Raw genomic sequence first — 54,365 nt, 5'->3', positions numbered from 1 at the left:
ATACTGAATTACCTTTCTCTATTTGAGCAACAGTAAAAACACTTATACCCGCTTTCTCAGCAAGTTGTTGCTGCGTAAGTTTCTTTCTTAGTCGGTAGTTTTTAATTCTTCTGCCGATTTCCTGAATAACTTCTGTATTACTTAAACTGTTCCAATCCATATCTTATTTTATAATGAAATCATTGCAAAGATTGGAATATTAATTTAATATAACAATAGCATATACATGGTTTATATACATAAACCGCATATTACAGATGTATTTACTGTTGTTAAATGAGTGTTTTTAAAGGAGCGCACTCCCAGATCAGATCTGACCCGCCGCCTCTTTAAAAGGAACAACCGTAATACCACTACTGCGCACTTGCTTACTATCTCCCGCATAAATAATCCATCCTCTCTCCTCACCCGAAATTTTTAACCACTCAGTAAGCGAGCCAAAGTAATCGTTGGTGATGGTTTGTCCGGATTTAATTTCTATTGGCACCAAGCCATCCTGGTTCTCAATCAGTAAGTCAACCTCTCTTCCAAGGCTATCACGCCAAAAATAGAGGTTGCTCAACTTGCCTTGATTGTATCTGTTTTTCAAAAAGTCAACCACAATCATATTTTCAAACAGCGCACCTCTTAAGGGATGCAACTTCAGTTGATTTGCATTCTCAATGCCCAGCAATGCCGAGGCCACCCCTGTGTCGTAAAAATACAATTTGGGCATCTTTACAATGCGCTTGTTGAAATTCTTGTGGTAAGGCTGTAGTCTGAAAACAATAAAACTCGCTTCTAAAACAGACAGCCAGGCAGCAATTGTTTTGTTATCCACACCTGTTTCAACGGCCAGGTTATTCATGTTCAACAACTGCCCAATGCGTCCGGCACACAAACGTAAAAAGCGTTCAAAGCTCGTCAGGTTTGTGATATTACGTATCAACCTGACATCACGCTCTACGTATGTTCTAATATAATTGGCGAAATACCTACTTGTCTCTGCCTCCGTTTCGTCATTATGGAGAGCCGGGTATAAACCTTTATACAACAACTCGTTAACCGGCAACTCGGGATTTGGCAACTCTCCCAAAGATAAAGGCAACAAAAACAGGTACCCCACCCTCCCCGCCAAGCTCTGAGATATATTTTCTTGCAAAAGAAAATTGTTTGATCCGGTTAATATAAACCGTCCACAAGTAGCATCCTCATCAAGTAGCTGTTGTAAGTAAGAGAAGATATCGGGAGTACGCTGCACCTCATCCAGAATGGCTCCTTCAGGAAAACCTGCCAAAAAACCTCGCGGATCCTCCAATGCAAAATTTCTTGTATCCGGGTTCTCCAAACTCACGTATTCCTTGTCGGGAAAAGTCATGCGAACCAGCGTCGTTTTTCCCGATTGCCGAGGCCCCACTACAGCCACCGCTCTAAACTGCTCGGCCAATGATCGAAGCTCTACCTGAGCCTGTCGTGCAATTTTCATATGTTAATAATAAGGTAAATACACATACAAAAATACAATTTTGGAATTGAATTCCAAAATTGTATAGCTATCATCCAGTTGCATCAAAACCTGTTCCACTTTTTGTATCCTCGTCTAGAGAAAAATGATACACTTAGTCAAAGAAAACGTGCAACCTAGCACCCTTCACTCTCACCCCTAGTATACCTTTCAGGGTATAAAAATCCGAAAACATTTAAAATAACACCCTAACGGGTATAATTACGCAGTCCCAGATTGGATCTAGCGCGCCATTCGATTTTTACAAAAACGTAACTATCTATTAATGTGGCACTTGGTAAAAACTAAAAGAAAAGTGGCGCGCTTGATCCAATCTGGCAAGCCATCACCCTTCACCCCTCACCCTTCACCCTATCCCCCTGCCCCTTCCCCAGCACCGTCGCAAAGATGTAATAGAAATACCGCCTGAGGGTCAGCCCTTCCATCATTTGGGCATCGGTCTCGGCCAATAGAACAGGGGTGGACATGTCAATTTCGTTGATCTGGGCCAGTCCGGTGATGCCGGGCAGGTGGTTGTAAACGCCCAGCTTGTCTCGCTCAGCAATCAATTCCGTTTGGTTATACAAATTCGGCCTGGGACCTACAAAACTCATGTCGCCTTTGGCCACGTTGATAAGCTGAGGCAGTTCATCCAATTTGGTTTTACGCAGAAAGTGTCCAAACTTTGTAATGGCAGAAGGATCAGCCAAATGCGAGGCCACAGATTTGGTGTCCTTTCGCATGGTACGGAATTTAACCAGCCGAAACGGCTTTTGATTCTTCCCCACCCGTTCCTGAATAAAAAAAGGACTCCCTGTATCAAAAAGTCCTATGATATATAGCACCAGTCCAACGGGCCAAATAATCAGCAACCCCGCAACTGAAAAAAGGAAATCAAACAAACGCCGCATGTATTAATTCTTAAACGATTCCAAAGTTTGCAACAATTCTTCTTCTGTATGGTATGGCAAAGCCTCCAGGTTCAAAGCCTCCTTCAATTTCCGGTTAGAAACCACATAATTCTCGGTCAGTTTCTGCAACCGTAACGAATTCAACGGCAAACGCAAAACATCTCCCACACGCGCAAACCACTTGATCAACCCGGCACTCAGATGCCAAATTTTAGGCCTCTTACCCAAAGACTCGCAAATCAACTCAATCAACCGATTGGTAGAAACAGGTTCATCGTCCGCCACATGGTACACCCCGGACGGAATGGTGCCGGCAGCCAACTCCCCCACCAAAAAACACAAATTCCGAGCCGAGGTAAACGACCTCTTGTTATCGAAAGCCCCCAATGGCCACGGGATTCCCCTGCGCACCACCTGGTACAACAGGTTCAGGTTCCCCTTGTTGCCCGGTCCGTGAATCATGCTCGGTCTCAGAATATATACGTTGACATCCGCAGCCTCGGCCCCGGCCCCGGCCTTTTCCAGCGCCTCCCAGATGTACTCCTCTGCCTTCCTTTTAGACTCGCCATAAGGCCCTACAGGCCGAGGCACCGCCTCCTCTGTAAGCACCTCCTCTTCTACCCTGTCCGCCACCGCCTTCACGGTACTGAAGAAAATAAAAGACCGCTTCCCTGTACCAGTTTTGCGACCTACATCTGATGCTTCCAGGAATTGGTCGAACACCCTCTTAGTCAATCCGTAATTGACCTTCATGTACGCCTCTTCATGAGATTCGCCACGCACATCATGCGCCAACCCCGCCAAATGAATGACAGCATCGTACACACTCAAATCCACCTGCTCTAGCCCGTCCCAATGAAACGACTGCCGCACACCCTCAGGCGCCACCTGCCCCAAATCAAGCACATCAACCACATCCCCTCTCCCCACAAAACCACCCACCAAATGACTCCCCACAAACCCCGATGCTCCGGTAATTAATATGTTCATAGACTTTTAAACTTATGCTTTAAAGAAATTAGGGAAATAAGCATTGACTAACAAATATGGAATGCAATTCTGTGTCTATAAACGTCAACACCAGATTATTATGATTTATCAAAACTCATCTAAAATTTTATCAAACAAATTTTGAATCTGTTCTTTAGGAAAGGTATAGCTTCTTGAGCTTTTAGGATGTTTAAACTGGTCACCTTCTTCATTATCGCGTCTGGCAAAAACTCTTTGCTGCTGCTCACCTCCTAATTCAATAATAATTTTATCTAACATTTTGCCTAATTGATCATTGCGTACATTGTCTGCACGATTGTTTTGTCTCAAAAATTCAATTAAGATTTGATTTGAAATAATTACCATTTTTATATCTTTTACTATTGGTATTAATTATTCAGTTGGAATATTTTTTTGCTTGTAGTTATCTAGTTTTCTTCTTAATTTTTCCCGGTGTTCTTCCAAATATTTTAATATTTCTTCTAATGTCATTTTGGAGAGTTTCTCCTCAAATTCTAGTTGAGACACAAGGTTTTCAATAGTATACAGAGCATCCTCAACAGGATTGAGTGCTTCTTCAATATGTGCATAAAATTCTTGTATCTGATTATATTTGTCGTATAACTTATCCCACTTTTCTTCTAGATCATACACACGGTCATTAAATATATCCAACTTCGTGATTCTATCATCCAGTTTATCCATTTCTTTCTCCAAAAGCTTTATCTGCTGCTCATATTCTTCCAAAATACAGCTAACTTCTTTCTCCATTTTTTTTAAGAATTCTAAGTAGCTTCGAAACTTATCCTGATATTGTTTTTTCATTAAAGAAGTTTTTACACATTTTTTTTCGATGTTAGAAACGTACAGTCTGAAAAAACGTTCGATTTATTAGTGCACTGCCCTTGAATCTTATTTTCAGTTCAAAAAACTCGCATTTTAATCCATTATGCAAATTTATTTTAGAAAGCAAGCCACAATTACCTTAAGTATTACACATCTAGGGGAGTTTATATTTATTTTCTTTAATACTTGTTAAACACAAATCAATTAATGATAACATTCTAAAGAAGAGATAATTTAGATGTTTTATTTCATGAATCTCCTTTTTATCAGTTTCGTGGTGTCTAATTCTGTATTCATTTCCAATTTTTGTTAAAATAATAAATTCATTGTTTATGAATTCCCCATCTATATTACCTGATACTATTGTTAATAATTTACCTGCTGATTGCCTTTTGTCAATCCCCTGATAATAAGTCTTTAATCTTTCAAATGCATCCCAAAGTTTTTCAATTGCAACTTGTTTATCCATTGGATTGAAAAATCTTTTTTTAGCTTCTTCAATTAACTTGTTTAATTCTTCGTCATCAGTATCAATGTCTTTGTTAACAAGTAATTCTGTATTTATATTAAGATCAATTAAAAATGACAAGTCAATTCCCTTGTTAGTATTTAAACTTTCTTTGAAAAATGCCTTAAATTCTTCAATTGCTTTTTGATAATTACCCTCATAATTCAATCTTTTTTCCTTGGCTTCTTTTCTGAACTCTCTTTTATTAAATAGTCCTCTTTCTATAACAATTGATATTTCCTTAATTGTCAGCTGAAGCAATACGTCTTTTACCCAGTACCTTCTCGTTGTTCCATCGTGAATATATTTAAAACCTAAATCTGTAAAAAAACTTGTAAGTTGAGATGATGTGCGATATGGAAAACTGTTATCATCTCCACAAATAAATTCAGCTAACTCTATCTCAAAATCTAAATTCCCTTGTCTTGCCTTAAGAAGTTTATAAAGCTTTAAATCTTCAAGTGAATTTCTGTCAAAACTGAGTAAAAACATTGTATCTGAAAGTAAAGTTTCCGCTTGATTAAATCCTATATTGTCAATTTTGATTTCTATACGAAAAAAAGGAAAGTCCTCAACATCAGTATTTTCAACTTCATTATAAAAATTTATCCGATTAAATCTTAATTTTTGGTTATCATCCAAAGATTCTAAAATCCCCTTCCTGAAATTGTTGAATTCCTCAAGATTCTCATCTGATAATTCCGATTTAAAACGAGCCAGATTATTTAATTTAGAAACTAAACATTCTGTTTTTCCAATATTGATCATATTTATCCCCTTGTAAATTTGTTTGTACAACCCACATTGTCTACATGGATGAATTATATATAGGCTCCATCATAAGGAGTTGAGCACATATATGTCTTTTATCTTAAATGTTTTTTTGTTTTTCTTGATTCTATAATCAATAAGGAACAACCATCCTTAATACATTTTCCTGTTCTTCGGACAACTTGTTTTCTTGTGAAACAGTGCATGATAAATCAAAAATTGCTTTTATGACAGTATCATTAATTTCTTTGGTACTGCCTAAAATGCTCATAATATTATTTGCCAGCCATATGCGATAATAAATAATACGGATTCTTCTAGGGGTAAGTATTGATTCAGTTTCCTTCATGTACCTTCCTTGCATGTATCTTGAAATTTGATTAACAATTTCTGAATTCGTTAAAGCTCTAACTTCTTGTACCTCCTTCTCCTTCGAAGTAGTTATTTTTTTACCTCTACTCGCTTTTTCTTTTTGCTTTTCCTCAGTTTCATACGAACCTTCTTCTTTCGCCAGTTTTTCAAGAAATTCAATCTGATGATTAAGACCAAGTGGTGGAAGGGCAATACCTGTCAGGAAGATTTTATCAAGTTGTTCTGTTACTATTGTTTCAAGCCGCTTAGTCACTATTATTTTCTGTTTGCTCTTATCATCATCAATGAGTGGCTTATATTTATGAGTTATAGCCATTCTTAATCTTTCCTCTTCTACACTGCAAATAATTACTAACCTTTTTTTTATGTTGTCATTTTCTAAAACAGTTCTTAAAGAATCTATTATTGAAACCATTTTAGTTTCCAGACACCTGTCAACATCATCTACATATAAGATTACTTTCTTGTTAGAAATTCTCCTTTTGGGAACCCATTTTTTTAGCAGATTTGCCAATTCTTTTTCAATTTCTGCTTGAATCCCCATTTCGTTCTTAAAAGGGATTCCCTTAGAAAAACGTCTAGTTAATGTAACAGCCGACTTGGAATACTTAAAATAAGAAACCACTAATGATCCTATTGTGCTGACTGTCGGTGCAGCAATTATCGCAACAATTATCTTTATAATTTCTAACAGAGAATTACTGTTATTTTTATAGAAGAAAATACAAGAAAAGAAAACAACTATTAATAAAAATAGACTTCCTAAAATAATTTGTCTATAATGACGATTAATTAAAAAACATACTTTCTTGTACCACTTTGCATGTTTATAAAATACCTCAAATAAATAAGCCCATATGGCAGGTGTATCCTGATACTTCCATGCATTAAATTCAACAACGTCATAGTGAATAGTATTAGAATCTTTCTTTTGATTTCTATCTTCAATTTTCTCCTTGATATTTTTGAAAAAATAGCTTTTCCCTCTGCCCCATGGGGCAAAGATTCCAATCATACACACATTATTTGAGTCAGGATTACATACAGTATCAATTTGCCTAACAAAACCTTCAGCTAGCTTCTCAATATTAAAGCAAGGTTCTATGCTTGAATCTTTAATATCGTGATACTTCTCTATTGCATCGTACTTTTTTGGTGGGGCTTGATCGAAAGAGATAAGTGGTAGTTTTGTACCAGATTCTCCTGGGTCTAATCCTAGACCTGGTCCTGGTCCACTATAAATCAAGCTCTCTGCAAAGTCAACACCATAAGAAGTGATACTTAAAATATGGCCATCACTTCCTTCATAAAGCATCGTTTCAATATAATTATGGTCAGATAAAAAATGTAGTACCCTAGCTTGCTGATCTTCACTCTCAAACTTAATGCCCTGATTCTCACAGAATTTTGAAAAGTCAATGTTTAGATCGTTTCTATGTTTGTATATCTCAACTAAAACCTTTTCCCTTAACTTTTTTTCTGTCATTATGCAAGTTTTCTTTACTAATTTCTTCGTTGGGTATAATCCAAGAAGAAAATACATTAATGAGCGTAACGTGCTCAAAATCCAATTGAGTTGAGTTTAGCTATTTTTATCACTAAGACTTCCCATCATATCGTTTAAACTCTTGCCTGAATAAAAATGGAAAGTCTATAATTCGAAATGAGTAATTATTACAAAGCCATGTCCAGATAGACCCGCAATCATCTGCAGATATTTTATTTTCCCCAATACCTAAAATTGTTTTTGATTTGTGAGTTAGTAAAAGAGAGTCTTTATATTCAGTAGAAATTTCAATTGCACTTGCACCAAAATAGAAAAAGTCATAAGAAATTAGTACTGCATCTACTGAAGTATCTCTGTGTAAGTTATCAAAATTAATAACACCATCTGGATTACTATGATGTGAATCACTTTGATGCCATGTTCCATCTGGTTTTAAATAATAAATATTATCACCATAGGCAGTTTTTCTACTTCCATTTAAACAAGGCTTCTTAAATTGAAAACGTTCGTCTATCCAATACTCATTATAAGTCATTTTTTCGCCTACCTTCATTGCAAACACTAAATTGTTACCTAACTTCCTTGGTGTAATACCAAAAACATAATCACCAACAACTAAGTTTTTTCGTATTCTTGGTTTACATGTAGCAAGAGTGCAAAAACCACCAAAAGGATTAGGTGCAAAACCGTAATCTCTCGATAAAATATATGAATATCCAATACACATTTCAGCAAGTGATACCTTGTTGAATCAAATCAGGATTGTCTCGTGGGCTGCCGTCGCTATTTTCAAAATTACCCTTATTCTCAATAGCATTTATAATTTTCTTTCCATTCCATGCGACTATTGAATCAGCAAAAACATTTAAATTATCAGGAATTTCGGAATCAGTTGCACCATGTAGAAATACACCAACGATGTTTTTACCCTCTTTTGTAGCGTACTCTATTTCCCAATTTACCCATTTACTTTGAGCAGTTTTATCTCCAATTAAACAAATAAGAGTACCGGCCCATTCAATCCGAGGACGCAATATACTTTTTATGTATTCCTCACTATGTGCATCATTAGGTTTACTACTGTCAATTGAGCTGTTTTTTAGATTATAACCTTTAGATTCTAATAAACTTTTTAATTTTTGAATGTGTTCGTCATCCTCACCTTTATGACTTATAAAAACATTTTTATTTTTCATGAAAAAATATGACTAAATAATTTTACTGATAATTCAGCTTTTATTATATTGTTCTTTTTGTAATATCAAAAGACCAATAATTGCATATCCCATAATATCTTTCAACGTATCTTCAATGGATTCAAAATTAGGTTCAGTACCCTTATTAGCTTTCTCCTGAAGTGTTTTAAAACGGCAGGCTTTATCATATATATGCACCATGTTTCCATTTAACCCTAAATTAAAACTTGCGCCTCCATAGTCTTCATTTTTTTTGATAAGAATATCAGTTACTTCATCGGTAATAGCTTTAATTTCTTTTTTATTCATATTGCCTCTTATTTAAGTATCTCTCTGAAAGTTCAGATAGAATTGGATTAACAAAATCAACTCGAGTCTTCGTGCTTTTTAAATACAGAACTTTAACCCAATCGTTAAAAAAATCTTCGTTGAAATCAACTAGATCTTTAGTTTTTCCTGAACGTATATTTTTTTCAAAAGAAAAGAGGTTATCAACTTGAGAATCCAAATCTTCTAATGTCCTAAATTTTTTTTCATAACTATAGAAATCATCAATCACATTCTCAACCTCAGATAACTTTCTAATCATACGTTCATGTCTATTATAGTAATGTAGGTTATCAACGATATGAAAATAAACACCAACTTCTAAACCAATTATTTGCGCAATACATTCTTGCATAAAAGAAAAATTGAAAATATTTACTGCACTAGCACCCCATATAATATCATTGGAGCGCATATTAACAATCAAATTAAGTTTTCCGGTTTCAACACTTCTAATAAAATGAAGCGTTTGAGTACATGGCCGATCTTCGGTATCTTTAAATTTATGAGATTTATCAAAAAAATCTTTGGAAGGATCACTTAAAGTAATAATAGCTTGCCGTGTGTTTTTATCCTTACTAAAACATTCTACAACATATCTGATCTGATCTGTCTCCATATAGAGAATATCGTTTCCACTATTTATTGGAACCTTATAATCAACATTATTTCCATTAAAATAACGTAATCTGGGCCCATATCCACCTCTAAGATAAACCTTATCATCAGAAAACGCCTCCATTCTGTTAACGTAGTATTTAATAAATTCTAAATCGTTTCTTCCCATCAATAGCCATAGTAATTCTGCATATGGTATAAACAAATCCCACTTTCGTTCTGGGATTGTTATCCATCGTGATAACGGGTTTGTGATTTTTATCATTATCGGTTCTGGAAGTTCCATACATTTTTGATTCCTTACTTTTCTTTCAATACCAAAATCCAAAAGGAGCTTAGAGGCGCCAACTAAAAAAGAATTAATTCCGTTGTATTCTACTGTGAACATTTATTCTCTATTCTGTTATTGATATTCCATTTGGGAGGAAAAAAATAATTAAAACTAGATTTACCAGGTTTATATTTTTGTTTAATACGTGTATTATCAACTTTGAGTTCTGGCATTTTAGCTCTTAAGTACTTATCTGTTTCACAAAAACAGTTTTGTAAATCTATTAATGTCGGTTCTCTACCAAATAAATTTTTAAAATCAGAATACCCATATTTTTCTCTAAACAGATACAAGTTGTCTTGTACAAACCTAATAACATCTTCATACGAATATCCGTTAATATCTACAAAACATTTTTTTATCCCTCTTATTGCACCAACACCCGCTTTAACAAAGCTATTCTCATCAAAATTCAAAACTTCTGAATAATTAAAATCAATAGCGTATTGATACGCTAGAAAATTACCAATAAATGGACACTCTAATAATAAATTAAATACCTCTTCTAATGATTTAGACTTTATTATCCTATAAATCAATCCATTATTAATAAATTCCTTATCTATCATTCTTAACCATTTCTCATGCTTGGATTTATATTGTATAAAATCTTTATGACTTCCTGTCATCATGTATGCAGCACTAAAAATGGGTTGACGTTGAATTCTTTCTGAGAGAAGTAAATTAATTTTTTTAACATTAAAATCATTTACTGTTATTCTTACCCCGTTTTCTTCTAAGTACTTCCAAGTCTCTATTTTATTGAATATTTTAAAAAACAATATTTTTAATATTACATCCTCTTCGTTATATCGTTCATTTGTGTCATATATAACGTGTTTTATCATATACTGACTAACTCTATCGCTTGCACGATATACGTTGGTAAACTTATTTTTAGTCAATATAGGATCATCAGTCCATGAACCAATGCCATTATATTTATTCCAAAATATTTCCATTCGTTTATGCATAAAATGGAAATAATACCTAAAAGCCTCTTTTCTAATCTTCAACATCCCGATTGTTTTTCAACTTAAGAATAATTTCTTTTGAATCACTGTATGATTTATACTCCCAGTCGGTTGGCTTTTGATCTATAAACTTTTTCTCAAATTTTACTGCTTCAGTATAATTATTTGTAGATAAATAGCAATTAGCCAAGGTTGCGCATTTCCATTTAAATTCTTCGGGTTCTACGTCAGCTAAAGAAAGCAAAACAAAATCAATAATCTTTTTACGTACATCTTCTGCTTCAACCTGCTTGTGAATTTTATGTCTTTCTTCTTTTTCTTCTACAGCTCTCATTTCAAGGCAAAGTGCATAATTTTCTCCTGTGTAATAATCATTATGCAAAATCCATCCTTTTTTATAATTTTCTATTGCAGAATCTAAATAAGAGATTTCCTTGGTTTTAATCCACAATCTTTTGTTAATAGCACCTGTTATACCCAGAGTCTCAGAATCTTTTAGACCTTTTAATCGAGACACTATAACTAATGCATCTGTTAAAGCTTTATGTTCACTCGGCATTTTACTTTTATATGTACAAAGAGCTTGTTGTTGAATATAATATGAATCATTCTCAACCAACTCATCAAGTTGACGCCATTTTTCAGCAGCTTCAACAAACATATTATTGCTCATATGTTCTTTAGCTTTCTCTGTAATAGAGTATATCGACTCCTCGCTGCTATGAAGTTCTCCTATTATCTCGTCCAAATCTTCTTTTGCTATTTCTGGTGCTTTACAGCTTGGAATATAAATATAAAAGGGGCTGTCAACTGTTGGGTTTTCATCAATTGAATTTATTACACTCTCCAACTGCATCTTGCTTCTCCTTACTTCCGAATCAGAAATTTCATTTCCAAGATGTTCATACGTTAATGTCCTGATATGATCGATATCAAAAGGAATCTTTACACCATTCTCTTTTATTATTATTGTTGAATATGGCCTGAGAGCATGTCTAGTGCCAAGTTCGTATATAGCATTAGGATTATAAGTAGAAATATCAGCAATTACTAAATCAGCATGATACAGTAATGCATACATGTTTCTATCAATTAAAGTCGAATCTAAAATCTCATCAGCACGAATACATACGTAGTTACATTTCAAGACTGCAGGACGAATAATTCTTTTATATGTTGCATCCAGATCTATCGTACGATTAGTTAAGGGATCTTGTTTCTTCCCAAACCCCATTATCACAAAACATATTTTTTTTCCTGATTTCATTATGGTCGAACTTTAATTTTTTCTGCTATAGGATGATCACGTTTGCAAAAAGCTTGATCAATATATTTTTTCGGGTTGTTAATAAAATCATTCCACTTTGTAAGTACACAATATCTATCCTCCTCTGACCAAACACACTTATTCTTATGTGGTATGAAGAAGTTGTACCGAAATTCACTCACGGTTGTATCTTTGAGATTCACTGAATTATGATAACCTCCACAATGCCAACAATTCATTCTACCTAGATAGATAGAATCTATCATGTTTGGCAACACAACACCTAGAATCCCACTTCTAGTATTTCCTTTTCCATTGTATAGAGAAGCCTGTAATTCTCTCTTAATAAACCGCTGTTCATTCCATCCTAAATATTCTGAACTTTTAGCACCAATTAAATGGATTGTAACAGTACTATCCGAAAGATAATCTTCTCTAATTTTCCTCATAATGTAATCTTCATCATCCGAATCAATAGGAACATCTAAAGATTTATCAATCATATCTAAGTCCAAGTTCTCCTGAATGTATTTTTTGTACCACAAATCTTCAGTCTTAAATGAGATAAAACACTTGTGCTTCATAATTGTAATTAGCAAAATTGCAATGTACAAAAAATGGCAACATGCGATGTACAGATATTGGCAAGGTGCGATGTACAGATTTAACATTCTATAACTATCTCATTTTAAATATTTCTCCTTCTAACTCACTCTTTTTCCAGGAAGGACTGCCTGTTTTCCATCCTGTATCCATTCCCTTCAAACTTAACCACCTCACAACGATAGAGAAGCCTGTCAAGCATCGCTGTTGCCAACACCTCATCATCAAGGGTCTCCGCCCACTGAGCCGGTGATTTATTGGTTGTAATAATCACTGAACAGTGTTCATGTAGATGATTTATAAGATTAAACAGAGAGACCGCTTCACTCTTTTCTATCGGGAACATCATTATATCATCAATGGCAACAAGATGTGCTTTGGTGTAACGCTTGTAGGTACTCATAGCCGAAGAGATTATCTCTTTACGTTTCAGCACATTGATAAGATCGGCCATGGTGGTAAAATAAGCTCTGTACCCCCTCTTTATGGCATCATTGACTAACCCGCCAGCTATAAATGTTTTACCGGTTCCGCTTGGACCCATCAGCACCAGATTGTACATCTGGTCAACCCACAGCAGCTCCCTTAGCTGCTTCATCTGCCTAACTGCAATACTACTTGATGCCTTATAGTCATACTCCTCAAGATTATGAACACGGGGCAGACGTGCCAACTTAAGCCTGCGTTGGTAGTCATTTAACTGCCGCTGTTTGACCTCTTTTAAAAGGACATTCTCAAGGAACTCCGCATAACCGGGTGTGTTAACAGCAGCCTCATGCAGCAGCGTCTGTACGTTCTCCCTTAGATAGCCCAACCTAAGCATACCGGCATACTCTTTTAAATCTTCTATCTGCTTCATACCTGCTCCATTATTTTATCATACTGCTCTATGCTGCTTCTCTCAGGGATATACTCGTTTGTGTTAAACTGCTCCATAACAGTGCTGCTTAGCGGTATATTTATCATTTTACGAGGCTTCTTACTCACCTCCTCCTGTTTTCGGTAATGCTCGGCCGCCTCTTTTAGATTAAACGCATTGTATAGGCCGTGCCTAAGACAGTAGCCAAGTGCAGTACCAACACTATTTGGGCTGTACTGTTCTATAACCTCCCTTATTATTTTCAGATTATCTCTTAGATATCTGGGTTTATCTTTATGTATCTCCTCTATAAAGCTGTTTAGGAGACTGCAGTCCGGCCGTAGTAACAGAGTCTTCTGCTTGAAGGTGTTAAGCTCCATAGTGCGATCACGACGATATGATGTGCCACCTATTATCTTGCCTCTCTCCTGGCTTACAGTATGTTCAGCTACAAGGAGGTTTTCGTGATTATAGAGATAAAGCCTCTTCTGTTTCACTGATAACAGAAGCGTTGTCCTGTCACCATTATAGGTGCCGTAGGGTACTCTGTAGAAGTTGCCTCGATAACTAATAGTGTTATCACGCCTGACAGTGTACTCAGGGAGCTTTTCAGATGCTATAAAAGTAGTTGGACTAAAGGGCTGAAGGTAATCCTTCTCAATAAGCCACTCCTCTTTAGGTATAAGCTTAGTGGTGGCATGCTCGGTGCCATTGGCAGTACGGCTAAGCCACTCGAGTGCATCCCGGTTAAGACGATCAATATCATAAAAGGTACGCGCGCGAAGGAAGTTGTTTTTTACATACTTTATAACGTTCTCCACTCTGCCCTTTGTTTGCGAATCTGCTTTGCGGCAGAACACCACATTGATATTTCTCTCACTGCGGTAGCGGTTAAAATTCTCTGCCAAAAGGTAGTCACCCAGGTTCTCATTCTTTAGATAGACTGAGTCTTGATCATAGAGCAGCATCTTGGGTATCCCTTCCATATACTCAAAGGCTCGCTCGTGTGACTCTACAGCGGTTTTACCGGTAAATGGTCTAGTTTGAAAGAAGAGATATTTATGGCGGCTGCGAGAGAGTACCATAGCAAAGAAGTAGACCTTTTGAGTGCTCTTATCCAAGCGACGAAGAGTGTGCTCACCAAAGTCAATCTGCGCTTGACTGCCGTAAGGAACCTCATCCATTGCCTCCCTCTGTTGTACAATCACAGGAGCAAAGATCTTCTCTTTCTTGCGTACATATTTAACAAAATTGTAAACCGTCTTGCTGTTGACTTTGGGCAAATCGGGATAATGTTCCTTTAGGCGATCCTCTACAACAGCTGCAGGTAAACCATTATCAAGCTCTAAAAGATGCTTTACAAACAGATACCAAGGGTCCAAAATCTTCTCATATACTCGCTTTTTCTTAACAAACTCCATGAAATTTGTCTCGCTCATTTTTCTGTATTTAGCTACAGTTCGGCGGTCAATTCCAAGGACTCGTGCTATTTTAGCATCTGAGTTACCGCTGATTAATGAAAGTTGTTTAACTTTGTGCCACATAATTGCCTTTTTAAAAGGTGATTTCCGAGTCTTCATAAAATTTGTATTTGAGTTGATCTACAAATGTATGAAGACTCTTCTTTTAACCTTTTTTTATGTACATCGCATGTTGCCGATTTCTGTACATATGACATTGCCGAAAAATGTACATACAAAGTTACTGATTACAATAATATAAATTTATTGTTGAATATGACTTACAGCTTGCAAATTAGAGACTCATAGAAAATTTTATATTCTAAAATAGAATACGCCTTTATTAATTTTATTTTTTGATAATCAAAAAATGAGCGAAATCATTTTAATACCCCATTGTATTTGTCAAGGTTCCCATTACTATCTCGATACCAACAATTTTCATAAACCTCGATATTAAAAAAAACAGTCTGAACTTTAACTAGTTAAATATATCGTATGCAAAAACTAAAAAAATTAGGATACTTAAGTTCTTCTGTTAATTTCAAATAGTCAATTGGACGAAAATTTGTTTTACTGAAGATATGGAAGGGATAAACAAAGGAATTTCTATACGTAATTTTTGATATTCGATAAAAGCTGTTCTATTTATAATAATATTATTCATTCTTTCTAGCGAACCATTGTGTATGTTCTCTTGAGAAAGCATTCTCACAATTCATTATATAGTCTGAAAATTCTGATTCATTACTAAATGTCGTAACCTCCGATTGTATTAATACGATTTCATGTGCAGTTAACGAATAAGAGGACGAGAGTTCACTATGTTTTTTAGCCTGTACCCATGTTAACGCAGATGAAGTTCCTATAGCAATAACTTCAATAGGTAATTTAAGGTGGGGCTCTTTAATGTTATATAATAGAAGAATGATAGCCAATGCATGAAGGCCAATTGTTATACAAAACCAGACATTTCTTTTTTTTATATTATAATTCGCTTTCTCTGTATACCATAATGCTTGATTAGTAATCCTTTCTTGCTTATATAGTTTAAATCTATCCCCTATGCTAAGGTTTCTTATCTGAATCATGGTATTCGAGATTGGGTCTTCTATGCTTGCACATATTCCTATATTACTAATCAGGTTTTCATTTTGTTTTAAAATAATTTTTAAATCATTTACAAAATGCTTCCTAACAGTTTCTTCATTTTCAGTGTCAATATATGGTGCTGCCCTCATCATCCATCGCCAAGAACGTGTTTTCACAGATTCTGCAACAGCTCTTCCGTTATACCAAATATCATCGGGTTTTCTAACCTTTTGCCATATCATAATACAAAGTGTGATGAGAAATAATATTGTAGAAATGATTTTGAAGATGGACTTAGGATAGCCATCTGCCAAATAAGCGAATAGTGAAGCAAGAATAAGTAAACCTAAATACCCAATAATACTGTAAAAGTGTTTGTTTTGTTCTTTTATTGATGCCCTATCTGCTGATTGGTATAATCCAGGTAAATCACTGTCTGTAACTTTTATATCCATGTCTATAATATTTAACTATATTAACGGTATTATGTAAGGGGTTGTTCTAAAGACTCCTATAACCAACATTTTCGAATACCTTCTCAACTATTATACGTAAAACATTAAATTCTCAACTATCAAGATTTCAAGGTGTTTCCAACTGTCACTTGATATTCAATTGATTTACCCAAATAACTCTGAATGTGTAAACTCTCACCCAAATTTCCCAATAACTACTACACCGTCTCCTTCAGCCTCTATGACCACCTGGACATTATAGGCAATATCGTGTTTTTTTAAACTTACCCGGCAAGCTGAGTTTGCGATAATATTAAATATAGAACACCTGTTATTACTCCGACAAAAAAAGTCCAGATTTGACATAGTAAAAAACACCATGTATTATCTCCTAATTCCCTAGTCTCTCTCTCTAATTTAACTATTTGATGTCTAAGCCTTCTAATATTTTTTGAGCATTCAATATTATTTTCGTGCTCATATTTTCTCTTCCTTTTCTTTGTTAATCTCGCAGTTTGCCTAAAGTCTTTAAGTCTGTTAATTGTAACCAGTGTCCCAGAAAGAAACGATAGACCGACTAATATGGCTGTCAGTATTTGTATACAACACAAGAAGTAACATCTATGAAAAACTAATTCTGTTTTAGCAACAAAGAAACTCAGAAAAGCAATACTAAACCCAATAAACAAATTATTAGTAAAGGACATTTGTTCAATTCTATACTTATCCCATCTAACAACACGTTCTTGTTTTAGTTCATATTCATCCTTTTGTTCGTCAATTAAGTGATCAGTCCTTTTACCCATACTGTTTTTTGTTATCCCTATTTAATCAACTTGTAAGAAATTCTTCACTCTTTACTCTTCACTCTTCACCACTTCATCCTTTACCATTACTGCCCTTTCAAGGCTTATTATTCCTGTTGTTTCTCTATCAGTCCAATACTGTCCTTCCATTGTATCTACTTTATATCCATCAAACTACAAAATAGTAGTTCCATAATGCATAGAACTATCCACTTTCAGATAGCTTATTAATTATTATTAATATGTTGCAAAAACAGCTTTGCACATGCCAAAGCATCTGACAAAGCATCGTGATGATTAAGCTCTATACAATATTCTTCGCAAAGCGAAGCAAGATCACTCCCATAAATCCGATATGTACAGTGTTTATCGTATTCAGGAACACATAGATTATAATATTCAAGTGTTTGTTTTATACAATGGAAATCAAAAGAGAATCCATTGTGTGCAACAACATGTTGCCCTGTAATATATGGTTCTATTTGAGGCCAAACAAGATCAAATGTGGGAGCGTTTTTAGTATCCTCCGGAGTAATTCCATGAATATCAATAAGCCTGTCCAAATAATAATTATCAGGAGGTTGCACAAGCAAATTGAGTTGCTTAACAATCTCCCCATTTTCAACTCGAATCAAACCAACTTGGCAGATACTCCAACGGGAGGCTTGAGCCGTTTCAAAATCAATTGCTGTGAAAGTATTTATCATTATTACATTGCTGGCACGTGCTCACCTTTATTTGCACCATTTGAATGGCGAGAACATAAACTTGCTCTTAAACCTGATACTTTTGTGCTGCAATATTTGCAAACATATTGAGCCTTATCGCTGCCTTCATAAAAAGCATGTTTTTAATAATAGCTTAATCCCTGAGTACAACGCACACGAATGCCACCCCTCACCCTTACCTCCTACACTTTGCTCATATACCTACACCCCAACATTTTTCTTCAGCCCCAATACCAGATTTGTTTTGATTTTATTCAGTATTACAATGAAAAAAGTAAGCATTCATCTATTGGTAACAACCTTCCCATAATTGTAAATCAGATGGCTGCGTGATTTCGTAAGAAAAGAGCAGGATATGTATTTTTTCAACATAAAAACTCAACTTCGATAAAAATATTGTCCAATCACATCAGACTATCTCAGATGTATACATTTATTATATATTTAACGATGACTATATGGGTTTTGCGAAACTTTATAAAACAAATAGGCGTTCTGCATATTTTGTTATCAACACAAAAAAGAATCTTAAAATTGAGATCTTAAAAATCCAAGAAAAGTAAATCTTTGAATATAATCATTAAACTGATATTGTTCGGTTTGATGGATCTTGCTCTAGTCTTGATTATCTAGAAAGTTTCATCACATAAATTCTACTGTTTTTACAGTTACTGAACAGGTGATTAATAAACCAACATTCATTATTTAATTCTATTGTCCAGATATACTCCTTTGATATTAGCATTTAAATAACCTCCGACAGAAGGAGCATGCAATAGTTGATTAAAAACCACAATTGGCACATTTAAGTACGTATACAAAAATCCGGTTAAAAAACTAACATATAGTGTTGAAGTCTCTTCGTCATAACCCACACTCTCTACATTAGATGATGATACATAGTGCATTTCTGGTAAATTCATAATTCTAAGTGTTAAAAATTTTTAATTATCCTTGTTTTCTTTTAAAATTGCTGATTCCTCCAATTTTCTACAATTGTTGTATATTCATTTTTATCAGGTCTATCAAGCATCCATTGTTTTGTAACATCAGGATCTGTACTTTTTGGAGCTTTTGATATTTTTCTAAACTGAATTCTTGATGGAATCTTAACTGCTTCTCCGATAATTAACCCCTCTCCTGTTTTTAAACTTGGCAGTAAATCAGTCATATTTGCTAGTTCATCCTGCACAGCTGCTGAAACATGGCCTCTGTCACCTTTATTATTCATCCTCAAAGCAATTGTGGTTCCGCACTGACTTAATACTGTTTCATCTAATTCTGTAGGTCTTTGAGTGACCAGAATCAGTCCTACACCATACTTCCTACCTTCTTTAGCTATTGTCTGCACGGTTCTTGATGATATAGACTTTTCACCCGCCTTCAAATAATTGTGAGCCTCTTCCAATACAATTAGCAATGGCTGTTTTCTACCACCAACATTCAATTCTTGCCCCCAGAATAAAGAATCATATATGATTTTTAATATCGATCCTGAAATTGGAGTCATAATTTCAGATGGTATACCCGAAAGGTCAAGTATTGTAATTGGTTTGTCATGTCCCAACCATTCAGTAAGTAATTCATGCAAATCTTTTTTAACAGCACCTGATAGATCTGGTGTTAAATCGCCCAAGGAAAATAAGAAGTTATACCTTTGATCAAGCATTCTGTTTCTCATACCATCCAAAAAACTCAATATACCCTGTGCTTGATGATTAATAAACGGCTTACTACTGCCTGCACCGGCTGGCTCATATTCATTAGAAATTAACTTATTTGGATCCCCCTTTTTATTTAACTTTTTGTTTGTTGGATCTCTATTTTCTTCAAAAGTTTGCTTCTCAAAATCATCAAGCTCAAACCATAACTGTTTTATGCTAAATGGTATTGGACTATCAGCCGTCACAGATTCAATTTTTAATTTTTCTTCCTGTTCATTTGATTTAATCCACTCTATTTTCTTTTCAAGTACTTTTCCTCTCACATAATCTAGCTGTTTATCATTTAATCCTTTAGGGAAAATATTTATAAGTTCATTAAAAGGCAATGCCCAGAATGGAATATATAATTCAGACTGTATTTTCTTTGGATCTGATTTTATTTTATATATTTTACTTTCCTCTTTTAGCGAATCGTTATACTCTCCGTGCGGATCAATTACTAATATTCTGGAACTTTTATAATCACTATTTGCTATGGACTCCATAAGAACAGCTACTGTATTAGATTTACCACTTCCTGTTGATCCTAAAATCGCACAATGACGAGTAACTAATTTATTTAAATTAAGTTTAGCAGGTAAACTCTCAGAAGCACTTATATTTCCAACAGATATTGAAGAGCGTTCATCCAGACCACCATATATAACACTTAAATCTTCATTTGTTACAATATGAACCTCATCTTCAGCTGTGGGAAACTGTGTAATTCCTCTTTCGAATTGGGAGACAGTTTTTTCTCCAATTAACACCATGGTAAGCCATCTGGTAGCAAATAATTTCTCAATATTATCGAAAGTTAATTCCTTTAGAGATTCCGGTATTGCATCAACTCCTATTTGTGTGACAATACCATATAAATTAGCGTAACCAAGTGGTATTTTCAAAAATGATCCTGGTTGTCCTACTTTATACACAACACCATTAATCACAGGCATTAAAGAAAAACTTTTTTCTGACATTCTAACAGATACTAAATTCCCTTTTATGCTTACCACCCTTCCAATTAATGTTTCTTTGTTATTAATCATCCTTATTACCCAAACTCTTTATATAATCATCAGCATTGATGTTTTTTAGGAAATATACAAAAATGGAGAAATCCGGTAATTTTAACTCTCCTTCACCATTCCTGTTTTTGAAGTAGTCAAATAATGAAACTATTTCCTGCCTTCTACCAGAAAGAGAATCATCAAAATCATAATCTCCTAATTTCTGGCTGTACTCTTCATGAATAGTTCCCTCTTCATCAATTATACCATTATCCTTAAAAGACTCCCATATTTCTATTGATTTTTCCAAGGAAATTGGATTTAGTCTTGTAAATACGTTTTTAGATATGGAGCCTTCTTTATTAATTGTATCATCAAAGTATAAAGTCATTTGTTCAGCTCCATCATCTCTAATGGTACTTTTATTAAGTTTCCATATTCCATATTTTCCGCCAATAACAGCACTATTCATTCCATATACTGATAATTTATTATTGGCTAATGCAATTTGTTTAATATCGCATTCACCATTTAACTGATAAAGGGTTATTCCCTCGTCAATATATTTGTCATAAAAGAAAACTACTACATGTGAAGAATCTGATTGTTCTAGTGCAGTGTTAATAATTTCATTTATATGATAATCACCAAATGAGTATCCACAAATAAATAAAATAGTATCATCCCTTTTTATAAACCTTGACAGTCTGTCCAAAAAACTAGTGTATGGTTGTTTTCTAGTATTGCTGTATTTCAGATATGAAGGATAAATTACTATATTATTATCATCTAGAAGTGATTGGGTGATTTTTTTAGAATTCATGTCATAACACCATCCCAGAGAGCCATGAAGTTTCCATAATTTTGTAATAGTCGGCATGAACTGCATATCTTCTATAGAAGCAGAATAGAAAAATGGACAATAGCTACCAATAAAACCATCATAATATGGCACGTTGTTATGTTCTAATGCAATTTCAAGGAGATAGTCATAATTAGTTGTGAAAATTTCTATAGCTTCTTTGCGAGCACTATTTTTAATCCATTGAGCAAAATCACCTTGATTAAAGTCATCGCAGAATTCTTCTTTATTTTTGTGTACAGAAACTAATTTCGTAATCTCCTCTTCAATCTCATTCTTTAACTTAAACCATTCATCTTTATTGAGACCACACAAAATTTCATCTCCAATTATTAGATGCTTTTGGGTAATGTTAGAGAGTAGGTTTTCTATTGTAAAGCCTACGTTATTATTGTTTAGTTCATCATGAATTTTATCAAGTGCAATTTGATACTTATCTGATTTTAAACCTAAATTCTCAGTAATATACTTAGTCATTTTATTGATATCCAGTATACTTGATTTGTTAGAAGAACCTTTTTTAACAGAACAAGAAGTTCCTGCTCCAAAAAGAAATCCAATTTTTTTTGAATCAGAAATTAATATTTGTTGTAATCCTCTCAGATAAACCGTAGGATCAAAAAAATTGGAATTCAAACTCATGATAAATAATTGTTTAGATTTTTATGATGTCTGGTAGCGTAGTTGTGTTGTTGTTGTTGTTAATCAACCATTATAAAATTCCCATTTTTCAACATCTTCATGAACTGGCTGTAGCATCAAGCATCTGTCCTTTCTCCTGAACAAGTAAATCACTATAATCAACTCTTTAAAGATATAAAAAAAGACAAATATTGTCTGTGACAGAATTGCATATTAATTCGACAACAAACCCTAGCGTTAATTATCAACTACTTTTCCACCAATCATAATTATTGTCAGCAGGTATATCAAGGAAATGATCTAGTTTTCGTGCTAAAAGTCTCCTTAACTGATTACCTTAGGGGGATTCTTGGGATAAGTTAAACAGATAATCTTGAAAATATATCTTTAATAGTTTTTGCAAAATATTTCTATCAATGCTAATTTTATTTTTTTCGGAGTCCTTTGTTATAAATATTACGTCATCGTCTTGATATGTTTTTTTTGCATTAACTATCCACTCCCCTTTTGTTTGTGCTTCATGCATAAGTCCACAGCGAACTTTTTTGTAAAATTCCATTGCTGAAAAAGGGTAATCTTTTTTCTTGTCACCATTGATAAATTTATAAAAATGATTTTCGAAGATTTCCTCAGAATGAAGAAAGGGAATCAAACAATCGCCAGACCCTCTATATGTAAAGTTTGGATCACTTGCTCTTTTATCAAATTTATAAATTTTTCCATACTTAAATGCTGCAAACATTTCTATTAAAACACATTGGATAGTCAAGATTGTAAATCCTTCACCTCTCAATTTATTTGAAGCTATAATACTATCAATAGGAAAGAAATAGTAGTTTTCTATACGAACTCTAAATTTTTCAATTATCTCCTTCCAATGTTCATTAAAATCGTATGAGTTATTTACTACTTGTCGTTTTTTAGTCCAAAATCCTATATCTAAGGTTTTCATTTTGTTTCTTAGTTACCGTCAACATCTTTTTCCTACATTTAACATTCCGCCTTGTTTTCAAATACGTTCTCAGTAAAATTTTCCCCTAGGATTCCATCCTCAACAATGCCTGATTATTACTCAAAAACTCACCAATCTGTCAATTAACGCTTCTGAATGGTTCAGTTGAGCCAACACTTGATAATAGCTCAACATGTTCTAATTCAAATTTTCCGAGAATTTTTAAAAAAATTCTGTTAATCAAAGATGTCACACTAATCATTACAAACTTCTTTAACAACCTCTAAATAATACGAAATCCTCAATCCTTACATTTAAAGAATTGCTCTCTAAAAGAGATGTTTATTCAATTGATTTTAAATCATACTCAAATTTCTCCTTCTGAGTTAATGGGCTATAAATTCTTGTCTTTGTAATTATTCCTTTGCAATAATCTCCAATGTGAAATTTCTTCATTTTTTCAAGAAGATGGCTTGAAAAATGTCCAAGCAAAGAATAACCTTCATTTGTAAGAATCTCAAATCTTCCTTTAGAACTAATAGTTATTAATTCCCCTTCAAAACTTATGTTTTTAGGTTGAGAAATTATCATTTGATTTAATAAGCTATATAATCTTAATATATTATCTTCTCTTCCCTCCCATAAATATTTTTGGTTATCAGGACTATGCCACATTAAATCAATGTCTAATTGTTGTTTTGATAATACATCTAATAACCTCGCTATATATTTTACACTTCCTGGCCCAACTGAACCAATTTTGTCAATCAATTCATCTGGTTTTGATTGAAATAATTCAAATGTAATTTGAAGAGCATCTTGAATAGTACTATTTCCAAATAAATCAGGAGATGTTTTACCTGATAAATAAAAAACTGTTGAACCTCGACCAATTCCTTCAAGTCTTAAATCGATAGTGTTTTTTACTAGGAGATCTTTTTTCTTTCCACCTTTCCCACCAAACATTTTAAATTTTGATATGTTGAAAATAAAAGCAGATAAATTATCTGTAATCCCACCAACATATTCAAGGGGAATATTTCCAATATTTAAAGATTGACCTATTAACTTTAGCTCAATTACCTCTTTCTCTCTTTTAAGGTTTTCACGATATAGTTGTTCCCGCAAATCAGACAATTGGTTATTTAGCGAGGTTAATTCAACTAGGATAGAAAAATTGTTCGGAAAAGCTTTATGTCTACTTTCCAGCCGAGCAACAATTGGTTCTAGTTGTTCAATATTTGATTTTATCCTTGTGAAATTTGCCATACTCAAATATGTAAACGAATTATTCCTTTTGGTATTTCTTCTCTTGAAAATCCAAACCACCCTCTCCAATAACTGCGATTAGCTATATTATTATTTGGAACAATAAAAACATCACAATTATATCTTATTTTTGAAGTTGCGCGGTTATTCAATTCCTCTACAATATCTCGCTTATTTAGTGGCAATGAATTAAGTTGGTTTTCATCAACAAAAAAAATCAAATCTATATCTCCAGGATTTGGTTTCAAAGTAGCAAAAGAGCCATCAATCCATAACTCTGCACTTAATCCTGTTTCTTTGAATCTGTCCAATAAAGCTCCAAAGCGTGATAAAAGATATTCTCTTCTTGTTTTATTATTGAATGGCACAAGAAAAATCTCTTCTAATTGGTTGTTACAAATATCTTTAAACCCAGCGCTATAAAGTGGTTCATACTCCATATACAAAAAAAAGTTTAAGAAAAGGTAATTATATTTTTAGACCTTGTGTCTTAACTTTCCCTCCCGGTCCACACATGCTCTCTTGTATAACCTTCACGTGTATCAAATATGTTAGTCTGTGAAATGTTTTATTATCAATAAAAAGATTATTTTTCACCTGCCCAAGCCACTTCAATGCCATTTCCATAATATTTTCTCCCAACAATATTAAAGATTAAATCACCTTCAATAATCATCTTGCTAATAATCTTATTTATTCGAAATTGATCTCGATAAATCAGGCTATTAAGGTTGCCTTGTATAATTTTACTTTCCTTAAATAGACCATTGTCCTTGAATAGCGAAAATAATGTAGATTGAATATCGTTTATATTAAAGAACCTGTTTGTCTCTGATAGTCTATTCCGAATCAGTTGTTCTAATTCCACATCATTGCAATTTATTTCGAGTTTCATTTTTTTAATAGTTAAATTTTAAAATTAAAGAACTTGAAGGTGCTTGTTGTCTCATTTCTTGTAGTGATGTAAACAAGAACAAGAAGTTTTTCCTTACACCCAGAACTCATTTAGAATGTATCTACCCCATCCAGAACCGGGAATGCCCCGGTTGCTGCACAACCGGATTTAAAAGCCGAGGCATCCCCTTGTTCCGGATGGAGAAATACTCATTAATGAGCTTGCCGTGCTCAAAATCCAACAGTTATCTAAAAAGGGAATGCTGTTCTTAGCAGAAGACTAAGGAGCAATAAAATTAGTGCGACGCACTAAGAACTCAACTATCTGTATTATAGTCAATTATCAAAAACGTCCACCACAGGCACGTTTTTAGCAACAAGCAACTAATCAGCAACTTAACCACCGAGTGCAACACACTCAAAAATGCGGCGCAAATGCCACTCATCACCCATCACCCATCACCCCTCACCCGTTCACCCATCACCCGTTCACCCATCACCCGTTCACCCATCACTTCTCACCTCTCACCTCTCACCTTCAAAGCCCTCCTCAACCCCAACACCATCCTCCTGATAGCCTGCAACCTTTCCAGCAGCTCACTCAGCTTCGTTTCATTAATGTAGCCCAAATTTTTGGCAATCATTAACTGCGTCTCCAACTCTGCCAACGACCCCAAAGAAATTGATAAATAATAAACAAACTCTTTCGAGGTATTTCTCGCCGCCCCCTCCGCAATGTTCGAGGGAACCGAGACGGCAGCCCTACGCATTTGATTCGTCAACCCAAACAACTCCGACTGTGGAAACCCCTTCGTCACTTTGTAAACCTCCGTCACAAACCCCACAGCCACCTTCCAAACCTCCAAATCCTTATGTGTCCTCACCATTTCTCACTCCTCCCTCACTCACTTATTCACTTATCACTTGTTCACCTGTTCACCTGTTCACTTGTTCACTCACTCACCCATCACTCCTCACTTGTTCACTTGTTCACTTACTCACCCCTCACCCCTCACCATACCACACGTCTGTGCAAACACATGCGCATACAGTTCGTTCACATACTTTGTAATGGCATACACAGACAACGGCCTTCCAATGCTCTCTTCCACCTTGGGAAGTGCCTCGGAATCACCATAAATAGAAAACGGGCCGAGGCCGCCGACATCGCGGCGGCAGGTTTGCAGAAGACTTGCCGTCGACTTACTTTTCTTTGCTATTACGGACCTCTTTTTTCAGCCGAGCCACATGCCCCCTCCCCAGTGCCTTCACTTCGCAGCCCAAACGGAAGTAGTGACGAATGGTATCATCACTCAAGATACCAAAGCAGTCTATAATAGCCAGAGGCTTACCGGCCCATTCCACAATTTTTTCGGGATCCAGGTTCAGGTACTCTTTATGAGGAACAGCCAATATAAGGGCTTCAGCTCCATGCAATGTAGTGGGAAGGTCTTTTTCTACCGTCAGATCCTTCAGTCCTTCTTGATTACGGAAGAAGCGAGCCCACGACTGGCCCGGTGCCGGATACGTATCTTGCGAAATAAATTCGTACCAATGATCCACGTAAGGATCGTGTACACGAATGTAGGCACCCATTTGGGTAAGTTTACGTACCATCATTTCCGATCCGCTATAACGCGTATCACCTACGTCTTGACGATAACTAGCCCCACATAGCACCACATCAGAACCGGCAATGTAACGGCCCATATTGCGCAACGCATCACGTACCAGTTCCGCCGCATGCAAGGCCCGCGTATCGTTTATATCAATGGCCGTAGGGGTCATTTTAAACAGATTGTCACCGTCTTCAAAGCCCAGAATGTGGCGGTAGGCCCAATACCCTAACCCTCCGTCCTTGGGCAGGCAGTAACCTCCAATACCGGGACCGGGAAAAATCATATTGCTATGTGTAGGACGCATCTTAATGGCGTTCACCACTTTAATCAAGTCCACTCCATTACGTTCAGCAAACACGCTCCATTCGTGCAAAAAGGCTAGAATAGTTGCCCTGTACGAGTTTTCTATAATTTTAGTAGTTTCCGATTCTATAGGACGATCCATAACCGTCAGCGGGAATTCTTCTGTATTGATAACTTCACGTAAGAACTTCTCTACCCTATCCCGAGCCTCTTTATTACAGCCACTGCAGACCCTCCAGAAATCACGGATACTGCTTACGTACTCCTTTCCGGGCATCACCCGCTCAAAACTGTGCGAAAGCAACGGTTCCGATTCAATCCCTCTAGCAGCAAACTCCTTCTTCATCAGAGGCCAGGCCACAAACTCTGTCGTCCCCGGAGCTACGGTAGTTTCTATGAGCGTAAGGCAATGCGGTTGCACTTTCTGACCAATAGTACGGATGGTGGCCTCTAGAGCTTCCATGTCGGTATCGCCCGTAACCATATTACCCAGGTCTTGTTTTATAAAATCGCATTGTACGTCTACTACTACGCAATCAGCTAGTGCCAGGCAATCGTTGTTAAACGTAGCCATAAGCGTTTTTTCTTTGTTTACGCAACGATCAATTAGCTCGTCCACCAGCGGATCTTCCGATTTTACGGGCGACACGCCTCGGTTCAACATAGGAATCTTCCAAAAACTGCGCGTACTAGGACGCTGGCACACAATCACAAACTTGGAATAGCGCCCGTCCTTGTCTTTCGTATCGGCCACCACAGCAGCCATCACAGCTCCCACAAAGCCGGCACCCATAACCACGACCACTTCCTGGCCGTTGGCCCGAGCCCGGTCTGCCAATGCTTTTACACGTTCAAACTCTGGTTGGTAATCTTTTTTTTCCGGCAGTAAAAATTTCTCTCCGGCCGGGTTGATTGAATAAAGGGGGGTTGGTGTCATTAGATGTATAAGTTTATTTTTGCCAAAATTAATAATAAATATATTTTATTTTCCCAAATGCTCCCAATACCACCCCACTGCCTCCTTCAGCCCTTCCCGCACCCCAAACTTGGGTGCATACCCCAGTAGCCTTCCGGCTTTTTCTATCGAGGCCAGTGAATGAGGAATGTCGCCGGAGCGATTGGGACCGTATATAGGCTCTATTTGTGCAATGGCCGAATCGTAGACAGAAAGTCCTTCACGCAAGTAAGTAAACAACTGATTGAGCGTAGTGCGCTCCCCACAAGCCACATTATATACCTGGTTCACAGCCTCGGGATTCTCTGTAGTCATAGCCAGCTCATTGGCCTGAATCACATTATCTATGTACGTAAAATCCCTGGAATACTCCCCGTCTCCGTTAATTACAGGCTGTTCATGACGCATAAGGCTTTGAACAAACAACGGAATCACTGCTGCATACGCCCCCTTGGGACTCTGCTTGCGCCCAAACACATTAAAATAGCGCAACCCAATACATTCTATACAATACGTCTGTGCAAACACATGCGCGTACAGCTCGTTCACATACTTGGTAATGGCATACGGCGACAACGGCCTTCCAATGCTCTCTTCCACCTTGGGCAGTGCCTTCGAATCACCATAGGTAGAAGACGAGGCCGCATAAACAAAACGCCTGATTCCTGCATCACGCGTAGCTACCAGCATATTTAAAAATCCATCTATGTTCACCTGATTGGTAGTCACCGGATCTTGTATAGACCTGGGCACCGAGCCCAACGCTGCCTGATGAAGCACCACATCTACACTTTTCACCGTCCGGCGGCAGGTCTCCAGATCGCGAATATCCCCTTCGATGAAATGAAATGCAGGATGATTCAAAAACCCCTGAATATTGGACAGGCTGCCAGTGGACAAGTTGTCCAAACACGTAACCCGGTGGCCTTTACCCAAAAAATATTCACACAGATTGGAGCCTATGAACCCGGCCCCTCCGGTAATAAGTATTCTCATAAAAATCTATAGAAATTGTTATTTAAACTTGATGGAGTACTAATTTTTATTGTCCACATTTATCTCCGCTAAATCTTTATCAATCACTAAACACATAAAGCCTTCCAAGGTAAACCTTCGGTAGAATTTCACGAAAGCAATATAAAAGATATACGATAATATCGAACTCAAAAAATAGCCTATTAAAAAATAATACAAAGAAATACCATGTAGAAGCAGTGTGATAAGTATTATCCAAGAATAAGCACAAAAGATAAATGACACAGATCTTGTAAAACCATATAATGCAACATATTTATCTAATTTCACCATGTGTGGACCAAAATTTTCGTAGTAATAGTGCCAAATAACTCTAAAATAATCCCCCTCACTGCTAATAGTAAACTTATGTTTTATTTTAAATTGCTTTATTCTTTTTTCAATTATCTTTTTTAATGTCGGATCTACTGAATTGGTATAGTAATTTCTAAAACCCAGGAGTTTCCCAGCTACAATGTCAATAATATATATGGGGAGAATCACAATTAGTAGCAATAATCTCCACATATGCGAAATACAAAGTTCTTTTTTACGTCTCTTTTTTTCTTCGGGGTCATCTTTATTGTTTAACTTTTTTAAATAGCAACTCTGTTTTTCTCCTAAAATAAATCTTGAAGGATACCCTATAGACCATATAGAGTAACGCTCAATAGTAAGACTGGAAAGGTAATTTAGTGCATGACCTAAGACGTAAGAAATAATTACGAAGGCCACTGATCTATCAAAAGCTCTTAAACCATCAAATAAATTAAAATTAAAACAAGCAAATCCCTCAAGATTAAACGTTATTGCAAGTAAGTAACAAAAAAATGCACCTGGAATAAAATACCCAAGAAAATCATACAGAGAAAAAGGATTCTTATTGATATATTCCATATTACAGGAAATTATTTATTAAAAATCTCATCATAAATTTCAAAAGTTTTTTCTATTACTAAGTCTATTGAAAACTCTTTTTCTGCTAATGAACGGGAGTTTTTTCCCATCTCTATTCTTTTTTCTTTGTTTTCGCATAAATTCTCAATAGCTCTTGCTAAAGGTTCTATAGTTTTCACAGGTACCAAGTAACCGTTATAACCATCTATAACACATTCTCTGCACCCAGGGACATCTGTTGTTACAATTGGTCTTCCAATAGCACATGCCTCAATTAATGATTTTGGCAATCCTTCACGATACGAAGGAAGAATTACAATATCAGACTGCATATATTGATCAACCATATCATTCCTAAAGCCAATCCATTCAATATAGCCTGGAATCAATAATTTTTCTAAGTCATCTTGATGTATAACAGACAAATTATCTTCGTCACAATCACCTACAAGAACAAAAACAATCCTATTTTTCCATTTATCCTCAAGTAACTCTGCTGCTTTTATGAGTTCCATAACACCTTTGTCATAAAGAATACGTGCCGGGAATAGCAATCTCAGCTTTTCTTTTTCGATAAAATCAGTAAAAGAGAATTCGTTTAAGTCCACTCCTGAACCCTTTATTAACCTATGATGGCTCTCTGGAACAAGATTTAAATTTTTCATCATTTCAATATCATCAGGGTTTTGAAGTATGAAATAATAATAATATGACTTAAATGACCGCTTCATCACCAACCTTACTATAAACTGAATAAGGCCTTTTCTACCATCAGTAAAATTATAACCTAATCCACTTATTGCATTAATTACATTTTTCTTCATAGCTAATTTTGAAGCAATAGATCCTAGTAACGCAGCCTTTAATGTTACATGATGAATTATATCCGGATTAAACTTTTTATAGTACTTTAATAACAAAAAAATACACTTTATTTCATGGAAGAGATTAGTTCCAGATCTTTCAAAAGGAATTTCAATGAAATGTATACCATAACCTTCAATATCATTCTTTTTTCCGGTATCACTAGTTAAAAGATATACTTCATATCCTCTCTTTATTGCCTCGAATGCTAAGGGTAACCGATGTGAAAGAAAGAAAGAGTCAATATTTACAACAAAAAAAAGTCGTTTCATAAACTTCTAACCATATATAAAGAATATTTTTATGATTATTATGTTATTGAAATTTGTATGTAACTTCACTATTTAATGGATAGTATCTAAGAGTTTTTTCTATATATTCTACAGGCAGTTAGAAAGATAAATTACACACACATATAATAATTTCTATATGACTATTTATTTAAAGAGGTAAAAAATAATATTTAATACTATTTTAGTTGATTTTCAAAATTGTTGCCCCCCATGAATATCCCACACCAAATCCAGCTAAAAGCACATTTCCATGTTTAAGATTAGCCTTCATTTCTTCATATAATGTAATTGGTACAGTAGCAGAAACAGTATTCCCTACCTTATTCATGAAATAAGGAAATTTGTCTTCCGAGATTTTTATTTTTTTTCGAAGAAAGTTCAATATAAATTTATTTGCTTGATGAAAAACAAATGAATGTATTTCTTCATGAGTTAGATTATTCTTGATTAGAACATCTTCAATTAAGGGGGGAACTGCATCAATCGTAAAGTTGAAGATTTCAGAACCATTCATGTATAAAAAGTCAGAAGAAATAGGGTTGCCATTGGAATCAAATGAAATATCATTGATTTTTTCAGAGAATCTCATTGCCCCACTTTTTACAATAAGGTTTTCTCCCCCCCTGCCATCAGTCCCTAGACTGAAATTTCCTATTTCCGCAAATCCATCAGAAGCAATCAAAGTTGCGGTTCCTGCATCTCCAAATATTGTTCTATTCCCTTTATCTTTTGGGTGTATAAATTTTGAGTATGTTTCACCTGTAAGCAATAAAATATTTCTAGCAATACCACCAAACAGAAGTCCTTTAGCTAAAGATAAGCCGTAGATATATCCAGAGCACCCCAAGTTAAAGTCCAAAGCACCCACCGTAGTTGGGATGTTAAGTCTTTCTTGAATTAAGCACGCTGAGGTTGGCAAAAAATAATCTGGACTCTGTGTGCAAAATAAAATAAAATCAATAGAAGTCCTATCAATATTATGTTCCTCAAACAATTTTTCAGCTGCTAATGTTGCTAAATCAGCTGATGTTTCACTACTTCTTGCAATATGACGTTGAGTAATTCCAATTTTATCTGCTATTTTATCAATACTCCATTCTGGAAATTCTTTAACTATTTCTTTGTTAGTTAAAATAGTATCAGGCAAATAATAATTGATTGCTTTAATATATGCTTTCATAATTACAATAATGTATATCCACCATCAATTAAAATATTCGAACCTGTTATCCAAGTGCTTGCATCAGATAATAAATAAATAACAGCGTAAGCTACTTCTTCCGGTTCCCCGTAACGTTTTAGCGGATATCGTTTTATATCTTCTTGAAGTTGTTCGTGGCTTATCTTTCCTTCTGATAAAATATTTGTATTAATCATTCCTGGATTAACCGAGTTAACTCTAATTTTCTTAGCTGCTAAGTCTAATGCTAGAGCTTTTACTAAGCCATTAACAGCTCCTTTAGATGATGAATAAATACTATTTGCTATAAAAGAACAATAAACCCCCGAAATAGATGAAATAAAAATTATCGATGAACCCTTTTTTAATTTTTTGTTTTTTATTAATAAACGTGTTAAATCAGTAGGAGCAAAGAAATTTACTTCCATAACCTCTTTAAAATCTTTTCTTGTAGTAAAATGGAAAGGAAGCACTTTGTTAAATCCTGCACAATTTACAATACCATCCAATTCAGGTACTTTTTCACTCAACTCTACGACTTCATTTTCACAAGACAAGTCAGAGACAAGATATTGATGTTGCTTTCCAGATAATTCGCTATAGGTTTCTTTTAGTCGAAGTTCATTTCTTCCTGAAATAAATACAGTAGCACCTAACTTTGAGCATTCAATAGCAATTGATTTACCTATACCTGAAGTTGCTCCTGTAATTAATAAAACTTTATTCTCTATAGAAAAAGGATTGTTCATTAATACAAATTAAAATTATTTATTTTCTCGATTTAACTAATTTAAATAAGTCCTCAATTGTCGTGACAGAACGTATATCATCACCTTTTAAAGTAACTTCATACTCTTCGTCTACCATTGCAATTATTGATAGGAGTGTCATTGAACTCCATTCTTCCAGTTCGCTAAATACTGTTTCCTTAGAAAATTCTGACATTTTCGTATCTTCGAACTGTTCAGCAAAATTTGTAATAAATTTCTGTAATTCCATCATATTAATTTTATTTATAATTTACTAATCCACTCATTTCTTTCATGGTAAATGATTTAAAATTGTATTTTATAGACAAATACTGAAAATGAAATAGTATCTCTTCTAACATGCTCAAATTCTCACATTTATTTATTCCAAAATTGTGAGGATGCCACCATAAATGATATATTTTATTTTGTTTTGCCGCAACATTCATCTCATTTTTAATCCTTCTGATTTTTAATTTTGCTAAAAACTTATATTTTTGGGAAAAAGGCCTTAAATAACGACTCGCCCTTACATTATAAAACTTTCCTTCTTTAACTTCATTGTACGTATAGGTAGTATCATTACCAAAATTTATAAATGTATCAATTAAGCGCAAAAGTCTATTTTTAGTTTTATTTCCCTTATTAAAATACTTAATAGGGTTTCCTCTATAAGTATTTATTCCATATCTAATACATGTATTCAAGTAATGATCAGGCACTTGATTACGAGGAAATACAATACTTTTTAGTGTAATATGATTACTAGAAAATACATGGATAGAAGATTCCACATCTGACTCAAACTGTTTGAGATTTTGACCAGCTTCCCAACAATAAAAGTGGGAAAAAGTATGAGATGCAATTTCTATATGATTTTCTTGTTTCAAACCTTCAATAATGTCAAATGCTGAATGGTAAATATCATTATTATCATCTACGCTATCCAAGTAATTATTTTCAAAAGGAGATAGAAAAGAATTATTATAAGTTGGTTTCAATACTGGTGTATATTGATTGATTTCCTCCTTGTTTTTACAATATAAAAGACCAACTGTAGCAAAAGTTGCCTTTACGTTATATTTTGAGAAAAGATTTACCATTTCTGGTATAACTTCTCTAGCCCCTAATATATTATCTCCATAATCATTTATAGTTCGTCTATCTCTTACCCCCCAGAACAACTCAAAATCAAGAGATATAACAAAACAACCAAATTTATTCACCATGATACTTCGCCATCTGAGTCTGCCAATGTTACTAGAACTAACTCCCTATTATTAATCCTTTTATCTTCATCCTTAAAAGACCTATAAGCTATTAATGGTCTATGTCGTCCAATAGATTTAAATTTTCTTTTTTCAAGTATATTGTCTACACATTTTAGAGAAGAAGCGGTTATTATAACGCCAATCTTTAGTTTCTTACTAATACTTTTTACTGTATGAAGTATTTCTTCAAACTCATCATCATTGGCAAGATTACATCTATAATCTACTAAAACAAGGCACGTAATAGATTTTCTGATTATTGTACGTACAGCAAAGTAATTGTTGTTATTAGCGGATTTATAAACAACATAATCGTGTAAACCTGAAAAAAAACGCCATTTTAAATAATTATTATCTCTTCCAAATTCTAACAAGTTTTCATTAAATGGCACAGAGTGATTAAAAAAATAAGAAACATCCACTTTATTAAAAGTGACTCCATTTTTACTTATTCTTTCAGGAAATGTATTTTCAGATATATTATTACGAAAAAATGAAGAAATAATAGATGGAAAAAAACTAATAGCAATAAATTTTTTAAGTTCTCCTATTAATATAAAACCCATTTTCAATTCAATTTTTAATGCTAAAGGAGCAGAGCCTGCACCAAATAATAAGTTGTCATTACTCGTAGCTTTTATTAATAGATCTATTCCGTATCCACTTTTTCTATATTTTTCATCAACTATATAATTAAAGAACCATTTACAAGAGGTAGACTTTCCTTTATAGAAAAACATATTTCTTGATGTTAGAAGTTGACCGAAAATTCTACCATTATTGACAAGAATGATTGAGTTTTCAATCTCATCCTTTGATTTGTCAAACCAAAACTTTAAAAGTTTTGTAGAGTTAGTCTTTTTTGGATAAGATTGATTATTAAAAGCAACTAATTCATCAAAATAAAAACCAGTTAAATACTTAATGTCCATTATATATTTATATTCATTAGGATCTACTATTAAAAAAAACACTATTAACTCTTTCTTTTATATTCGTCAAAGGTGTAGACTTTAATACAAACACTCAGACAGAGGATTTAAGACTCATACAATTGTCTAATGTGACTGGACAATATTTTTATCGAAGTTAAGTGTTTATTTTAAAAAAAATGTTGATTGAAAAAACACATATTCTAATCTTTACTCACTAAATGTAATAGGAACTGATTTTGAATTTCTATTAATTTTGTGATTAAAAATAATCTGTTTTTTTTGAATTCTGCCAAACATTATTATTGTTTTTATATTTAATCTTATAATACAAGAAGAATACAAAGTTCTGAAATAAATATGCTAGTAATTCATATGTTTTTCTTTTTACATATTTTGATATGGCTACCACTTTAGAAATTAATACTATTCTATGTTTCAGTAAGTCTATGTAATTAATTCTAATAAATATTTCTCGATTCTTTCTGCTTGAACTTTATAGTTAAATGTGTCATAAACAAGTCGTTTTCCATTCTTAGCAACACTTAAGGCTTTATCATAATTATTTAATACAAATCTTATCTTTGCAGCAAATGCCTTATTATCATCAGGATTAACGAGGAATGCATTTTCATTATCTTTTAAATATAGTGGTATATCACCAACTTTTGTCACTATCGTTGGTATGCCTGTTGATAAATATTCTCCTAGTTTAGTCGGGAACCCACCTGTTGATTGTAAACTACTTGGACGAGCTAAAGCTAAAACTTTAGCATTACATAGTAGAGGTGGAATCTCATCTCTTGGTACCATTCCATAAAAAATAACGTTTTTGCATTTTATTTTTTGGACATGAATTTTAAGATTAACAAGTTCGTTAGGATTTTTACTGTCACCAATCAATAAAAGTCGTAAAGTTGGAAAATCATCTGCTAAATAGCTGAATGAAGTAATTAAATTTTGAACCCCATCTTTATTTCCTCCGATATCTCCACAATATGCAATATATTCTCCTAAATTATTTTTTGATTCAATATTAAACCTATTAGGTTCAACAGTCATTGGAATTACAATTGTTTTACTATTTTCTTTAATTTTATTTTTGAAATATTCCTCAAGTTTGTATGTCATTATTATCAATCCATCAAATAATTTATAGGTTGTATTCACATAAAAACTGGAGTAGAGTTTACCCAAATTAGATTTTTTATACAAAACGAAAGGAAACTCGCTTTTCTCTTGTATGAATATTATTTTTTGTATTCTACAAATAAAATATAATGGATAAATTAAGAGCAAACTGTTTGAAACCAAAATTATAACTTGTGTCTTATTATTTGATGATAAAAGCAGTGCAATGATTCTGAACAGCGACTCAAATAATGACAACTTATTCCTAATATAAGAATTCGTTTTTCTTCTTAAGGCTCTATATTTTATATTATTAATACTGTGTATTTCAAGGTCTTTACCAAAATAGGTAGAGTAAACAATTACATTATTACCTAGCTCAACCAAACCTCTTGAATAGGAGAGTATCCTGTTAACAGAGGCGGCTCCTGAAGGGAATGGCATTGTATTAACAATTGCTATCTCTAAATGTTTGTTCATAAATAATTAATAATTGCTAATTTATTTTTTTCTTATTCTTATATCTGTTCAAGATTATTTAAAATGTATTATTCTTCAATCTCCCAAGATACCAATTCAAATCTCTTCTAATTTCTCTCCCTTGGGGATATGCATTAAGCAATTTGCTACACATTAATTATAAACTATAAATAAGTTTCCATATTTTTCAATACCTTGCACAACATGAGGATAGTGGCCATAAAACACATAGGGCTAAATTGATGATAATTTTTCTACTAATTCTATATAATCGTTAATAACATAACCAGCACAAAGATTCAATTTACTAAAAAGCCCAAAGCTTTGTCTTCAATTATTCTCTTTTCGATAAATTTAAAATCTAAAACACTGAGTCACTTTAATGTGATATTAGTAGATTTCGTTGAGGATAACAGTAATCATTAAGCGATATATTATTTCCTTATAATTCAATTTTTAGTTCTTTGCATTCAACTCCAAAATATTTAATCCCATTTTCTAACAAAGTCCTTTTTGTAAATTCAAATGATTCATATCCAAAATCAAACATATGATTGTTTGCAAAATATACGGCATTAATACCTAAAATTTTTTATAAATCAATATTCTCTGGACTCGTTTTTTTATTTGCAGATTTGCTAACATATCTTATAGTACTTTCGTTAGTGAAGGGTATTTCAAAAAATTAAAACTACAAAAACAAATAATTTTAGAACTTCTGTTACTTTCTATAGAATCTTTTAAGGTTTACTGCTTAAAGAGAATTTGCCGAATAGTGCTATATCACTCAATAATGCTATTTTAACAACCTTATTCACCCCAAATCACTCTCTTAACATAATTCACATAGCTCAATATGATTCGCACCACCTTATCACTCACATTGGGCATACTGTAATCAACAACTTGTCGAAAATTGCGTTCAGCGCCTATCTTCTGATATTGTAACTGTACCAACCCTTGTTGAATTCGTTCAGAGCACAGCCCCACCATCATGACCGAGGCTTCTTCCATAGCTTCGGGACGTTCATGAGCTTCGCGAATGTTCAGTGCACGAAAGTTTAGGATAGAGCTTTCTTCACTTATGGTTCCGCTGTCGGAAAGAACTGCGAAAGAGTTTACCTGCAATGCATTATAATCTGTAAAGCCGAGTGGCTTTAAGAATTGAACCAGCGAGTTTACCGTCACTTCTTTTTCTTCCAGCATCTTCCGAGTACGTGGGTGTGTACTTACAATCACAGGATAACCATATTTTTTTGCAATAACATTTAATGTTTCAATCAACCCTGTGAAGTTCTTTGGGTTGTTGATGTTTTCTTCTCTGTGTGAGGATACTACAAAGTACTCGCCCTTTTTAAGATTAAACCTATCCAGTACATCAGATTTCTCAATGACCGGCAGGTACTTTGTCAGCACCTCAAACATGGGGCTTCCGGTCTTAATAATTCTGTCGGCCGATATGCCTTCACGTAACAGGTATTCACGTGCAATGCTGCTGTAGGTAAGATTAATATCGGCAATATGGTCCACAATCTTTCTGTTGCTTTCTTCCGGCACCCGCTGGTCAAAACAGCGGTTGCCCGCCTCCATGTGGAAAATGGGAATGTGGCGTTTCTTGGCGGCAATAGCACAAAGACAGGAATTGGTATCACCCAGAACCAAGAAAGCATCCGGCTGCACCTGTTCCAGCACCGGATCAATTTTAATAAGAATCTGTCCTGCAGTTTCTGTGGCATTCTTACCTGCTGCTTCTAAAAAGAAATCGGGCTTACGAAGCCCTAAATCTTCAAAGAATATTTCGTTTAACTCGTAGTCGTAATTTTGACCGGTATGTACCAACGTATGGTCAATCGCTTCCGATACATCCAGCTTCTGCAACACACAAGCAAGTCGAATAATCTCTGGCCTTGTACCCACTACAGTCATTATTTTTAATTTCTTCATATTTCTACTTTTTCAAAATACGTATCTGGATTATTGGGGTCAAACGATTCATTAGCCCACATTATGGTAACCATGTCTGTATTGCCCAGGTTCTCTATGTTGTGGGTATATCCAACAGGTATATCTACAACCTCTAGTTTGTCACCGGATACAAAATATTCTTGTATCTCTCTTTCATCTATAACCTTTCTAAACCTGATAACACCTTTGCCGCTTACCACCAAAAATTTCTCGTTCTTGGTATGATGCCAATGCTCTCCTTTGGTAATCCCCGGTTTAGAGATATTCACAGAAACCTGGCCTCGCTCCGGACTTTTCAAAAACTCTGTAAATGAACCGCGCTGATCTTTATGCATGGTAAGAGGATAAGAGAATGAATCTGTTGGCAGGTAGCTAAGATACGTTGAATAGAGTTTTTTAACTAAAGGCTCTGCCAAATCGGGTACGTACAAATTCTCACGGCTCTCTTTAAAAGAGTAGAGCAATTCCACTATTTGTCCTAGTTCAACCTGATACTCTACAGGTACTTTACAGTACTTTCCGTCGCGGTTAGGAGTACCAATAAGCGCATTCAATAACTCGTTCACCACATCGTCTATATAAACAAGGTTCATTACCACTTTTGGGTCATTTACCTGAATAGGCAAACCATTTGCAATATTGTAGCAAAAAGTAGCCACTGCGCTGTTATAGTTAGGGCGACACCATTTCCCAAATACATTTGGAAAGCGGTAAACAAATACTGAAGCACCCGTACGCTTAGAATAATCAAATAGCAAATCCTCACCAGCCCTCTTTGAAATGCCGTAAGGATTATCTAGTGCCGCTTGGATAGACGAAGAAATCATCACAGGACAACGGTTCCCGACCTGTTCCAAAGCATCCAGCAGCGTGGAGGTAAAGCCAAAATTCCCCTCCATAAACTCTCCAACCTCTTTGGGCCTATTAACGCCCGCCAGATGAAAAACAAAATCTGCTTTAGTACAGTAATCAGCCAGTAACGTAGGATCTGTTTCAATATCAAAGGGAAGAATTTCCAATGGGCTTTTTACAGCATGCACCATAGTTTTCCCCTGTGAAATATTCAGCAATTCAGCTTGCAAATTTCTCCCAATAAACCCATAGGCACCCGTTATCAATACCTTCATAAAATATTATCTTTTATCTGTTACATCCTGTCGCACCATATCCAATTGCAACAACAACTGCTTCATCTCCTCTTTGCTTAGTCGATGTGTATTGTGAGAATGATAATCTTCCACTTGTGTCATGTCTTGCTGCCCTTCTACGAAGAATTTATCGTAGTTCAAATCACGTGCATCGGCCGGTATCCTGAAATAGTTACTCATATCTTCCGATCGGAACATCTCTTCACGGGTAACCAGTGTTTCATACAACTTTTCACCATGACGTGTCCCAATTACCTTTATTTCAGTATCAACACTATACAGTTCTTTAAGCGATTCTGCCAGTACATCTAACGTGGCAGCTGGAGCCTTTTGCACAAACAAATCACCCTGGTTACCATGCTCAAATGCATATAGCACAAGGTCCACTGCATCCTCCAGTGTCATCATAAAACGTGTCATGTTGGGATCTGTAATCGTAATCGGATTACCCGCTTTAATCTGTTCAATCCACAAGGGTATCACCGACCCTCTGCTGGCCATCACATTGCCATAGCGCGTCACACAAATTTTTGTTGCGCCATTGTTACCTAATGAACGAGCCTTAGCAACCGCCACCTTCTCCATCATCGCCTTGCTTATCCCCATCGCATTGATCGGATATGCCGCCTTATCGGTACTCAGCACCACCACATTTTTAACCCCATGTTCACTTGCCGAATCCAACACATTCTCCGTTCCAATCACATTGGTGCGCACAGCCTGCATTGGGAAAAATTCACACGAAGGCACCTGCTTAAGCGCTGCCGCATGAAACACACAATCTGTCCCACGCATAACAGTATCCACAGAGCGCTTATCTCGCACATCCCCAATGTAGAACTTAACTTTAGGGTTTTGAATCACATGACGCATATCATCCTGTTTTTTTTCATCGCGACTGAAAATACGAATCTCTTTAATATCAGTACCTAAAAATCGATTTAGCACTGCATTGCCGAAGGAGCCAGTACCCCCAGTAATTAATAACGTTTTATTTGTAAAAAGTGACATATCTTAAATCAAACATAATTTAGAAAAAACAAGTAGTCTTATATATTATTAAAACAATTGTTGAAAATATCTTCAATTTGTTTTCTTGTCAATCTTTCATTTTCTGTGTATAATAAACGTTCATGTTCAATTATATCATCTAAATTTTCCCATCTTGTTTTCAGCATCTTAGCAGGAACACCACCAATTATTGAATAAGGAAGACAACTTTTATTAACTAATGCACCTGCAGCTACTACTGAACCTCTTCCAATTACGACTCCTTTTAATATTGTTACATTACATCCAACCCAAACATCATCTTCAATAATTACATCTTCATCATTTTCAGGAAGCTTTTCATCTGCTTTGATTTGTATCATATATTTACCTTTTATATCGGTTCTATGATTGCCACCGCGAATTGTAACATTAGGGCCAAACATTACATAATTACCAATATATATATTTGCAATTGAAGCAATAAATGAAGCTCTATCTCCAATAGTTACATTGTCACCACAATATATATTAGATAAGATAAAATCACATTTATGTCCCACGCTTACATTTTTGCCACATTTAGCAAAACTGTTTTTCTGGTAAAATGCTCTTATTGAATGCATCTTGTCATATATGAAACTAAGTAGCCTTAAAGCTTTCAGTAACAAATATTTCATTTTTCGCAGAATTAATAATTAAATAACCAAGATTTTATTATACCAAACATCCAGAATTCTATCATTATTATATCTAAAATTAGAAATATTGGTCTTTATTAAACAATACAATTCTTTATCTGTAATCATTATCTCAACTTTATCTGCAATTGTTTCTATTGGAGAAACTATCCCATTCACATTATCATCGATAAATTCATATACTGACCCAAAATCAGCTACTACAATAGGAGTACCTAATATTTTAGCTTCGTTTATTACATTAGGACATGCTTCAGATAAAGATGTTGAGACTAATAAGTGAGATTCTCTTATATATGGATATGGATTCGTTTTTTCGCCCAATAATATTAACTCCTTCTCAACATTATTTATTTTGATATTATTAATAAGTAATTGTTTCTCAATTGTTTCACCTCCTCCTAGAATATACCATCGGAACGAAAGCCCTCTTTTTTTTAATTTTGATACTATTTCTGGTATTAAGGAGAATCTTTTTACCGGATCTATACGACCCAATGAAACAATTTTAAAACCATTAAAAAAGAACCTGGGATCAAGCTCTTTTGTCTCCTCTGATTTTTTAATAATACTATTATATGATATCAGATTATGCAAAGCGATAGTTTTATTTCGAGTTTCTGGAAGGAGATTTACAAATACTGCTTTTGTATACTCACTTACACATACAATTTTATCTATTTTTGAATAAAGTATATGCTGTGGTTTGATTCCAGAAATACGTAACATATTACTATAATCACATCGAACCCATGCTACCTTCCTAATACTTTTAAAGTAACTCACAAATCTTGTCACTTGCCCTTCTTGGAACCCTATCACTAAATTGTAATTGAATTTTTCTAATTTATTAACTAGAATTTTAAATATTATAGGTGAAACATCAATTCCGATTTTTTCTAATCCTTTCTTAATTGACTTAACTGATTTATAGATAGACCGCTTTAATGAAACTTTAATAGTAGGTTTTATCTTTTCATCATTTAAACTAGGACCCAAAACGTTAGTATACTTAGCTATATATTCTCTGTTTGGGCCAGAATTAGTAATAGCAAAAACGTCAATCTTATATTTTGAAATATCTAACTGTGACACCAAATTTTTTAATGAAGTAATTGTCCCTCCATTGGAAAAAGATGGTATAACTATTAATACTTTCATATGCATTTAGTAGAAAAAGGTTATTGATAATAGGTTGGTTATTACGTTGCTAAAGAATCACTGTAGTACGTTAAAAACAATACCAATACTATTATCAACCTGCAAAAGTTTAATTCTTCCATGAACATTGTTAAATACACCCCTACGGTTATTTGTGTGCTATCAGATTATGTACTGCAACTTTCATCCTCTCGATCTAATTCTATTTAGAAGGATTGGTTATAAATATTGGTTCATTTTTATTTGCAATCAGATATGGCAAAATCATATAGTTCATAAACGAAAAAGGACTACAATACCATCTAAAAAACTGTGATGCCATAAAAGATAATCCTAAATATAAAATCATTATTACTTTTTTATTCTTATCCCAGTTGCCTGTAAATATCTCATTTGTGACATAATACCATAATAAAAGATATATAAATAGACCAAATAATCCAAAGCTACCTAACATATCCATCCAGTCGTTATGAGCAGCTAGATCTACTAGCCTTGAAGAGGAATTGTAACCTAAACCAAAAAATAAGGTGCTAAAACTATCACTATAATACCATGTATTAAAGTGTGTATCAATTATCCTATCTCTTCCTGATAAATCACCACTAAAGGCGAGCTTCATCCTATATTGTAAAAATTCATTTTCCTCATAAACTTTAATTCCAACATACGTTACCCCAATTAATACAAATAGACCAATAAAGAAAGTATGAATTTTATATTTAAATTTTGATACAAAAAAGGTTTGATAGATAAATATTAATATAGCAAATATACCGGCAACTATTGCAGCACGCTTATTACTTTGAACCATAAAAAACCAGATAAGCAACAATGATGCTACAGACAACAATTTGTTCTTGAAAAAGAATGCAAAAGGCAATAGCCCAATAAATATATATATAGCGTTACTTACAACATCTTCTCTATTCCGTTCAATCTGTAAAGTGGTAAGCGAGTCTATAAATTGCATAATAAATAGAGGTAACGCTATAGCAAAGAACAGGAGCAATATTTTTTTTGTGAGAATCTTCTTCTTCGCAAAGTAATAGAAAGCATAAAATGGCAGGAAATTCAATAAAACTGTCTTATAAATATTAAAGTCACTTATATTGTTAAAATCCCCAGTAAAAATAAAGAATAGCGTGTTAACCAGTAAAAAAACGGTCCATATTTTCACAGTATTAGTTATATATCTTCTATTCAAGAATACTTTTATAAAATAAACAGCCGAGCCCCCTAAAATAATAACCAAAAGTAATCTACTATATATAGCTCCTACACCAAAGATTACACTTTGGGCAAAATAAAGAGCAGTAAAAATCATTAGCAAGTAGCAGACTAATTTATCGATTTTACAAGTCATTATTTTAATGTTTTTAATATGCTGAAAAAGGAATACTCTTAAACTAATCCTTTTAGTTTTCTATGCACTCTTCTACCAACTTCCCAGAAATTCAGACTTAGTGATAGACCATCAGTAGCAATAATAATTTCCTCTTTAAAAAAAACAAAACTAAAATGATGACCACCTAAAGAATAAAATTCGTCGTTATTTGGAATAATAGTTTTTAAATATTTTTCTGAGTAATTATTTTTTGTCAAAAATAAAATTTCATTAATCTTCAATCCTTCTGCATAATAGTTCTCACAAATCTGTGTTGGCCTATATAATTTACCCTCATACTCAAAAACCGATCCACCACAGCGTCCGTTATTATTTCCAATTGCAATAGGTGATTTAGGGTGCAGCTCATATTTCCCATCAATCTTTTCCGAACAAAATAGCATTAACTTATACTTGTTATCCTCACACAAAGTTGTAAATAAGAAATATATATTATCCTTAAATATAATAGAGCTATCAACATACTTCTTATTTGATAATATAGTTTTATATAATGTCCATTGAGTAAAATCATTATTAGGTTTATACAATCTAACAGATTTATCACTACCAGTTTCTGGCATCATATAAACACAATCATTAAATTTAAACACATTTGGATATGAAAGATGGAAACTCTCTTTCAGTACTGTGATTGGAAATGACCAATTAACTAAATCTGTAGTCCACCTCATCTTTATAACACCTTTTCCTCCTAAACTAACCTGTTCTTCATAAAACAGATAAAGTCTATCATCATCCACAAACAGAAAAGGATCTGCAATAGTAACAACAGGCTTATATTTAAATATCAAGTTAGAAGAAGACAATTCAAATATTGATTTTGATTTTTCAAGATTGAAAATATCTTGACTTGCAATATTAACTCTTGAATTAAATTGAGTATGAAATAATTTGTTAAATTTCATTGTATTATCATTTTACATATGCCTTCATCTTCGTAAGTAAATAATTGACTATCAGCACCTAAATTAGTTGTTTTACGTTGAAGAGTTAGGGAGAATGTCAAGTCTATTATAAAACCGTCTCTCGGTTTCTAATATCTTTTTGAACGGATACTTCTAACAATAGACACCAATGATGATAAGAATATATTATTACTATATTCCCATGATGAATTATAATTAATAACTTCGCCACCCGAATATAACTTAAACGAGGCTACACCATCACTGTGTCCTATCCCTATTCTTCCAAAGTCAAAATAATTAACTCCCAAAGATTTTAAGAACTCAAATATTGACTCCATCATAAAATAGGTAGTACCTCTATTTTCTATAGCTTTATTAGAATTAGCTGCATAAACGTCATAACTGTGCTCCCTATGCACGTATACAATTCTACCAGCTAGTGGTAAATCGTCGATATAAACAAAAAACAGATAATAGTTTTCATCAAGAAGCATGTTGGAAATATTTTCTTCATTTATATAAGATCCGAGCCCCTTACGTTCTGATAATTCATTACACATTTTTACAAAAACTACAATATCATCCTGTGTAGGGTTTGTGATATACTTGAAGTCCAGATTGTTTTTTTTTGCAACTTCCACATTTCTTCGCCAATTCCTGCTTCTTATATTTTCTTTATTAAAATCCATTACTATCGAAAGTGGGCTATCAAAAAAAGCTATTGGTCTTATAAAGCCTGCTAATCTTATTCCCATTTCAAAATCTATCGAGTATTTATTGTTATTAACTATGGTTATAATATCGTGCTGTTCTGATTCTTCAATTATATGTTTATAAAACTTACTATAGATCTTATGAGTAACTTGTTTACTAAACGATTCACCAGTTATTTTCAATATTGATAAAAATTTGAACTTCCTATTAATAACAGCCCAAACACAAAGATTGGGCTCATTAATGTTATCAACAAAATAGACTATTTCTCTATTACCATATAAATCATGATAACCTAAAGCTTGATCATATGAAATGAAATCCATTTTAGATTGGATTTCAAAAAATTTTTCTTTATCAACAATCATATGTTATTTTTCTTACAAATTCTTTACCAAAAAGACTTATTAACTCAATAGTGTCAACTATTTTAAACGTTCCATTTTCAAAAGCTTTAATAGATGGTGTATTATCAATTCTGACTATTCCTATCGCCTTATCTCTACCTTTTCCATATACGACCTTTACTCTCATCAAGATAGAATATTTTTGCAATCCTCTTCCTCTATACTTTATACTACAATAGTCCTCTTGGAGTAATCCAACGTTTTCATAACTTTTTAAAGAAGTTTTGTTAGTGATTTCAACCTTATCAAGGCAGACCCACGAGGAATAAACCAATTTATTATCAATAATAACACCGTAAGCTTTTCGATTGCTATCCTTAAACCACTTTTTGTATTTATTTAATTTCTTTTTTGTATAAAAACTTTTCTCCCCTTTTAAAAAATCCTCATAAGAAAGCTCCATTATTTGATATGGGAAAGAATTGAATAAAAGAGAAATTCTGCTGTTGATTGCATCTATATCGATTTCGGTTTGCATTACGTACAATTTCATGCTCCGTATTCCAAGCCTGCTTAGAATGGATTTAATCTTTTTTTTTAAATACATTTTTGAGTATATATATGTGTTTTTTTAAAACCATATTAGCCACTACATCAATTCTAGAGTATTGCCAATAAATTATTTTGATGTCAAGCTTTTTCTTTAGCGTTGATAAAAGTCTTAAAAAAACTTCATAATTATTTTTCAAATAATTAATTTGCTTTAAAGAAAAATTAAAATCAAATACTTTTACCTTTATTCTTGATGATACTTTATTCTCAACTCTATGTCAGAATACTCGAGGATTTCTATTCAATTTTTCTCATTGTAAAAAAATTGTTTTAATAATTGATGTCAATTCAGCAAAATTGTTGTTACGTAATATTTTGGAAATAATAAAATATGACACAAGCATAACCAAAGCCTGTATTAGAAATACTAAAATAGTATTTATATCACTAATAACATTTCCTGTTACAACAACAACCCCTATACACAGTAATGACGCTAATATAGTTTTATATAAATCAATAATTAACTCATAAAAGTTGTATTTCAGGTAATGCATACCTAAATAAATGTATAAAACACATCCTATAAAATTTGAGATTGCAAAAACTATAGCTAATGTTACAACTCCTTTATTGATAAATGAGAAAATAAGCACAATTCGTATTACTTGTTTAATTAGTGTAGCGTTTAACATAGCTTTAGTTTTGCCTTTTAACAAAATTACATTTGCACATATCTCTTGTAAAGGAAATAATAATACGCCGAAGGCCGCTATTTTTAAATATATTCCTGCTTCTTTCCACTGTGAACCAAAAAAAGTGATTATCATATTATTTGAAGTAGCGATTGTAAAAAACATTAGGGGTAGAAACGCAAACATCACAACACTAACTATCTGTCTATATGCATCTTTCAATCTACTTTCTTCATTTTTAATTTTCGAAAGTATCGGATATGTTACTTTCCTTATTATTGAATTAAATGGTGAAACTATATATCCATCCATTTTTTTACCTTGAGAATAATATCCTAAATCATTCTTGGTATATACTTTACCAATTACAAGGCTTATTAAATCAGTTGAAATCGCGTCGATAACCCCTTGGAACATTAAAAAAATCCCAAAGCTCAAATATCTTTTTATTGATGAGAAACTAAATTTTTTTATTGGTCGCCATTTAGAGCTATACCAAAGTAAAACGCTTCTAAAGAAAGGCAATAACGCACTGTTTGCCACTAATGCCCAAATACCGAAACCTGTGAATGCCATTATAATGGAGACTATTGCAGCTAAAAAGCTTCCTAAAACAGCACATTTGTTTAATACCTTAAAATCAAGATCCCTATTTAAGGTGGCATTTTGAATTATGGAGAATGAATTAAAGATTATCACGAGAAAGATAACCCTTGATAGTATGGTCAATTCAGGGGCATTATAAAATAAACCTATCTTGGGAGCCAAAAAGTAAAGTATTCCATAAATAAAAAAAGATAATAGTATATTGAAATAAAATACAGACGACAGATCTGTTTGGCTGGGGTTATCATCTCTGATGATTGCCTGCGAAAAACCACTATCAACAATTACGTTAGAAATCGTTAAGAAAACATTTAATAAAGCAATTAAAGCAAAATCGTAAGGAATTAGGATTCTCGAAAGAATCATTGTCACTAGTAAGCTTACAAAACCATTTCCTAATGTTCCTGCTGAAGTCCAAATAAAACCAGAAAGAGTTTTCTTTTTTAATCCCATTATTTAACCTATTAAGCTCTTTCCTAAACTTGTTTTAAGAAAAAGATTTGATAGTCCGATTGATGCAATTAAAGCTATAACTAATCCTACTATTGGTAACCAATATGTTCCAAACATCATTGGTAAGAAAGTCTCATAATACAAATATTTTAAAACAAATTGGTGAAACAAATAAATTCCGAAACTAAACATATTTAGTTTTAAAACCCACTGGGGAGTAGAGTATTGTTTTACCTCGATTAAATAATTAATTAAAACGTAAAATAGAAGTAAACCTGTTGTAGCAAGTATAATCCTAATAAAATTTAGTACTGACCAGTTTGCTGCCTTATTAATAATACTAGTTGCTTCAATACTATATATATGCTCTCTAAGTAAAGTTGAAACAATAAATATTAAAACAAAACTAAGTGTTCCAACAATTAAGCCTTTTTTATTTGCTAATTTATTTATGATTTTCTGTTTATTGTTAATTACATAAAACCCTAAGTAAAAAAACAATAAGTAGAACATAGCGGAATTTAAACGTAATGGCAGTGGTATAAAAGAGCATATGGAAATACAAAACAAAAATATCAATTTGATTTCTTCTTTTATATTAATTTTAAAAATGAAAAAAGAGAAAACAAAACACCAAAAAAGCATTGGTAAAAACCACATATGCCCCAATCCCATTAAAATATCATATGCATAACTTACTATATTAAAGGGCTTTGTATAAATCAGTAAAGAATAAAGTATACTAAAAACAATACTTGGTATTATTAATCTATTAAATTTATTTTTAACCAATCTTTTAAAAGTAAATTTCCTTCTCAAATTATATATTTGATGAGCAAACAAATATCCAGATAAAAAAACAAACATCTCAAGAGCAAAGCTGTTAGATAATCTTGCAATCCAAAAATAAACTCTAACATTACTTATACCTTCTGGTAGTATCCACCCCCCCCCATACATAGTAAATGCATGAAGCACAACGATTAAAAGAGTAGCAATAGGTCTTATTAGAACTACCTCACCCAGATATTTATTTTCTTTAATTAAAAGTTCGCTCATTTAGCTATACTGTCCTACAATTCTCATCCACCACTTCATTGGCAAAAAATCCTTTACGTCATTTATCATTCGATTTTCGTTGGTGATTATCTTAATATTCAGCTCTTCGCTGTTATTATGAGCTACAGTAAAGATTACCACGTCAAATTCTCCTCTGAAAAGCTTGTTATGCAATTTTCTATCGTATTCATGTTCCGCAATAGCGTGTTTTGCTCAAGAGACGAGAATCGTTAAGTTTGCTTTATACTCTTTAGTGTACGAACAATACTGATAGTTTTGTGTTGCGCACATAGGAGGTATCCTCTTATAACGTAAAACCTAGCACCAATACTTTGGTGTCTAATACTTAGACACCTTTCCTTAGCTGAATTTTCATTAGTTAATTGGCCACGTACTCACCTATTCTGTCGTTTACACGACACCAGTAGGATAATCTCTGGTTATAACCCGTCCTTTGTGCTTCTTGGGCCAGATCTTAGTAATCTACACCTAATACAATATTTCCTCACTAACCTTGTCTTAAAAGATGAAAAATTCCACTTAATAATTTATCGATTCTTTTCTTCTTTATCAATTATCTTTCCTCACCTTTACCTTTACCCAAGCATCTTTCAGTATCGGCCATCCCAACACCCTCCCTACTCCTACAAACAATCCCAGAAAAGTATAAATTAAAAGTATTCCTGCGCGAGAAGGCTTGGATTTTTCAACAGGAACAATTACCGGTTCTATAACCGTAAGGATGGGGGTTGTTTCTGTAACGGCTATTTTAGCCTGTTCTTTTTGTTTGGCCAACTCGGTATAAACACTCAGCAACAAGGTGTATTCAGATTGTAACTTTTCTTCTCGAGTTCGGGCAACAGCCGAGGTTAGGTTTATGTTGGCATCGCGAAAGCGAGCTAACTCTTCCTGCTTGGCCTCAAAATTAGCCTTAGCTTCCTGATAACTGCCTTCTACAAATTCCAAGTTGGCTTGTACTTTTTGTAATTTAAAGTCGGTCAAATATTTTTGCAATAAATGTTGGGCTTTGGTGGTAATTTGTGCAGCCAAGTATGGGTCACTCATGGTGGTGTACATTTGAACATATCCTTCTTTTTGATATAAGCTAAGTGAGAAGGTTCTGTACAACTGTTCCAGCACTTTATATTCTTTATAGGTCAACCTGGACAAATGCAAATCACTTTCAGCAGATTTAAATTTTCCATCCGATTCTCCTTTAATGGCTGCCAAAATGGTTCCAGGTAAGCCTAAGGTATATTTTTTAATGGTTCTCAATAAACTGAATTTCCTATACTGCGGGTCGGTTACATAGTTGTAATACGTAATGGGCTCTTTCAAGTCTTCAAACACATACAAACTATGAATCAACTCTTTCTGAAACTCTACGTTTTTAATAATATTGGGATATACAGTAGGTGAAAGCACTTCTCCTGGACCAATATCCCCCAAACTAATGCCTGCCATAGCAGCCAATCCACCCAAACTACCGCTTGCACGTCTTTCTCCCATTTGTGGTACTAACGTACAACTGGCGGTATATTGACTTGGCGTGAACAGTGCTACAAATAGCCCCAATACCATAGAGGCACCAGTAATAATGAAAATCAATTTGCGTTTAATCCAGAGTTTTTGAAATAACTCCATCAAGTCAATAGTATCTTCTTTTTCCATCATCTAACATTACGTTAATCTATCCGGCTAAGGTTTAATAAAATAATTATAGTCAAAGAGGCTACCGATAATATGGAAGAAGTAGCTGTTGCTATATCACTCCATACACCACTATAATGACGTTCCCTTCTTAAAGGTACTACAATTTCACAACCCGGCTCTACTTTGGATCCTTGTCCTTTTTCAATCGTATTGTTCATATACACCACATACACCTTGGTGCGTTTAGCCCGGTCGGCATACCCTCCGGCATTGTTGATATAGTCCCTGATGGTCATACCCTCTTTATAGGCTACCACATTGGGATAAAGCACCCCACCTGTGATTCTCACCACGTTGTTCATTTCCGGAACCTGGAGTACGTCACCGGATCTAAGGACCAAATCTCCGTTTCTACCCGGTTTGTCCAGGATTTTTTGCAGGTCAATCCCTACGTAATACTGACCTGTGGCCATATCTATTCTATCTATCACAATAGAATCCCTGCCTGAATGCATACTCAGGCGTAATGTATGTTCTGCCATAGTACGCTCCCGCTCGTCCATCCGGCGCAACAAGGTAGCTCCTTTTAGATAAGCACCGGGAGTAACACCTCCTGCACGCTGTATATAAGAAGAAATACGTTCGTTGCGGGCTTCCTTGGTGTACGTACCGGGGAAGACCACTTCTCCCTGTATGGTAATGTTTTCTTGTACTTCGTATCCGGGAGAGCGCCGTACCGTTACAATATCAAAGGGCTCCAGGACAAAGTCTTTGTCTCCATGTATCACCAGGCCGTTTTCCAGGGTAAAGGTATACAATTCACTGCGCGTAGCTGTTGCTTCTTGGGCAAACGGATCCCGCGGACGACGGGCCACATCTACCTTCACCAACGATGCCGATTCCAACAATCCCCCGGCGTTCACAATCAAGTCTTCTATACTGATGTTTTCCGTATAATCATATTCACCGGGCACTCTTACTTCACCCCTTAGCGTAACCGTATATTCTTGACGTAAGGAATTTTCTGACATAATAAACAGACGGTCGTTCCGTTGGAGTGGGTAGTCAGGAAGATCTCCTGCCAACATTTTCTGCAGGTCCAAAGATTCGATGGTCAGTGTTAAATCGGGGTTTTCCCTCCTTAAGATGGTTCTACCTAAAAAGGCATCTTCCGTAGGGCCTTCTGCCATCTGTACTAAGTCCAACACCGTTTGTACCCGTTCGTCCAAAGCATAATATCCGGGGCGGAAAACAGCCCCTGCAACTTCTACCCTGTTTTCATACCTGTCCAAAATGGTACCCACTTGAATGTTGTCCCCGTCTTGCAGAGCAAAACCGGCGTAATACTCCGCTTCTACCGTAAACACCCTCCGCTGTGTATCGCCGTACCGTGTAAGCTGTACGTTCTTCTTGTACGCCTGACTGGTAAAGCCTCCGGCATACGCTATGACCTTATCCAGGCGTTCGTCTTCCAACAATTCATACACCATGGGGCGTTTGACTTGTCCGTCAATACGTATGTGTTTACTGTACGGCTCTACTTTTATCAAGTCATTCTCTTTCAAGATGATATCGCCGCTGCTGTCCCCGTGCAGCAAGTAGTCGTACACGTCTATTTGACTGTATATTTGTCCGTTGCGATACAATTTTACCGTACGCAAACTGCCAATATCGTTGATGCCCCCAGCAGCGTACAGGCCATGGAAAACCGATGCAAACGAACTCATGGTATACGTACCCGGTAACACCACTTCTCCCATAATGTTAACCTTAATGCTGCGTATGTTGCCTACCGATGTTTTGATAAAGGTCTGCGGTTTAGACGCTCTTAAATCTGAATAAATGCGGCTGAAGGCAACTTTGATTTTAGCGGCGGCTTCTTTTACTTCCAGTCCCGTCAGGTAAATGGGTCCCACGTTGGGTACATTGATGGTGCCGTCGGGAGTAATGGTCTGACGCACGCTTAGTTCACTGTTGCCCCATATGTCTATGATGATTTCGTCACCGGCACCCAGTTGGTAATTTTCCGGTGTGGGCATATTCAAGGACGGTTGGAACGTAAGGTTGCGGGAAGAGAACAAGTCTTTTCCAAATACCACACCCGGGCGGCGGGACGTTGTTTCTTGAATGACAATCACCTCGTCCGGTCCGTCGTACGAAGCATCCCGTGTACGGCTGTCCGTACTTAAGGTAGTACCTGTTTCTGTCGCATGACCTACTTCATATTGTTCCCGTATGCGTTCTGCCTGTTCACGGGTGACGCCTTTGGCAGCCAGCTCTGTAAGAATCTGTTGCTGAGAAGCTCCCGTAGCCTGCATACGGCGTACCTCATTGATGACCTGTTGGTCTGTCAATTGTCCGTACGCAACGGCTGCTGTGCAAAGCAGCAAGACGGTTGTAGTTAATAGGGTTTTAAATATGTTCATGATTCATGATTTTTTCAATGTTCACCACTTACCTATAGCTTTCAAAAGTAAGACAATTTCTTTAAATATTTTTTCTACAGATTCCAGGGCCTTAGGTACGCTGTTCATACGCGTAACGCGCGCCCGGATAATCCGTGACAGTTCTGTGATTTCTTCTGTGAGGGCTTCCTGGTCTTTGATCAACTGCTTTTGTTTTTTCGCAATCAACAGTCGCTCCAAATCCCGTAAAGCCACAGCCGACAATTCCAACGTGTCCCGTTCTTCAGGGGGCAGGTCTTGTTCCAGCCGTTGCCTGTCTATATCATACAACGCTTGACGGATGTCTTCCAGCGTTTGTTCCGGTATGTCTTGTTTCATCCTCATGGTGTTTCAACTTTCAATAGGTTGAGCAATGTCTGCACTTCCAATGCGATGGTATTTAATTCTATCAATTCCTGATTGGAATGCGTGGC

General features: G+C 34.7%; 52 protein-coding genes and 1 pseudogene. All 53 read right to left on the bottom strand.

The window, feature by feature from the left end; all coding sequences use genetic code 11:
* Positions 1-307: 307 nt before the first annotated feature.
* A complete protein-coding gene (locus M0R38_10650) occupies positions 308-1,465 on the bottom strand; it encodes an ATP-binding protein (protein MCK9482203.1) in 1,158 nt (385 codons plus the stop codon).
* A 371-nt stretch (positions 1,466-1,836) separates the two neighbouring features.
* Positions 1,837-2,394 carry a sugar transferase gene (locus tag M0R38_10645; GenBank protein MCK9482202.1) on the bottom strand — a complete coding sequence of 186 codons (558 nt, stop codon included), beginning with the start codon at positions 2,392-2,394 and terminating at the stop codon, positions 1,837-1,839.
* A gap of 3 nt (positions 2,395-2,397) precedes the next feature.
* On the bottom strand, positions 2,398-3,384 hold the full coding sequence (locus tag M0R38_10640) for an NAD-dependent epimerase/dehydratase family protein (GenBank protein ID MCK9482201.1): 987 nt from the start codon (positions 3,382-3,384) through the stop codon (positions 2,398-2,400).
* 108 nt (positions 3,385-3,492) lie between these two features.
* Positions 3,493-3,750 carry a hypothetical protein gene (locus M0R38_10635; protein ID MCK9482200.1) on the bottom strand — a complete coding sequence of 86 codons (258 nt, stop codon included), beginning with the start codon at positions 3,748-3,750 and terminating at the stop codon, positions 3,493-3,495.
* A 27-nt stretch (positions 3,751-3,777) separates the two neighbouring features.
* Entirely contained in the window at positions 3,778-4,155 is a 378-nt protein-coding gene (locus tag M0R38_10630) for a hypothetical protein (GenBank protein ID MCK9482199.1), read from the bottom strand.
* A gap of 229 nt (positions 4,156-4,384) precedes the next feature.
* On the bottom strand, positions 4,385-5,506 hold the full coding sequence (locus M0R38_10625) for a hypothetical protein (GenBank protein MCK9482198.1): 1,122 nt from the start codon (positions 5,504-5,506) through the stop codon (positions 4,385-4,387).
* A gap of 136 nt (positions 5,507-5,642) precedes the next feature.
* Positions 5,643-7,367 (bottom strand): KAP family NTPase, encoded by a 1,725-nt coding sequence (locus tag M0R38_10620; protein MCK9482197.1) that lies wholly within the window; start codon positions 7,365-7,367, stop codon positions 5,643-5,645.
* A gap of 112 nt (positions 7,368-7,479) precedes the next feature.
* A complete protein-coding gene (locus M0R38_10615; protein MCK9482196.1) occupies positions 7,480-8,115 on the bottom strand; it encodes a hypothetical protein in 636 nt (211 codons plus the stop codon).
* A 1-nt stretch (position 8,116) separates the two neighbouring features.
* The gene (locus M0R38_10610) at positions 8,117-8,584 is read right to left on the bottom strand and encodes a TIR domain-containing protein (protein MCK9482195.1); all 468 of its coding nucleotides are present in this window, start codon (positions 8,582-8,584) and stop codon (positions 8,117-8,119) included.
* Positions 8,585-8,617: 33 nt separating this feature from the next.
* Positions 8,618-8,893 (bottom strand): DUF1599 domain-containing protein, encoded by a 276-nt coding sequence (locus M0R38_10605; protein MCK9482194.1) that lies wholly within the window; start codon positions 8,891-8,893, stop codon positions 8,618-8,620.
* A complete protein-coding gene (locus M0R38_10600) occupies positions 8,886-9,917 on the bottom strand; it encodes a thymidylate synthase (protein MCK9482193.1) in 1,032 nt (343 codons plus the stop codon). The genes M0R38_10605 and M0R38_10600 overlap by 8 nt, the downstream gene beginning before the upstream one ends.
* Entirely contained in the window at positions 9,905-10,822 is a 918-nt protein-coding gene (locus tag M0R38_10595; protein MCK9482192.1) for a putative DNA base hypermodification protein, read from the bottom strand. Before M0R38_10595 ends, M0R38_10600 begins: the two co-directional genes overlap by 13 nt.
* 43 nt (positions 10,823-10,865) lie before the next feature.
* Positions 10,866-12,101 carry a hypothetical protein gene (locus tag M0R38_10590; protein ID MCK9482191.1) on the bottom strand — a complete coding sequence of 412 codons (1,236 nt, stop codon included), beginning with the start codon at positions 12,099-12,101 and terminating at the stop codon, positions 10,866-10,868.
* Positions 12,101-12,685: a TIR domain-containing protein gene (locus tag M0R38_10585; GenBank protein MCK9482190.1), complete on the bottom strand. Its 585-nt coding sequence runs from the start codon at positions 12,683-12,685 to the stop codon at positions 12,101-12,103. The genes M0R38_10590 and M0R38_10585 overlap by 1 nt, the downstream gene beginning before the upstream one ends.
* A gap of 125 nt (positions 12,686-12,810) precedes the next feature.
* Positions 12,811-13,563, bottom strand: coding sequence for an IS21-like element helper ATPase IstB (gene istB / locus M0R38_10580; GenBank protein ID MCK9482189.1), 753 nt, complete (start codon positions 13,561-13,563; stop codon positions 12,811-12,813).
* Entirely contained in the window at positions 13,560-15,107 is a 1,548-nt protein-coding gene (gene istA, locus M0R38_10575; protein ID MCK9482188.1) for an IS21 family transposase, read from the bottom strand. The genes istB and istA overlap by 4 nt, the downstream gene beginning before the upstream one ends.
* Positions 15,108-15,682: 575 nt before the next feature.
* Positions 15,683-16,570 (bottom strand): DUF4231 domain-containing protein, encoded by an 888-nt coding sequence (locus tag M0R38_10570; GenBank protein MCK9482187.1) that lies wholly within the window; start codon positions 16,568-16,570, stop codon positions 15,683-15,685.
* A 284-nt stretch (positions 16,571-16,854) separates the two neighbouring features.
* Entirely contained in the window at positions 16,855-17,376 is a 522-nt protein-coding gene (locus M0R38_10565) for a hypothetical protein (protein ID MCK9482186.1), read from the bottom strand.
* A gap of 227 nt (positions 17,377-17,603) precedes the next feature.
* Entirely contained in the window at positions 17,604-18,083 is a 480-nt protein-coding gene (locus M0R38_10560) for a 3'-5' exonuclease (GenBank protein MCK9482185.1), read from the bottom strand.
* A 722-nt stretch (positions 18,084-18,805) separates the two neighbouring features.
* Positions 18,806-19,027 (bottom strand): KTSC domain-containing protein, encoded by a 222-nt coding sequence (locus tag M0R38_10555; protein MCK9482184.1) that lies wholly within the window; start codon positions 19,025-19,027, stop codon positions 18,806-18,808.
* 41 nt (positions 19,028-19,068) lie between these two features.
* Positions 19,069-20,856, bottom strand: a complete 1,788-nt coding sequence (locus tag M0R38_10550) for an ATP-binding protein (GenBank protein MCK9482183.1) — start codon at positions 20,854-20,856, stop codon at positions 19,069-19,071.
* Entirely contained in the window at positions 20,849-22,321 is a 1,473-nt protein-coding gene (locus M0R38_10545; protein ID MCK9482182.1) for an SIR2 family protein, read from the bottom strand. Before M0R38_10545 ends, M0R38_10550 begins: the two co-directional genes overlap by 8 nt.
* A 337-nt stretch (positions 22,322-22,658) precedes the next feature.
* Positions 22,659-23,273 (bottom strand): hypothetical protein, encoded by a 615-nt coding sequence (locus tag M0R38_10540; protein MCK9482181.1) that lies wholly within the window; start codon positions 23,271-23,273, stop codon positions 22,659-22,661.
* 342 nt (positions 23,274-23,615) lie between these two features.
* The gene (locus M0R38_10535; protein ID MCK9482180.1) at positions 23,616-24,542 is read right to left on the bottom strand and encodes a hypothetical protein; all 927 of its coding nucleotides are present in this window, start codon (positions 24,540-24,542) and stop codon (positions 23,616-23,618) included.
* A 2-nt stretch (positions 24,543-24,544) separates the two neighbouring features.
* Positions 24,545-24,982 carry a hypothetical protein gene (locus M0R38_10530; GenBank protein ID MCK9482179.1) on the bottom strand — a complete coding sequence of 146 codons (438 nt, stop codon included), beginning with the start codon at positions 24,980-24,982 and terminating at the stop codon, positions 24,545-24,547.
* Positions 24,983-25,128: 146 nt separating this feature from the next.
* Positions 25,129-25,437: a hypothetical protein gene (locus M0R38_10525; GenBank protein MCK9482178.1), complete on the bottom strand. Its 309-nt coding sequence runs from the start codon at positions 25,435-25,437 to the stop codon at positions 25,129-25,131.
* Between the two features lie 517 nt (positions 25,438-25,954).
* Positions 25,955-26,323 (bottom strand): four helix bundle protein, encoded by a 369-nt coding sequence (locus M0R38_10520; GenBank protein ID MCK9482177.1) that lies wholly within the window; start codon positions 26,321-26,323, stop codon positions 25,955-25,957.
* A gap of 141 nt (positions 26,324-26,464) precedes the next feature.
* Positions 26,465-26,581: pseudogene (locus M0R38_10515) on the bottom strand (LPS biosynthesis protein WbpP).
* A gap of 58 nt (positions 26,582-26,639) precedes the next feature.
* Positions 26,640-28,295, bottom strand: a complete 1,656-nt coding sequence (locus M0R38_10510) for a GDP-mannose dehydrogenase (GenBank protein MCK9482176.1) — start codon at positions 28,293-28,295, stop codon at positions 26,640-26,642.
* Positions 28,296-28,340: 45 nt separating this feature from the next.
* Positions 28,341-29,309 carry an SDR family oxidoreductase gene (locus M0R38_10505; protein MCK9482175.1) on the bottom strand — a complete coding sequence of 323 codons (969 nt, stop codon included), beginning with the start codon at positions 29,307-29,309 and terminating at the stop codon, positions 28,341-28,343.
* Between the two features lie 39 nt (positions 29,310-29,348).
* The gene (locus tag M0R38_10500) at positions 29,349-30,224 is read right to left on the bottom strand and encodes a hypothetical protein (GenBank protein ID MCK9482174.1); all 876 of its coding nucleotides are present in this window, start codon (positions 30,222-30,224) and stop codon (positions 29,349-29,351) included.
* Between the two features lie 11 nt (positions 30,225-30,235).
* Positions 30,236-31,360 (bottom strand): glycosyltransferase family 4 protein, encoded by a 1,125-nt coding sequence (locus M0R38_10495; protein ID MCK9482173.1) that lies wholly within the window; start codon positions 31,358-31,360, stop codon positions 30,236-30,238.
* A gap of 202 nt (positions 31,361-31,562) precedes the next feature.
* The gene (locus M0R38_10490) at positions 31,563-32,561 is read right to left on the bottom strand and encodes a ketoacyl-ACP synthase III (GenBank protein ID MCK9482172.1); all 999 of its coding nucleotides are present in this window, start codon (positions 32,559-32,561) and stop codon (positions 31,563-31,565) included.
* A gap of 2 nt (positions 32,562-32,563) precedes the next feature.
* Positions 32,564-33,310, bottom strand: coding sequence for an SDR family oxidoreductase (locus tag M0R38_10485; protein ID MCK9482171.1), 747 nt, complete (start codon positions 33,308-33,310; stop codon positions 32,564-32,566).
* A gap of 19 nt (positions 33,311-33,329) precedes the next feature.
* Entirely contained in the window at positions 33,330-33,560 is a 231-nt protein-coding gene (locus tag M0R38_10480; protein MCK9482170.1) for an acyl carrier protein, read from the bottom strand.
* Between the two features lie 10 nt (positions 33,561-33,570).
* Positions 33,571-34,539, bottom strand: a complete 969-nt coding sequence (locus M0R38_10475; GenBank protein MCK9482169.1) for a polysaccharide deacetylase family protein — start codon at positions 34,537-34,539, stop codon at positions 33,571-33,573.
* The gene (locus tag M0R38_10470) at positions 34,533-35,513 is read right to left on the bottom strand and encodes a hypothetical protein (protein ID MCK9482168.1); all 981 of its coding nucleotides are present in this window, start codon (positions 35,511-35,513) and stop codon (positions 34,533-34,535) included. Before M0R38_10470 ends, M0R38_10475 begins: the two co-directional genes overlap by 7 nt.
* Positions 35,514-35,960: 447 nt before the next feature.
* Positions 35,961-37,124: a glycosyltransferase family 4 protein gene (locus M0R38_10465; protein ID MCK9482167.1), complete on the bottom strand. Its 1,164-nt coding sequence runs from the start codon at positions 37,122-37,124 to the stop codon at positions 35,961-35,963.
* Between the two features lie 810 nt (positions 37,125-37,934).
* Complete coding sequence (gene wecB, locus M0R38_10460) at positions 37,935-39,068, bottom strand: UDP-N-acetylglucosamine 2-epimerase (non-hydrolyzing) (GenBank protein MCK9482166.1); 1,134 nt, start codon at positions 39,066-39,068, stop codon at positions 37,935-37,937.
* Positions 39,065-40,216 (bottom strand): capsular polysaccharide biosynthesis protein CapF, encoded by a 1,152-nt coding sequence (locus M0R38_10455; GenBank protein MCK9482165.1) that lies wholly within the window; start codon positions 40,214-40,216, stop codon positions 39,065-39,067. The genes wecB and M0R38_10455 overlap by 4 nt, the downstream gene beginning before the upstream one ends.
* A 6-nt stretch (positions 40,217-40,222) precedes the next feature.
* Positions 40,223-41,248, bottom strand: coding sequence for a polysaccharide biosynthesis protein (locus tag M0R38_10450; protein MCK9482164.1), 1,026 nt, complete (start codon positions 41,246-41,248; stop codon positions 40,223-40,225).
* A gap of 38 nt (positions 41,249-41,286) precedes the next feature.
* On the bottom strand, positions 41,287-41,907 hold the full coding sequence (locus M0R38_10445) for an acyltransferase (protein MCK9482163.1): 621 nt from the start codon (positions 41,905-41,907) through the stop codon (positions 41,287-41,289).
* A gap of 18 nt (positions 41,908-41,925) precedes the next feature.
* Positions 41,926-43,089 carry a glycosyltransferase gene (locus M0R38_10440; protein MCK9482162.1) on the bottom strand — a complete coding sequence of 388 codons (1,164 nt, stop codon included), beginning with the start codon at positions 43,087-43,089 and terminating at the stop codon, positions 41,926-41,928.
* A 202-nt stretch (positions 43,090-43,291) separates the two neighbouring features.
* The gene (locus tag M0R38_10435) at positions 43,292-44,455 is read right to left on the bottom strand and encodes a hypothetical protein (GenBank protein MCK9482161.1); all 1,164 of its coding nucleotides are present in this window, start codon (positions 44,453-44,455) and stop codon (positions 43,292-43,294) included.
* 38 nt (positions 44,456-44,493) lie between these two features.
* Positions 44,494-45,405 carry a glycosyl transferase gene (locus M0R38_10430; GenBank protein ID MCK9482160.1) on the bottom strand — a complete coding sequence of 304 codons (912 nt, stop codon included), beginning with the start codon at positions 45,403-45,405 and terminating at the stop codon, positions 44,494-44,496.
* Positions 45,406-45,533: 128 nt separating this feature from the next.
* Positions 45,534-46,490: a GNAT family N-acetyltransferase gene (locus M0R38_10425; GenBank protein MCK9482159.1), complete on the bottom strand. Its 957-nt coding sequence runs from the start codon at positions 46,488-46,490 to the stop codon at positions 45,534-45,536.
* The gene (locus tag M0R38_10420) at positions 46,480-47,022 is read right to left on the bottom strand and encodes a hypothetical protein (protein ID MCK9482158.1); all 543 of its coding nucleotides are present in this window, start codon (positions 47,020-47,022) and stop codon (positions 46,480-46,482) included. Before M0R38_10420 ends, M0R38_10425 begins: the two co-directional genes overlap by 11 nt.
* A 310-nt stretch (positions 47,023-47,332) precedes the next feature.
* Complete coding sequence (locus M0R38_10415) at positions 47,333-48,775, bottom strand: lipopolysaccharide biosynthesis protein (GenBank protein ID MCK9482157.1); 1,443 nt, start codon at positions 48,773-48,775, stop codon at positions 47,333-47,335.
* Positions 48,776-48,778: 3 nt separating this feature from the next.
* The gene (locus M0R38_10410) at positions 48,779-49,834 is read right to left on the bottom strand and encodes an acyltransferase (protein ID MCK9482156.1); all 1,056 of its coding nucleotides are present in this window, start codon (positions 49,832-49,834) and stop codon (positions 48,779-48,781) included.
* Entirely contained in the window at positions 49,835-50,008 is a 174-nt protein-coding gene (locus M0R38_10405) for a hypothetical protein (GenBank protein MCK9482155.1), read from the bottom strand.
* Between the two features lie 396 nt (positions 50,009-50,404).
* Positions 50,405-51,508 carry a Wzz/FepE/Etk N-terminal domain-containing protein gene (locus tag M0R38_10400; protein ID MCK9482154.1) on the bottom strand — a complete coding sequence of 368 codons (1,104 nt, stop codon included), beginning with the start codon at positions 51,506-51,508 and terminating at the stop codon, positions 50,405-50,407.
* Between the two features lie 11 nt (positions 51,509-51,519).
* A complete protein-coding gene (locus M0R38_10395; protein ID MCK9482153.1) occupies positions 51,520-53,913 on the bottom strand; it encodes an SLBB domain-containing protein in 2,394 nt (797 codons plus the stop codon).
* A gap of 21 nt (positions 53,914-53,934) precedes the next feature.
* A complete protein-coding gene (locus M0R38_10390) occupies positions 53,935-54,270 on the bottom strand; it encodes a hypothetical protein (GenBank protein MCK9482152.1) in 336 nt (111 codons plus the stop codon).
* Between the last annotated feature and the right edge of the window lie 95 nt (positions 54,271-54,365).

The organism is Bacteroidia bacterium, assembly GCA_023228875.1.
Taxonomy (GTDB): Bacteria; Bacteroidota; Bacteroidia; order NS11-12g; family UBA955; genus JALOAG01.
This window is presented reverse-complemented; position numbering and strand designations above follow the sequence as displayed.

Bases quoted from the DNA above. Each gene is read 5' to 3' on its own strand.
- M0R38_10475 (MCK9482169.1), bottom strand. From the start codon at position 34,539: ATGGTGAATAAATTTGGTTGTTTTGTTATATCTCTTGATTTTGAGTTG.
- M0R38_10500 (MCK9482174.1), bottom strand. From the start codon at position 30,224: ATGGAATATATCAATAAGAATCCTTTTTCTCTGTATGATTTTCTTGGG.
- M0R38_10570 (MCK9482187.1), bottom strand. From the start codon at position 16,570: ATGGATATAAAAGTTACAGACAGTGATTTACCTGGATTATACCAATCA.
- M0R38_10435 (MCK9482161.1), bottom strand. From the start codon at position 44,455: ATGACTTGTAAAATCGATAAATTAGTCTGCTACTTGCTAATGATTTTT.
- M0R38_10470 (MCK9482168.1), bottom strand. From the start codon at position 35,513: ATGGACATTAAGTATTTAACTGGTTTTTATTTTGATGAATTAGTTGCT.
- M0R38_10645 (MCK9482202.1), bottom strand. From the start codon at position 2,394: ATGCGGCGTTTGTTTGATTTCCTTTTTTCAGTTGCGGGGTTGCTGATT.
- istB (MCK9482189.1), bottom strand. From the start codon at position 13,563: ATGAAGCAGATAGAAGATTTAAAAGAGTATGCCGGTATGCTTAGGTTG.
- M0R38_10585 (MCK9482190.1), bottom strand. From the start codon at position 12,685: ATGAAGCACAAGTGTTTTATCTCATTTAAGACTGAAGATTTGTGGTAC.
- M0R38_10545 (MCK9482182.1), bottom strand. From the start codon at position 22,321: ATGAGTTTGAATTCCAATTTTTTTGATCCTACGGTTTATCTGAGAGGA.
- M0R38_10480 (MCK9482170.1), bottom strand. From the start codon at position 33,560: ATGGAATTACAGAAATTTATTACAAATTTTGCTGAACAGTTCGAAGAT.
- M0R38_10505 (MCK9482175.1), bottom strand. From the start codon at position 29,309: ATGAGAATACTTATTACCGGAGGGGCCGGGTTCATAGGCTCCAATCTG.
- M0R38_10430 (MCK9482160.1), bottom strand. From the start codon at position 45,405: ATGAAATTTAACAAATTATTTCATACTCAATTTAATTCAAGAGTTAAT.
- M0R38_10595 (MCK9482192.1), bottom strand. From the start codon at position 10,822: ATGGAAATATTTTGGAATAAATATAATGGCATTGGTTCATGGACTGAT.
- M0R38_10495 (MCK9482173.1), bottom strand. From the start codon at position 31,360: ATGAAACGACTTTTTTTTGTTGTAAATATTGACTCTTTCTTTCTTTCA.
- M0R38_10390 (MCK9482152.1), bottom strand. From the start codon at position 54,270: ATGAAACAAGACATACCGGAACAAACGCTGGAAGACATCCGTCAAGCG.
- M0R38_10565 (MCK9482186.1), bottom strand. From the start codon at position 17,376: ATGGGTAAAAGGACTGATCACTTAATTGACGAACAAAAGGATGAATAT.
- M0R38_10445 (MCK9482163.1), bottom strand. From the start codon at position 41,907: ATGAAATATTTGTTACTGAAAGCTTTAAGGCTACTTAGTTTCATATAT.
- istA (MCK9482188.1), bottom strand. From the start codon at position 15,107: ATGTGGCACAAAGTTAAACAACTTTCATTAATCAGCGGTAACTCAGAT.
- M0R38_10550 (MCK9482183.1), bottom strand. From the start codon at position 20,856: ATGATTAATAACAAAGAAACATTAATTGGAAGGGTGGTAAGCATAAAA.
- M0R38_10420 (MCK9482158.1), bottom strand. From the start codon at position 47,022: ATGAAATTGTACGTAATGCAAACCGAAATCGATATAGATGCAATCAAC.
- M0R38_10635 (MCK9482200.1), bottom strand. From the start codon at position 3,750: ATGGTAATTATTTCAAATCAAATCTTAATTGAATTTTTGAGACAAAAC.
- M0R38_10510 (MCK9482176.1), bottom strand. From the start codon at position 28,295: ATGACACCAACCCCCCTTTATTCAATCAACCCGGCCGGAGAGAAATTT.
- M0R38_10615 (MCK9482196.1), bottom strand. From the start codon at position 8,115: ATGTGTATTGGATATTCATATATTTTATCGAGAGATTACGGTTTTGCA.
- M0R38_10625 (MCK9482198.1), bottom strand. From the start codon at position 5,506: ATGATCAATATTGGAAAAACAGAATGTTTAGTTTCTAAATTAAATAAT.
- M0R38_10520 (MCK9482177.1), bottom strand. From the start codon at position 26,323: ATGGTGAGGACACATAAGGATTTGGAGGTTTGGAAGGTGGCTGTGGGG.
- M0R38_10600 (MCK9482193.1), bottom strand. From the start codon at position 9,917: ATGTTCACAGTAGAATACAACGGAATTAATTCTTTTTTAGTTGGCGCC.
- M0R38_10590 (MCK9482191.1), bottom strand. From the start codon at position 12,101: ATGAAATCAGGAAAAAAAATATGTTTTGTGATAATGGGGTTTGGGAAG.
- M0R38_10610 (MCK9482195.1), bottom strand. From the start codon at position 8,584: ATGAAAAATAAAAATGTTTTTATAAGTCATAAAGGTGAGGATGACGAA.
- M0R38_10640 (MCK9482201.1), bottom strand. From the start codon at position 3,384: ATGAACATATTAATTACCGGAGCATCGGGGTTTGTGGGGAGTCATTTG.
- M0R38_10400 (MCK9482154.1), bottom strand. From the start codon at position 51,508: ATGATGGAAAAAGAAGATACTATTGACTTGATGGAGTTATTTCAAAAA.
- M0R38_10555 (MCK9482184.1), bottom strand. From the start codon at position 19,027: ATGAATTTACCAGAAATGCACTATGTATCATCATCTAATGTAGAGAGT.
- wecB (MCK9482166.1), bottom strand. From the start codon at position 39,068: ATGAAGAAATTAAAAATAATGACTGTAGTGGGTACAAGGCCAGAGATT.
- M0R38_10410 (MCK9482156.1), bottom strand. From the start codon at position 49,834: ATGAGCGAACTTTTAATTAAAGAAAATAAATATCTGGGTGAGGTAGTT.
- M0R38_10525 (MCK9482178.1), bottom strand. From the start codon at position 25,437: ATGAAACTCGAAATAAATTGCAATGATGTGGAATTAGAACAACTGATT.
- M0R38_10605 (MCK9482194.1), bottom strand. From the start codon at position 8,893: ATGAATAAAAAAGAAATTAAAGCTATTACCGATGAAGTAACTGATATT.
- M0R38_10540 (MCK9482181.1), bottom strand. From the start codon at position 23,273: ATGAAAACCTTAGATATAGGATTTTGGACTAAAAAACGACAAGTAGTA.
- M0R38_10395 (MCK9482153.1), bottom strand. From the start codon at position 53,913: ATGAACATATTTAAAACCCTATTAACTACAACCGTCTTGCTGCTTTGC.
- M0R38_10415 (MCK9482157.1), bottom strand. From the start codon at position 48,775: ATGGGATTAAAAAAGAAAACTCTTTCTGGTTTTATTTGGACTTCAGCA.
- M0R38_10490 (MCK9482172.1), bottom strand. From the start codon at position 32,561: ATGAAAGCATATATTAAAGCAATCAATTATTATTTGCCTGATACTATT.
- M0R38_10455 (MCK9482165.1), bottom strand. From the start codon at position 40,216: ATGAAGGTATTGATAACGGGTGCCTATGGGTTTATTGGGAGAAATTTG.
- M0R38_10450 (MCK9482164.1), bottom strand. From the start codon at position 41,248: ATGTCACTTTTTACAAATAAAACGTTATTAATTACTGGGGGTACTGGC.
- M0R38_10630 (MCK9482199.1), bottom strand. From the start codon at position 4,155: ATGGAGAAAGAAGTTAGCTGTATTTTGGAAGAATATGAGCAGCAGATA.
- M0R38_10425 (MCK9482159.1), bottom strand. From the start codon at position 46,490: ATGATTGTTGATAAAGAAAAATTTTTTGAAATCCAATCTAAAATGGAT.
- M0R38_10530 (MCK9482179.1), bottom strand. From the start codon at position 24,982: ATGGAGTATGAACCACTTTATAGCGCTGGGTTTAAAGATATTTGTAAC.
- M0R38_10440 (MCK9482162.1), bottom strand. From the start codon at position 43,089: ATGAAAGTATTAATAGTTATACCATCTTTTTCCAATGGAGGGACAATT.
- M0R38_10485 (MCK9482171.1), bottom strand. From the start codon at position 33,310: ATGAACAATCCTTTTTCTATAGAGAATAAAGTTTTATTAATTACAGGA.
- M0R38_10560 (MCK9482185.1), bottom strand. From the start codon at position 18,083: ATGATAAATACTTTCACAGCAATTGATTTTGAAACGGCTCAAGCCTCC.
- M0R38_10620 (MCK9482197.1), bottom strand. From the start codon at position 7,367: ATGACAGAAAAAAAGTTAAGGGAAAAGGTTTTAGTTGAGATATACAAA.
- M0R38_10465 (MCK9482167.1), bottom strand. From the start codon at position 37,124: ATGAACAAACATTTAGAGATAGCAATTGTTAATACAATGCCATTCCCT.
- M0R38_10535 (MCK9482180.1), bottom strand. From the start codon at position 24,542: ATGGCAAATTTCACAAGGATAAAATCAAATATTGAACAACTAGAACCA.
- M0R38_10650 (MCK9482203.1), bottom strand. From the start codon at position 1,465: ATGAAAATTGCACGACAGGCTCAGGTAGAGCTTCGATCATTGGCCGAG.